The sequence below is a fragment of the Streptomyces sp. NPDC053427 genome, assembly GCF_044544985.1.
GTDB lineage: Bacteria > Actinomycetota > Actinomycetes > Streptomycetales > Streptomycetaceae > Streptomyces.
Genome location: NZ_JBITYA010000001.1, coordinates 115,344 through 173,014 on the forward strand (window position 1 = coordinate 115,344; position 57,671 = coordinate 173,014).

43 protein-coding genes (2 of these 43 cut by a window edge) are annotated in these 57,671 nt (G+C 74.1%); 27 read left to right on the top strand and 16 right to left on the bottom strand.

From position 1 onward, the window contains the following. On the top strand, nucleotides 1-841 hold the 3' portion of the coding sequence (locus ACIGWZ_RS00430) for an FAD-dependent monooxygenase (RefSeq protein WP_400059234.1). Its footprint begins 383 nt before the window's first position; 841 of the gene's 1,224 nt are visible here — the last part of the coding sequence; its start codon lies off the left edge, out of view; it ends in the stop codon at nucleotides 839-841. Nucleotides 842-861: 20 nt separating this feature from the next. Here ACIGWZ_RS00430 and ACIGWZ_RS00435 read toward each other — a convergent pair whose 3' ends face one another. Further along, nucleotides 862-1,446: a DUF2165 domain-containing protein gene (locus ACIGWZ_RS00435; protein ID WP_400059236.1), complete on the bottom strand. Its 585-nt coding sequence runs from the start codon at nucleotides 1,444-1,446 to the stop codon at nucleotides 862-864. A gap of 120 nt (nucleotides 1,447-1,566) precedes the next feature. Here ACIGWZ_RS00435 and ACIGWZ_RS00440 point away from each other — a divergent pair, with 120 nt between their 5' ends. Next, entirely contained in the window at nucleotides 1,567-2,601 is a 1,035-nt protein-coding gene (locus ACIGWZ_RS00440; RefSeq protein WP_400059238.1) for a phosphatidylinositol-specific phospholipase C domain-containing protein, read from the top strand. Nucleotides 2,602-2,652: 51 nt separating this feature from the next. On the opposite strand, the gene ACIGWZ_RS00445 is transcribed toward ACIGWZ_RS00440, so the two are convergent. The 6 genes from ACIGWZ_RS00445 to egtA form a co-directional block, all read right to left on the bottom strand. Continuing rightward, nucleotides 2,653-3,663, bottom strand: a complete 1,011-nt coding sequence (locus ACIGWZ_RS00445) for a trypsin-like serine peptidase (protein ID WP_400059240.1) — start codon at nucleotides 3,661-3,663, stop codon at nucleotides 2,653-2,655. 205 nt (nucleotides 3,664-3,868) lie between these two features. After that, complete coding sequence (locus ACIGWZ_RS00450; RefSeq protein WP_400059242.1) at nucleotides 3,869-4,780, bottom strand: phosphatidylinositol-specific phospholipase C domain-containing protein; 912 nt, start codon at nucleotides 4,778-4,780, stop codon at nucleotides 3,869-3,871. Between the two features lie 103 nt (nucleotides 4,781-4,883). Then, nucleotides 4,884-5,846 (bottom strand): L-histidine N(alpha)-methyltransferase, encoded by a 963-nt coding sequence (gene egtD / locus ACIGWZ_RS00455; RefSeq protein WP_400059244.1) that lies wholly within the window; start codon nucleotides 5,844-5,846, stop codon nucleotides 4,884-4,886. Further along, nucleotides 5,843-6,598 carry an ergothioneine biosynthesis protein EgtC gene (gene egtC / locus ACIGWZ_RS00460; protein WP_400059246.1) on the bottom strand — a complete coding sequence of 252 codons (756 nt, stop codon included), beginning with the start codon at nucleotides 6,596-6,598 and terminating at the stop codon, nucleotides 5,843-5,845. Before egtC ends, egtD begins: the two co-directional genes overlap by 4 nt. Before the next feature lie 52 nt (nucleotides 6,599-6,650). Beyond that, complete coding sequence (gene egtB, locus ACIGWZ_RS00465) at nucleotides 6,651-7,970, bottom strand: ergothioneine biosynthesis protein EgtB (protein WP_400059248.1); 1,320 nt, start codon at nucleotides 7,968-7,970, stop codon at nucleotides 6,651-6,653. After that, complete coding sequence (egtA, locus tag ACIGWZ_RS00470) at nucleotides 7,967-9,313, bottom strand: ergothioneine biosynthesis glutamate--cysteine ligase EgtA (RefSeq protein WP_400059250.1); 1,347 nt, start codon at nucleotides 9,311-9,313, stop codon at nucleotides 7,967-7,969. Before egtA ends, egtB begins: the two co-directional genes overlap by 4 nt. Nucleotides 9,314-9,484: 171 nt before the next feature. Here egtA and ACIGWZ_RS00475 point away from each other — a divergent pair, with 171 nt between their 5' ends. Continuing rightward, a complete protein-coding gene (locus ACIGWZ_RS00475; RefSeq protein WP_400059252.1) occupies nucleotides 9,485-10,687 on the top strand; it encodes an SMI1/KNR4 family protein in 1,203 nt (400 codons plus the stop codon). 33 nt (nucleotides 10,688-10,720) lie between these two features. Here the strand turns inward: ACIGWZ_RS00475 and ACIGWZ_RS00480 are convergent, their stop codons facing one another. Then, nucleotides 10,721-11,932 carry a pyridoxal phosphate-dependent aminotransferase gene (locus tag ACIGWZ_RS00480; RefSeq protein ID WP_400059254.1) on the bottom strand — a complete coding sequence of 404 codons (1,212 nt, stop codon included), beginning with the start codon at nucleotides 11,930-11,932 and terminating at the stop codon, nucleotides 10,721-10,723. Nucleotides 11,933-12,068: 136 nt separating this feature from the next. On the opposite strand from ACIGWZ_RS00480, the gene ACIGWZ_RS00485 reads away from it, so the two are divergent. Continuing rightward, on the top strand, nucleotides 12,069-12,734 hold the full coding sequence (locus ACIGWZ_RS00485) for a winged helix-turn-helix transcriptional regulator (protein WP_400059256.1): 666 nt from the start codon (nucleotides 12,069-12,071) through the stop codon (nucleotides 12,732-12,734). A gap of 59 nt (nucleotides 12,735-12,793) precedes the next feature. Here the strand turns inward: ACIGWZ_RS00485 and ACIGWZ_RS00490 are convergent, their stop codons facing one another. Next, nucleotides 12,794-12,928, bottom strand: a complete 135-nt coding sequence (locus ACIGWZ_RS00490) for a hypothetical protein (RefSeq protein ID WP_400059258.1) — start codon at nucleotides 12,926-12,928, stop codon at nucleotides 12,794-12,796. 289 nt (nucleotides 12,929-13,217) lie between these two features. Here ACIGWZ_RS00490 and ACIGWZ_RS00495 point away from each other — a divergent pair, with 289 nt between their 5' ends. Next, nucleotides 13,218-14,309, top strand: coding sequence for a glycosyl hydrolase family 18 protein (locus tag ACIGWZ_RS00495; protein WP_400059260.1), 1,092 nt, complete (start codon nucleotides 13,218-13,220; stop codon nucleotides 14,307-14,309). Here ACIGWZ_RS00495 and ACIGWZ_RS00500 read toward each other — a convergent pair. After that, a complete protein-coding gene (locus ACIGWZ_RS00500) occupies nucleotides 14,253-15,149 on the bottom strand; it encodes a helix-turn-helix transcriptional regulator (RefSeq protein WP_400059261.1) in 897 nt (298 codons plus the stop codon). The two genes, ACIGWZ_RS00495 and ACIGWZ_RS00500, sit on opposite strands and share 57 nt — an antisense overlap. Nucleotides 15,150-15,338: 189 nt before the next feature. Between ACIGWZ_RS00500 and ACIGWZ_RS00505 the strand changes: the two genes are divergently transcribed. From ACIGWZ_RS00505 to ACIGWZ_RS00515, 3 genes are read left to right on the top strand one after another with little or no spacing between them, the layout of a single operon-like run. Next, entirely contained in the window at nucleotides 15,339-16,337 is a 999-nt protein-coding gene (locus ACIGWZ_RS00505) for an NADPH:quinone oxidoreductase family protein (protein ID WP_400059263.1), read from the top strand. Continuing rightward, the gene (locus ACIGWZ_RS00510) at nucleotides 16,334-17,554 is read left to right on the top strand and encodes an acyl-CoA dehydrogenase family protein (protein WP_400059265.1); all 1,221 of its coding nucleotides are present in this window, start codon (nucleotides 16,334-16,336) and stop codon (nucleotides 17,552-17,554) included. The genes ACIGWZ_RS00505 and ACIGWZ_RS00510 overlap by 4 nt, the downstream gene beginning before the upstream one ends. Then, the gene (locus tag ACIGWZ_RS00515) at nucleotides 17,551-18,699 is read left to right on the top strand and encodes an acyl-CoA dehydrogenase family protein (protein WP_400059267.1); all 1,149 of its coding nucleotides are present in this window, start codon (nucleotides 17,551-17,553) and stop codon (nucleotides 18,697-18,699) included. Before ACIGWZ_RS00510 ends, ACIGWZ_RS00515 begins: the two co-directional genes overlap by 4 nt. Before the next feature lie 14 nt (nucleotides 18,700-18,713). Here ACIGWZ_RS00515 and ACIGWZ_RS00520 read toward each other — a convergent pair whose 3' ends face one another. Beyond that, the gene (locus ACIGWZ_RS00520) at nucleotides 18,714-19,337 is read right to left on the bottom strand and encodes a hypothetical protein (RefSeq protein ID WP_400059269.1); all 624 of its coding nucleotides are present in this window, start codon (nucleotides 19,335-19,337) and stop codon (nucleotides 18,714-18,716) included. 241 nt (nucleotides 19,338-19,578) lie between these two features. Between ACIGWZ_RS00520 and ACIGWZ_RS00525 the strand changes: the two genes are divergently transcribed. Then, nucleotides 19,579-20,931 carry a hypothetical protein gene (locus tag ACIGWZ_RS00525; protein ID WP_400059271.1) on the top strand — a complete coding sequence of 451 codons (1,353 nt, stop codon included), beginning with the start codon at nucleotides 19,579-19,581 and terminating at the stop codon, nucleotides 20,929-20,931. A 10-nt stretch (nucleotides 20,932-20,941) separates the two neighbouring features. Here ACIGWZ_RS00525 and ACIGWZ_RS00530 read toward each other — a convergent pair whose 3' ends face one another. After that, entirely contained in the window at nucleotides 20,942-21,835 is an 894-nt protein-coding gene (locus ACIGWZ_RS00530) for a LysR family transcriptional regulator (RefSeq protein ID WP_400060743.1), read from the bottom strand. Between the two features lie 80 nt (nucleotides 21,836-21,915). Between ACIGWZ_RS00530 and ACIGWZ_RS00535 the strand changes: the two genes are divergently transcribed. The 3 genes from ACIGWZ_RS00535 (at nucleotide 21,916) to ACIGWZ_RS00545 (ending at nucleotide 25,133) form a co-directional block, all read left to right on the top strand. Continuing rightward, nucleotides 21,916-22,893: a DMT family transporter gene (locus tag ACIGWZ_RS00535; protein WP_400059273.1), complete on the top strand. Its 978-nt coding sequence runs from the start codon at nucleotides 21,916-21,918 to the stop codon at nucleotides 22,891-22,893. Nucleotides 22,894-23,286: 393 nt separating this feature from the next. Then, nucleotides 23,287-24,516 carry a S1 family peptidase gene (locus ACIGWZ_RS00540; protein WP_400059275.1) on the top strand — a complete coding sequence of 410 codons (1,230 nt, stop codon included), beginning with the start codon at nucleotides 23,287-23,289 and terminating at the stop codon, nucleotides 24,514-24,516. A gap of 209 nt (nucleotides 24,517-24,725) precedes the next feature. Beyond that, nucleotides 24,726-25,133, top strand: coding sequence for an acyl-CoA thioesterase (locus tag ACIGWZ_RS00545; protein WP_400060745.1), 408 nt, complete (start codon nucleotides 24,726-24,728; stop codon nucleotides 25,131-25,133). Between the two features lie 191 nt (nucleotides 25,134-25,324). On the opposite strand, the gene ACIGWZ_RS00550 is transcribed toward ACIGWZ_RS00545, so the two are convergent. Then, complete coding sequence (locus tag ACIGWZ_RS00550; protein ID WP_400059277.1) at nucleotides 25,325-26,107, bottom strand: DeoR/GlpR family DNA-binding transcription regulator; 783 nt, start codon at nucleotides 26,105-26,107, stop codon at nucleotides 25,325-25,327. Between the two features lie 230 nt (nucleotides 26,108-26,337). Between ACIGWZ_RS00550 and ACIGWZ_RS00555 the strand changes: the two genes are divergently transcribed. Genes ACIGWZ_RS00555 through ACIGWZ_RS00575 form a run of 5 tightly spaced genes read left to right on the top strand, consistent with a single transcriptional unit; the run spans nucleotide 26,338 to nucleotide 32,360 of the window. After that, nucleotides 26,338-27,630, top strand: a complete 1,293-nt coding sequence (locus ACIGWZ_RS00555; protein ID WP_400059278.1) for an MFS transporter — start codon at nucleotides 26,338-26,340, stop codon at nucleotides 27,628-27,630. A 13-nt stretch (nucleotides 27,631-27,643) separates the two neighbouring features. After that, complete coding sequence (locus ACIGWZ_RS00560) at nucleotides 27,644-29,170, top strand: FGGY family carbohydrate kinase (RefSeq protein WP_400059280.1); 1,527 nt, start codon at nucleotides 27,644-27,646, stop codon at nucleotides 29,168-29,170. Next, a complete protein-coding gene (locus tag ACIGWZ_RS00565) occupies nucleotides 29,163-30,662 on the top strand; it encodes an FGGY-family carbohydrate kinase (RefSeq protein ID WP_400059282.1) in 1,500 nt (499 codons plus the stop codon). The genes ACIGWZ_RS00560 and ACIGWZ_RS00565 overlap by 8 nt, the downstream gene beginning before the upstream one ends. After that, entirely contained in the window at nucleotides 30,659-31,285 is a 627-nt protein-coding gene (locus ACIGWZ_RS00570; protein WP_400059284.1) for a histidine phosphatase family protein, read from the top strand. Before ACIGWZ_RS00565 ends, ACIGWZ_RS00570 begins: the two co-directional genes overlap by 4 nt. Nucleotides 31,286-31,316: 31 nt before the next feature. Next, nucleotides 31,317-32,360, top strand: a complete 1,044-nt coding sequence (locus tag ACIGWZ_RS00575; RefSeq protein ID WP_400059286.1) for a 2-hydroxyacid dehydrogenase — start codon at nucleotides 31,317-31,319, stop codon at nucleotides 32,358-32,360. A gap of 4 nt (nucleotides 32,361-32,364) precedes the next feature. Here ACIGWZ_RS00575 and ACIGWZ_RS00580 read toward each other — a convergent pair whose 3' ends face one another. Next, complete coding sequence (locus ACIGWZ_RS00580; protein WP_400059288.1) at nucleotides 32,365-33,258, bottom strand: hypothetical protein; 894 nt, start codon at nucleotides 33,256-33,258, stop codon at nucleotides 32,365-32,367. A gap of 104 nt (nucleotides 33,259-33,362) precedes the next feature. Next, nucleotides 33,363-34,256 carry a LysR substrate-binding domain-containing protein gene (locus ACIGWZ_RS00585; protein ID WP_400059290.1) on the bottom strand — a complete coding sequence of 298 codons (894 nt, stop codon included), beginning with the start codon at nucleotides 34,254-34,256 and terminating at the stop codon, nucleotides 33,363-33,365. Nucleotides 34,257-34,650: 394 nt separating this feature from the next. Here ACIGWZ_RS00585 and ACIGWZ_RS00590 point away from each other — a divergent pair, with 394 nt between their 5' ends. Genes ACIGWZ_RS00590 through ACIGWZ_RS00635 form a run of 10 tightly spaced genes read left to right on the top strand, consistent with a single transcriptional unit; the run spans nucleotide 34,651 to nucleotide 54,592 of the window. Then, nucleotides 34,651-41,454, top strand: a complete 6,804-nt coding sequence (locus ACIGWZ_RS00590; protein ID WP_400059292.1) for an SDR family NAD(P)-dependent oxidoreductase — start codon at nucleotides 34,651-34,653, stop codon at nucleotides 41,452-41,454. Next, nucleotides 41,447-45,868 carry a beta-ketoacyl synthase N-terminal-like domain-containing protein gene (locus ACIGWZ_RS00595; RefSeq protein ID WP_400059294.1) on the top strand — a complete coding sequence of 1,474 codons (4,422 nt, stop codon included), beginning with the start codon at nucleotides 41,447-41,449 and terminating at the stop codon, nucleotides 45,866-45,868. The genes ACIGWZ_RS00590 and ACIGWZ_RS00595 overlap by 8 nt, the downstream gene beginning before the upstream one ends. Further along, nucleotides 45,858-46,178 carry an acyl carrier protein gene (locus ACIGWZ_RS00600; protein ID WP_400059296.1) on the top strand — a complete coding sequence of 107 codons (321 nt, stop codon included), beginning with the start codon at nucleotides 45,858-45,860 and terminating at the stop codon, nucleotides 46,176-46,178. Before ACIGWZ_RS00595 ends, ACIGWZ_RS00600 begins: the two co-directional genes overlap by 11 nt. Before the next feature lie 7 nt (nucleotides 46,179-46,185). Beyond that, on the top strand, nucleotides 46,186-46,992 hold the full coding sequence (locus ACIGWZ_RS00605) for an alpha/beta fold hydrolase (RefSeq protein ID WP_400059298.1): 807 nt from the start codon (nucleotides 46,186-46,188) through the stop codon (nucleotides 46,990-46,992). Beyond that, nucleotides 46,989-48,206, top strand: coding sequence for a glycosyltransferase (locus ACIGWZ_RS00610; RefSeq protein WP_400059300.1), 1,218 nt, complete (start codon nucleotides 46,989-46,991; stop codon nucleotides 48,204-48,206). Before ACIGWZ_RS00605 ends, ACIGWZ_RS00610 begins: the two co-directional genes overlap by 4 nt. 5 nt (nucleotides 48,207-48,211) lie before the next feature. Then, the gene (locus ACIGWZ_RS00615) at nucleotides 48,212-50,083 is read left to right on the top strand and encodes a class I SAM-dependent methyltransferase (protein WP_400060747.1); all 1,872 of its coding nucleotides are present in this window, start codon (nucleotides 48,212-48,214) and stop codon (nucleotides 50,081-50,083) included. Beyond that, the gene (locus ACIGWZ_RS00620) at nucleotides 50,080-51,030 is read left to right on the top strand and encodes a galactokinase (RefSeq protein ID WP_400059302.1); all 951 of its coding nucleotides are present in this window, start codon (nucleotides 50,080-50,082) and stop codon (nucleotides 51,028-51,030) included. Before ACIGWZ_RS00615 ends, ACIGWZ_RS00620 begins: the two co-directional genes overlap by 4 nt. A 37-nt stretch (nucleotides 51,031-51,067) precedes the next feature. Continuing rightward, entirely contained in the window at nucleotides 51,068-52,270 is a 1,203-nt protein-coding gene (locus ACIGWZ_RS00625; RefSeq protein ID WP_400059303.1) for an alkaline phosphatase family protein, read from the top strand. Between the two features lie 22 nt (nucleotides 52,271-52,292). Further along, nucleotides 52,293-53,564, top strand: coding sequence for an MFS transporter (locus ACIGWZ_RS00630; RefSeq protein ID WP_400059305.1), 1,272 nt, complete (start codon nucleotides 52,293-52,295; stop codon nucleotides 53,562-53,564). Further along, entirely contained in the window at nucleotides 53,561-54,592 is a 1,032-nt protein-coding gene (locus ACIGWZ_RS00635; RefSeq protein ID WP_400059307.1) for a TolB family protein, read from the top strand. Before ACIGWZ_RS00630 ends, ACIGWZ_RS00635 begins: the two co-directional genes overlap by 4 nt. 9 nt (nucleotides 54,593-54,601) lie before the next feature. On the opposite strand, the gene lysX is transcribed toward ACIGWZ_RS00635, so the two are convergent. Further along, a protein-coding gene (gene lysX / locus ACIGWZ_RS00640; RefSeq protein WP_400059309.1) for a bifunctional lysylphosphatidylglycerol synthetase/lysine--tRNA ligase LysX crosses the window boundary here: on the bottom strand, nucleotides 54,602-57,671 show its 3' portion. 245 nt of this gene lie beyond the right edge of the window; the window shows 3,070 of its 3,315 coding nt (coding positions 246-3,315); the start codon falls outside the window, past its right edge; the stop codon is at nucleotides 54,602-54,604.

Consider the following 57,671-nt stretch of genomic DNA (forward strand, 5'->3'; position numbering starts at 1 on the left):
CGCCGAGGCGGCGCGCCGCGGGATAGCCGTACGGCACGGCAAAAGGCTGATCGGCGCGGAGACCGTGGCGTCCGCGCACGGCACCCGCGTCGTCGCCGCGTTCGCCGACGGCAGCACCGCCGAGGGCGACGTCCTGATAGGCGCGGACGGCCTGCGCTCCGTCACCCGCACCCTCATCGACCCGGCCGCGCCGGGGCCCCGCTACACGGGCCGCAACACCGTCTGCGGCTACACCCCCGCCGCCGCGGCGCCGCCCGCGCCGGACGCCTACACCATGATCTTCGGCAAACGGGTCTTCTTCGGCTGCACCCGCGCCCCCGACGACGAGGTCTGGTGGTTCGCCAGCGTTCCGGGCCCGGAACTGGAGCGCTCCGGCCCGGCCGCCGTACCCCCCGCCGCCTGGCGCCAACGGCTCGGCGCACTGCTCTCCGGCGACGACACCCCGGCCGCCGCCCTCGTCCGCGCCACCGCCGGCGACCGCATCGTCGCCGCCAACTCCTACGACCTCGCGAGCATCCCCGTCTGGCACACCGACACCATGGTCATCATCGGCGACGCCGCCCATGCGGCGGCCCCGCACGCCGCCCAGGGCGCCTCGATGGCCATCGAGGACGGCATCGTCCTCGCCACCTGCCTGCGCGACCGACCGGACCCGCGGAGCGCCTTCGCCGCGTACGACGGGCGGCGTCGGGAGCGGGTGGAGAAGGCCGTCGCGACCAGCGCCGCGATGGCCCGGTTCATCGGCCCGGGAGCGGCGGGGCGCCCCACGCGCCGGTCCGCCCCCGAGCGGGGCACCGCGGACGCCGACAACTGGCTCACGGGGTACCGCATCGAGTGGTGAGGGCGTGGGGCCGGGTTCTGCTACCGCTGCCCGTCCCCGTGCCGGCCCTCCGCCCCCGGCAGATGGACGACGATCAGCGCGATCCCGGCGAACACGAAGTTACGGGTCGCCGCCTCCAGCCCGTTCCACGCCTTCGACTGCCACATCGCGAACCACTCCCCGCCGATCGCGAGGAACCCCGCCCCGAACAGCACCAGCATCATCAACAGCCCCGCCGTGGCCATCCGCCGGGCGGCGGAGAAGTCACCGCGCCGCAGGCCGAGCACACCGAGCACGGTGGCGACGACCAGCACCGTCGCGGCCACCGCCTCCCAGGCGATGATCGCCAGATACGCGGCGTCCTGCACCGTGTGCGAGGTGATGGCCCGCCACATCAGCTCCGGGTCATGGAACGTGGTGTCCATGGCCAGAACATGGCGCACATATTGCCTGTTGGTGTCGAAGTCGGTGATGTTCCCGAACGCGACGAGCGCGATATAGAGCGCGACCGTCCCGGTCAGCACGGTCGCCGCGAGCGGCAGCGCCCGCGGTGCCTTCGCCGTACGGGCCTTGTCCGCACGGGTCTCCTCCGTACCGTTCGTCTCGGTACGGGTAATTCTGGGCATGCGCCCTCCTGTCGTTCCTGGTCCGCCCCCTGGCGACCACCGTAACCAAGTCCCGTACGCTGCTGCCCGTTCGACCACCTGGGTGACCGGCCGGGTGGGGATCCAGGGGAAGCGGGGCACATGAACGGGAAGCGGTGTGCGGGGACGGTCGCGGTGGCCGCGGCGGCGGTGATCGCGGTGACCGGGACGGCGGGTGCCGAACCGGCTGCGATCACATATGACACCAGTACGTCGGTGGGCGTCCACAACGCTTACGAGAAAGACAAGTACCCCTACTTCGCCGATGCGTTGGACTCCGGCGCGGCGCTCGTGGAACTCGACGTCTGGGCCAACGGACTGGGCAGGTCCTGGCGGGTCTCGCACAGCAACCCGCTGGGGAACAACAACAACTGCGAGGGCGCCGCGAACGCCGCGGAGCTGCGCACCAAGGACCGTGACCAGGACTTCGGCGCCTGCCTCGCCGACATGAAGGCCTGGCACGACGCCAACCCCGGCCACCGCCCGATCCTCGTCAAGATCGAGATGAAGGACGGCTTCAACGCCAAGGGCGGCCGCGGACCCGCCGAATTCGACGCGCTGGTACGCCAGAAACTGGGCGACGCGGTCTACGGCCCCGGCGACCTGACGGCGGGACACGCCACCCCGGACGAGGCGGTACGGGCCGGCGGCTGGCCCGCCCGCTCCGCCCTGGCGGGCAAGTTCCTGATCGAGCTGATACCCGGCACCGTCGAGGAGAACAACCCGCTCGACAAGCTGTGGACCGACGTCGAGTACGCCACGCATCTGAAGGACCTCGCCGCGCAGGGCAAGCTGGCGCAGTCCACCGCCTTCCCCGCCGTGCACGGCGCCACCGCCGGCGACCCCCGCGAGCGCTACCCCGACCCGGCGCTGCGCCCCTGGTTCGTGGTCTTCGACGGCGACGCCGCGACCTACCTGAACGGCGGCATCGACACCGCCTGGTACGACAACCGGCACTACCTCCTCATCATGACCGACGCCCACAAGGTCCCGCCGGAGATGGACGGCACCCACCCCACCGAGGCCGAGGCCCTGGCCCGCGTCAACCAACTCGCCGCCGCCCACGCGAGCTTCGCGACCGCGGACTGGTATCCGCTGCCGTCCGTCCTCAAGACGGTGGTGCAGCGGGGGGCCTGAGCCGGTCGGCCGGTGCGTCGGTCCGCCGGCGCGGTGCCCGCGAGCGGACGGCTACGACGTGGCCCGCCGGTACAGCTTCGCCATGTCCGCGTCGAAGCGGCTGCTGTACGACGTGGCGTCGTCCCCGCCCCCGTCCAGGCCGCCGATGACGCCGATGAGCGAGCCGGTGCCGGTGGCGGGGTCCACGTCGGTGAGCATCGGGCCGCCGCTGGTGCCGTTCGGGAACCCCGGGCAGGCGAAACGGAATTGGGACGGGCTCTGGGCGTCCGCCGTATGGCGGCAGCCCAGGGGAGTGTCCTGATCGTCGGGGTAGCCGGTCAGCTGGGCCGGGCGGCCGGCGGGCGTCCGGAAGCGGATGCGCTCGGCGCCGGTGACCTCCTCGATGGTGCGTCCGTCGGCCACCCGGCCCGCCCTGCGCACGCGGACGAACGCCACATCGCGGTCGGGGTCGCGGTCGCTGATCCACCGAGGGTCGACATCGACGCGGGTGGGCACCCACAGGCCGTACGGCGCAGCCGCCTTGTACAGCCCGGGCACGAACACCAGCCGGGTGCGGAAGCCGCCGTCATGTACGCAGTGCGCGGCGGTCACGATGAGGTCGCCCGCGGGCGAGTGCACCACGCTCGCGGTGCAGTGGTGTGTCGGGTCGCCGTCGTCGCCGGGCGAAAAGAGCGCGCCGACCGGTGGCGACGGCGCGGTCGGCGCCGCCCGCAGCGGCCGGGACGCCGGCAGCGGGGCCGGGGAGCCGTCCCGGTCGTCCGACGCCGCCACGGGCGGTCCCGGCCGTTCCCGGTACGGTCCGGCGAGCACCGCGGCGGCCGCCACGTCCCCCGCGTGCCGTCCGGGGAGGTACGAGCCGGTGACGGGGTCGCCGGCCGCCAGGTACGGATCGTGCGGGCCGGGCCGCAGCACCAGCACCGCGCCGCCCGCCACCAGCGTCGTCAGCAGCAGTGCCAGCGCCACCCGCACCGGCACACGGCCCCCGCGCCGCCCGCGCCCGGCCGCCCCCGCGGAGCGCGGCAGCTCGTCCGTCGCCGTCCGCCCGCTCTCGCCCGTGTCCACCGACCGCCGCCTCGCCACATCGGCCGGCGCCACCCCGTCGTGCAGACAGCGCGGCGCCGGAACCCGTCCTCCAGATATGTGGCCCAGTCTGCGGCATGACGGTCCGACGGGGCGTCAGGGCACGGCGGGGCCCCGACAGGCGACCCGGACGGCCGGGCGGACGGCGCCGGCGACCCGGGCGGCCGTCCGCGCCGGGGCCGCCCCGCTACGCGGCCGCCGGATTGTGCCCGATCAGCGTCTCCGCCAGCCCGAACTCGTTCGGGAAGTCCATCGGCACGATGCCCAGCCCCGTCCAGCCCGCCGCCTCCGACCCCGACAGCAGGCTCTTGACCTGCGGATCGAGTCGGTCGGCGTTGGAGCGGGGCGGCAGCAGGGCGGCGGTGCTCACATAGTTCATGTACAGCTTGCCGGGCTCGGCGGCCGCCTTGCGGAACTGGGCCTCGACCTTCGGCCACTTCGCGAACGGCTCCGCCATGTAGTCGTCCTGGATGTCGAAGAGCTGGGGGTCGGCGTAGCGGACGCCCGGCATCCCGTCGGCGTCCGCCAGCAGGACGACCCTGCCCCGCCCCTGTCCGAGGGACGGGAGAGCGCCGTCGAGACGGAACAGCGAGCGGTAGCCCTTGTCGTCGAGGTAGCTGTCGAAGATCCGGCGGAACTCCTCGGCGGCGACTTCCGAGTACTCCTGCTTGACCCGCATCAGGACGGTCTCGGACGGGTGCGCCTGCAAGAACGCCCGGCAGGCGTTGAGCACATCCCCGAACATCAGCTCCTGGTAGAAGGCGCCGTGATGGATGGCGAAGACACCGTCGATGGCCCGGCAGCGGACGTCCAGGAAGCGGATTCCGGACGCCAGTTGGGCGTCGATGGGGGTGTTCTGGCAGGCGACCCAGGGGCCGCCGATGCGGGCGCCGGAGTCATGGGTGCCCGGGATCGTCAGCCGCTGGACGGGGGTCGCATCGGCGACGGCCGACATCCAGTCCTGGACGGAGGCGGCGGAGAGGACCGAGGCCCGCTCCGCCGCGGCGGCAGGGAACCGTGCGCCGCCCACGCCCGCCAGCACCCCCGCCGCCGACAGCCCGGCCGCGCCCCTGAGAAAGCCCCGCCGATCCAGCCCCATCCCGCCACCCCAGCCCTCGATGCTGCGCGCCGTACGGCGCCCCGGTACGAACGTGTGACCGGTGCATCGAACCACACAGGTGGCGGGATACGGCAGTCGGAAGTCAGCCGCGGACCGACAGCGACAACGCGAAGCGCTCCGCGTCGTCCGTCCACCACTTGCTCAACTCCAGCCCGGCGGCGGCCAGTTCGGCCCGCGCGCCGTCCTCGCGGAATTTCGCGGAGACCTCGGTCCGTACCTCCTCCCCCTCGGCGAAGGACACCGCCAGGTCCACTCCGGGGATCTTCACGGTCAGCTCCTTGCGGGCCCGCAGCCGCATCTCGATCCACTCGCGCTCGGGGTTCCACAGCGCGACATGGTCGAAGTCCGCCGGGTCGAAGTCGCCGCCCAGCTCGCGGTTGATGACATGCAGGACGTTCTTGTTGAACGCGGCGGTGACGCCTTGTGCGTCGTCATAGGCCGCGACGAGGGTGGCCTCGTCCTTGACCAGGTCGGTGCCGAGGAGCAGGGCGTCGCCCGGCGACAGCAGGTCGTGGACGGAGCGGAGGAAGGCGGCGCGCTCGTCGGGCAGCAGATTGCCGATCGTGCCGCCGAGGAAGGCCAGCAGCCGCGGGCCGGGCGCCTCGGGGAGGGCGAGGCCCCGCTGGAAGTCGGCGACCAGCGCGTGCACCGTCAGGCCGGGGTGCTCGGTCAACAGGGTTTTGCCCGCCGCCGTCAGGGCCGATTCGCTGACGTCGACCGGGAGGTAGGTGTGCAGTCCGGTGAGCGCGCCGATGAGGTGACGTGTCTTGTCGGACGAGCCCGAGCCCAGCTCGATCAGGGTGCGGGCATCGGTGGCCGCGGCGATCTCCGGGGCGCGGGCGAGCAGGATCTCCCGCTCCGCGCGGGTCGGGTAGTACTCGGGCAGCTGGGTGATTTCCTCGAACAGCTCACTGCCGCGCGCGTCATAGAACCACTTGGGCGGCAGCTGTTTGGGTGTACGGGTCAGCCCCTGGGCGACATCGGCGCGCAGTGCGGCCGCGGTGGCGTCGGCGGGGAGGGTGCGGGTGATGCTGAGGGGGCTCACGCGGCAGGCTCCTTGAGCGGGGTGAGGTGGACGTCGGTACGGGTGGCGCGCACCAGGGTGCGGTCCGGGACCTCGGTCCACTGGGGTGCGTCGTCGTAGGGCTCGGAGGCTACGACGACGCCGCCTCCTGGGGCGGTCAGGTGGAAGAGGGTGTCGCCCCACGCGGTGGCGGCGACGGTGGTGCCATCGGTGAGCAGCAGATTGAGCCGGGAGCCGGGGGCGGCCTCGGCGACGGCCGTGACGGTGCCGGCCAGTGCGTCGCCGAGTTCGTCCCCGGCCGCCAGCCGGTGCCGGACCAGCGCGAACAGGAACGCCGCATCGCAGCGGGCGGGCAGCCGCAGCAGCTCCGCGGGCGGCAGCGCGGCGGCCAGCGGGGCGAGCGAGTCGGGCCAGCCGAGCACGGCGCCGTTGTGGCTGAACAGATACCGCCCGTCCGCGAACGGTGCCGCCGCGGCCTCGGCGTCCGCCCCCGCCTCGGTGGCATCCCGTACCGCGGCCAGCAGCGCACCGGTGCGCACCACCCGCGCCAGATCGGGCAGCAGCTCGTCGGCCCAGATCGGCCCGGCCCGGCGGTAGCGGGCGGGTATCGGGTCCTCGGGGGCGTACCAGCCGACCCCGAACCCGTCCGCGTTGACCGTCCCGTGCAGCTGCCGGCGCGGTGCCCACGCCTGCCGGTACAGCCCCTGGGGCGGGTCCAGCACCATCCGGCGGATGGGTATCTCCGGCCCCAGATAAGCAATATGACGGCACATCAGGCACCGGCCCCCTCGGATGCGTGTCCCCGGAAGTCCGGCGTTTCGGCCCTCACGCGCCCGCCGCCGGGTCGGCGTCCCGGGCGGTACGGAACCCGGCGAAGATCTGCCGCCGGACCGGCAGGTCCCAGTTGCGGAACGTCCCCCGGCAGGCGACCGGGTCGACGGCGAAGGACCCGCCGCGCAGCACCTTGTACTCGTCGCCGAAGAACACCTCCGAGTACTCCCGGTAGGGGAAGGCGGCAAAGCCCGGATAGGGGAGGAAGTCGCTGGCCGTCCATTCCCACACGTCGCCGATCAACTGCCGTACGCCATAGGGGGATTGACCGTCCGGATAGCTGCCGATGGGGGCGGGTTGGAGATGCCGCTGGCCGAGGTTGGCGTGGGCCGGGGTCGGGTCCTCGTCGCCCCAGGGGTAGCGCATCGCCCGCCCGCTGTCCGGATCGTGCCGGGCGGCCTTCTCCCACTCGGCCTCCGTGGGCAGCCGCCGGCCCGCCCAGCGCGCGTACGCGTCCGCCTCGTACCAGCTGACATGCAGCACCGGCTCGTCCGGCGGCACCGGCTCGGTCACCCCGAACCGGCGGCGCAGCCACTGGCCGCCGTCGCGCTTCCAGAACAGCGGCGCGCGCAGCTTGTGCTCCCGTACCTGCGCCCAGCCCGCCTCGCCCCACCAGCGCGGCTCGTCATAGCCGCCGTCCTCGATGAAGCGCTGGTAGGCGCCGTTGCTGACCGGCGTGGTGTCGATCAGGAAGGAGGGCAGCAGCCGGCGGTGCGCGGGGCGCTCGTTGTCCAGCGCCCAGGGCTCGGCGGACGTGCCCATGGTGAACGGGCCGCCGGGTATGAGTACTTCGTAGGGCAGGACGGTGTCGGAGACGGGCGGCGGCGCGGGCGCGGTGAGCACGGCCGGACCGCTCCGGAGCTGGTGTGTGATCAGCATCGTCTCGTCGTGCTGCTGTTCATGCTGCGCGATCATCCCGAAGGCGAACCCGGAGTCGAGCAGCGGACCGCCGCGCAGCGGGCTGGCGTCGAGGATGTCCAGCACCCGGCCGCGTACCTCGGCCATGTAGCCGTGGGCCTCGGCGGGCGCGAGCAGCGGCAGCGACGGGCGCGTGGCGCGCGGATGCTCGAAGGCGTCGTAAACGGAGTCGATGTCCGGGCGCAGCGCGTCCCGGCCGCCCACGGTGCGCAGCAGCCACTGCTCCTCCTGGTTGCCTATGTGGGCCAGGTCCCAGACCAGCGGCGACATGAGCGGGGAGTGCTGGGCGAGGAGATCGGGTTCCTCGACACAGGTGGTCAGCAGGCGGGTGCGTTCGCGGGCGGCGAGCAGCGCCGAGGCCGCGCGTGCGCGGAGCGACTCGGGGTCGTTGGTCACTTACTGTCCTTCCCAAGGGTGAGGCCGCCGGCCGGGCGCTCGGTGAAGGCCGCGGGGTCGGTGATGTCCGTGGTGCCGGGGGCGTACGCGCGGTCGGCTTCCGCGGCGTACAGGGCGTCGAGATGGTCGTCGGCGGGGCACCGGCCGCGGGCCACATAGCGCTCGGTGAAGTCCGCGACGGCCGCGATCACCTCGGGGGAGGCGCCGAGCCGGGGCAGCGCTTCCTGGGCGGCGGCGAAGCAGGTCACCGCGGCGGCGTGCAGCTCCGGGTCGGTCATCGCCCCGCGGGCCGCGCGCCGCCACAGCGGGTTGCGCGGCGCCGGACGCGAACCGGCCGTCTCGGCAAGGGGTTTGACGGTGCGATAGGCGATCTCCGTCGCCTCCGGGTCGTCGAACAGCGCGGCCGTCACGGCCAGCGGCACGATCCAGCCGCCGTCGCCCGCCTGCGCGTCGATCATGCGCAGTTCCAGATGGCCGCGCGGCCGGACCGGCGGGAAGAGGGTGGTGACGTGGTAGTCGAGGTCCTCCTGGGTCGGTGGTCGGGGCGCGCCGGTGCGGACCCATTCGCGGAAGGTCAGCCCCTTCGGCGCGTCCCAGGGGCCGGCCTCGGAGCGCAGGCACATCACCGGGGCGTCCAGGACGTAGCGCGCCCAGGCGGCCCGCGGGTCCGGCTCCTGGGGCGGGGCGAGGGTACGGTCCGGGTCGAGCTGGGACCAGACGATCTGGCGGGTGGTGCGGTAGCCCGTGGGGCAGCCCTCACTGGTCGGCGAATTGGCGAAGGCCGCGGCCAGCACCGCGCCCAGCAGATGCGCCAGCAGCCACCGCCGGCCGTATCCGAGCGGCCCCGGCTCCTCGTACCCGGAGTCCACACACACCTGTACGGACGCGGTGCCGCACATCATGGACCGGCCGGCGCTGCCCCAGCGGTCGAAATAGGCCTCCATCGCGTTGTAGCGGGGATCGGTCAGCACCCGGTGCGGGGCGTGCCAGGGATTGTGGCCGTGTCCCGCCATCCCCAGACCCATGGCGCGCATCGCGGGACGGACCAGTGCCAGATCGGCGGTGACGGCCTCGATGCAGGCGCTGAGGGAAGTGGCGGGGAGCGAGCTGAGCTCCAGCTGGCCGCCGGGTTCGAAGGTGAGAAGGGACGAGAGGGGAAGGGCGCGCAGCGCGGCGGCCGCGGTGTGCAGCCGGGACGGTTCGACCGGACATCGGGGGTTGCGGGCGTCGTGGACCAGAAATTCGATCTCGACGCCGATGCGGCGCGGCGGACCCGTCTTGAAACATATTCCGCGCAGGTGAGCTTCGAGTTCCGCTTCCGTTACCGCTGGTCGTACGGGCATTGCGGGGTGCTCCCTCCGGAACGGCGGCAGGATTGCCGTCCTCCACCTAAGCGGCTGCGCGCCGCGCGCTCAAGGGCGCGTCGTCTCCGCGGACGGTGATTGCCGGGCGTTCACCGCGGCGTCGGGCGGGCGGCAACGAATCGTGAGCGTCAGGCCCGTTAGAGTGAGGCGATGGACAGCGCTGACATCGTCAGTTTCACCTCGCCGCACCCGGAGCGCCCGCCCAGGCCGGTCACCGTCGACTGGCCGGCGGTGGAAAAATGGCTGGGACTGCGGCTACCGGACGATTACAAGCGGCTGGCCGACGCTCATGGTCCGCTGGACTTCGGCGCGTACCTCTGGATTCACGTCCCGTGCGGGGAACACAGCCGCTTCGACTACGGGGAGTGGCTGCGTGAGACGCACCGCACCGCCCGCATCGAGGCCCGCGCGCTGCCGGAGGACCGGCGCCCGGCCGTTCACCCCGAGCCCGGCGGACTGCTGGCCTGGGGCGTCAGCAGGGGGAGCGATGTGCTCTTCTGGGACACCTCGGTCTCCGCGGACCCCGATGAGTGGACGGTCGTCGTCCACCACCGGGGCGCCGTCCCCGGCAGCGGCCTGGAGCCGTGGCACCGCTACGGCCTCACCCTCACCGCATACCTCCGGCACACCGTCCGTGACGCCTGGGAACTCCCCTCCCCGCCCGGGCCCCTGATCGGCCCCCTCCCCGGCAGCATCGCCCGCACCGCCTTCCTGGAGAACGCCGCACCCTGGACCCCGCCCGCGCCCACCGTCCCCCGGCTCACCGACGCGGAGCGCCGTATCGCCCTGGAGACCGGCACCGGCCTGGAGGCCCTGCGGCTGCTCTCCCCGCCGCCCGGAACTGCGTACCTGGGCGGCGGCACCTGGGAGGGCCTCTTCGCCGAGCTGGGCACCCGGCTGCCCGCCGAGTACCTCACCTTGATGTCGGAGTACGGCGCGGGCTGCTGGAGCGAGTGGCTGCGTTTCCTGACCCCGCTGCGTACGGGGGAGCGGCGGTTCCTGGACCACGTCGAGGAGACGACGGACATCTACCGGAGCCTCCGGGAGAGCCATCCGGAGTACCACCCGCTCCCCATGTGGCCCGAGCCGGGCGGCTTCCTCCCCTTCGCCAACTCCGTCGACGCCGACTGGCTCGGATGGCTCACCGAGGGGGACGACCCGGATGCCTGGCCCCTGATCGTCAGTCCCCGTCACGCCCGTCAGGGTGAGCCCTGGAAGCACGGCCTGATCGACGCCCTGGTCGCCTGGCAGCGCGGCACCTTCGTGACCGAGGGTCTGGCAGGGCTGGACGAGGACGACGATCCGGTCGAGTGCGCGGGCTTCGAGGCGTGGACCGACAAGGCGTACTGGTGAGTCCGAGGGGCGCCGGGCCCCTCCGAACGCCCGCTACTGGCGATACCCCGCCAGGAACCGCCCGATCCGGCTGATCGCCGCGTCGAGGTCGTCGGCGTGCGGCAGGGTGAGGATGCGGAAGTGGTCCGGGCGCGGCCAGCTGAAGCCCGTTCCCTGGACGACCTGGATCTTCTCCCGGAGGAGGAGGTCGAGGACGAACTTCTCGTCGTCGTGGATCTTGTGTACGGCCGGATCGAGGCGCGGGAAGGCGTACAGCGCGCCCTTGGGCTTGACGCAGGAGACGCCCGGGATCTCGTTCAGCCGCTCCCAGGCCACATCGCGCTGTTCGCGCAGCCGACCGCCCGGCAGAACCAGGTCCTTGATGGACTGCCGGCCGCCGAGGGCCGCCTGGATGGCGTACTGCGCGGGGGCATTGGGGCACAGCCGCATGGAGGCGAGGGTGTCCAGGCCCTCCAGATAGTCGGCGGCGTGCCCCTTGGGGCCGGAGACGACCACCCAGCCGGAGCGGAAGCCGGCGACGCGGTAGGCCTTGGACAGGCCGCTGAAGGTGAGGCAGACCAGGTCCGGAGCGAGCACCGCGGCGTGGTGGTGGACCTCGTCGTCGTACAGGATCCGGTCGTAGATCTCGTCGGCGAAGACCATCAGCTGGTGGCGCCGGGCGAGATCGAGCATGCCTTCCAGGAGCTCGCGGGGATAGACCGCGCCCGTGGGGTTGTTGGGGTTGATGATGACCATCGCCCGGGTCCGGTCGGTGATCTTCGAGGCGAGGTCGTCCAGGTCCGGCAGCCAGTCCGCGGACTCGTCGCACAGATAGTGCACGGCCTTGCCGCCGGCGAGGGTGGTGACCGCCGTCCAGAGGGGGAAGTCCGGGGCGGGGATCAGCACCTCGTCGCCGTCGTCGAGGAGGGCCTGCACCGCCATCGAGATGAGCTCGGAGACGCCGTTGCCGAGGTAGATGTCGTCCACGTCCACCTCGGGCAGCCCGACCTGCTGGTAGTGCTGGGCCACCGCGCGGCGGGCGGAGAGGATGCCGCGGGACTCCGTGTAGCCGTGGGCGCGGGAGAGGTTGCGGATCATGTCCTGGAGGATCTCTTCGGGGCATTCGAAGCCGAACAGCGCCGGATTCCCGGTGTTGAGGCGCAGCACGCTGTGGCCCGCCTCCTCCAGCGCGTTCGCGTGCTCGATCACCGGCCCGCGGATCTCGTAACAGACGTCGGCCATCTTGCTGGACTGTTTGAACTGCATGCGGCGGCCTCTCGGTTCCTCGGGCACCGCGCGACCGCGGCAGCACTCGTCACTTGTCACTCGTCACACCGTACCTGCGTACTTGGTTTTACCAAGCGAGGACTTGGAAAGTCCAACTTCTGTCTATGCTGAGGTCATGCCGCGCCGAAGTTATGACCAGTACTGCGCCCTCGCCCGAGCCCTGGACGCCGTCGGGGACCGCTGGACGCTCCTGATCGTCCGGGAACTGCTCGGCGGCGCCCGGCGCTACACCGATCTGCACGCCGACCTGCCCGGCGTCAGCACGGACATGCTCGCCTCCCGCCTCAAGGACATGGAGCGGGACGGACTGGTCTCCCGCCGCCGGCTCGCCCCGCCCGGTGCCGCCTTCGTCTACGACCTCACCGCCCGCGGCCGCGCCCTGCTGCCCGCGCTCACCGCCCTCGCCGACTGGGGCGCCCCGGCCCTGGACGAGAAGCGCCCCACGGACGCGGTACGGGCCCACTGGTTCGCGCTCCCGCTCATCACCCGGCTCGGGCGGCACTTCACGGACGGCACAGAGGTGGTCGATATCGCCCTGGACGAGGGCGAGTTCCATGTGACGCTGGGCCCGGCCGGCGAGGGCGGCGAGGGAGGCCCCGGCTACGCCGACGGGCCCGCCGAGCGCCCCGACGTCCGTCTCCGGATGGACACCCCGACCTGCGCCGACATCGCGTACGACCGCCTCTCCCTCGACCAGGGCATCGCCTCCGGCCGGATCGCGGTCACCCTGCCCGCCGAGGACGACGGACGACGGCAGGAGACGAGAGCGACGACGGCATGAGGACGACGCGCCGTGCCGCCGGTTGCGTCGATCTGGCGCAGACGGCGGGCCCGGTACGGCTACGGGGTCCGGTACGGCGGCGTGGAGTCGTCCAGCGGTTCCGGGATCCGGATCAGCGGGACGGGCTTGTTGTGCGGCCGGCCGTTGGAGGTGACGTCGCGGATCGCCCACACCGCGCCCGGAACTCGTGGCACAGCGCCTCGACCCCCTGCACCGCAACCGTGCGCTCCGGCGCTGCGCTCAGCCCCCGTAGGTGCCCGGCCCCGACGGTGTGTCACCAGCCGCCCAGTAGATGCTGCCTTGCGCAGGGATTGACGCGCGAGGGTCGTGCGGCGGATCGGCGGGGGAGGGGCCACTGCGACGGACGCCGCGTCTCATGCCCCGTCAGGAACGCTCACCCGTACGGCGCGAGCGCGCGGCCGCGGCCCTCCGTTCGGCTCAGCTGATGGAGCGCCGGGTGCGGCACCGGGTGAAGCTTCGGGCATGGACCATGTATCAGCTGCCCGGGTGCGTCCCGGGCTCGCGCTCGTGCTGACCGCGGTGGCGCTCGCCGGACCCCTTGCCCCGGCGGCCGCGGCCGCGGCGCCACCAGGGACCGAGGCCGGCCTCGCGCTGGCCGCCGACCGGCGCACCGCCTCGGCCTGGCTGCCGTACTGGGGCGACACCGAGGCCGCCTACCAGGACGCGCTGGAGCACGCCGACCAGCTGCACACCGTCAGCCCCTTCTGGTACGAGGCCTCGGCCGACACCGTCAAGGCGGAGGACGGCGCGGGGAACGAGGGGGTCATCGACGGGCTGCACCGCGCCGGCATCAGGGTCGTGCCCACCGTGACCGAGACCGCCGGCGCCGCCGAGATGGCCGCCCTGATGCACGACCCGCGGCGCCGGGCCGCGCATGTCGACGCCCTGCTGGAGACGGCGGGCAGCCGCTCGTACGACGGGATCGAGCTGGACTACGAGACGATGGCGACCACCGGCGACCGGGCCACCCAGGAGCGCGTCCGGACCGGATTCAACCTCCTCACCCGCGACCTGTGCGCACGACTGCACGCCCGCGGCAAGGAATGCGTCATCACCGTCCTGGCCCATGTCCGCGGCCCCGGCGGGGCCTACGACTACCAGCACCTGGGCAGGGTCGCCGACACGGTCCGGATCATGGGCTACGACCTGCACTGGTCCGGCGGCGACGCGGGCCCGCTGTCGTCCAAGGACTGGTACGAGCAGGTTCTGCGCTACGCCACCGACACCATCCCGCGGAACAAGATCGAGGTGGCCTTCCCCGGCTACGGCTGGGACTGGACCAAGGGGACCAAGGGCCGGGCCGGCCATCTGACCTGGAAGGAAGCCGACTCGCTGCGCAAGCAGACGGGCGCCGACTACCACTTCGACTCGGCGTCGGGCACCCCGTACTTCACCTACCGCAAGAACGGCGCGGAGCACGAGGTCTGGTACCAGGACGCGCGCGGTGTCGCCGAGCAGCTGCCGCTGCTGAAGAAGTACGGGGTGCGGGGCACCGGCCTATGGGCGCTCGGCTTCGAGGACCCGGACGTCTGGGCCGCGCTCCGCGGCCAGTAGCCGCAGCGCCGCCTCGGACGGCGAACCGTCCGCCGCGGTGTACATCAGCACGCCCTGCCCGGACCCGTCCGGCGTCCGCATCATCTCGAAATCCAGCTCCATGTCGCCCACCAGCGGATGGTGGAACAGCTTGGTGCCGAAGGTGCAGTTGCGCACGCCGTGCCGCGACCACAGGGTGGCGAACTCGGTGCTCTTCATCGACAACTCGCCGATCAGCTCGGTCAGTTGCGGGTCGTCCGGGTACTGTCCCGCGGCGACCCGCAGCGAGGAGACGGCGCGCCGGATCTCCGTGTCGCGGTCCGGGTAGAGCTCGCGGGTGTGCGGGTCGAGGAAGAGCAGCCGCTGGGCGTTGGGGCGGTCCTGGGGGCGGCCGGGGCTGTCGAAGTCCAGGTGGCCGGCGATCAGGGCGTGCCCGAGCCGGTTCCAGGCCAGCACCTCGAAGCGCGGGCCGACCGCGACGGCCGGTACGCCGTCCAGCGCGGAGAGCAGCTGGCGCAGCCCGGGGCGTATCTTGTCGTGCCGCACCGCCGGGCGGCGGCGGTTCGGCGTGGGCCGGGCCAGATCGAGCAGATGCGCCCGCTCGTCGCCGGTCAGCCGCAGCGCGCGGGCCAGCGCCTCCAGCACCCCTTCGGAAGCGTTGTGGCTCTGGCCCTGCTCGAGGCGGGTGTAGTACGCGACGCTGACCCCGGCCAGCTGGGCGAGCTCCTCGCGGCGCAGTCCGGGCACGCGGCGGCGCGCCCCGTAGGCGGCCAGTCCGACGTCCTCCGGCTGCAACCGGGCGCGGCGGGTGCGGAGGAAGTGCCCCAACTCGGCGGGCGTGTCCATGCCTGGTGCGTCCATGCCCCCAGTCTCGGTCATCGCGGCGCCGGGAGCCTGACCCTGTCAGTACCAGGGTCCGCGTCATCGGCCCGATGGGCCTCCGCAAACTGTTCCCTCCGAGATACCGACCGCTTAGTATGTCGCTCGACGACGGCAAGGGGGCCGGCGTGCCGTCGTACCCCGCACATCCGAGGTCTGTGGAGGCACCTGGTGAAGGCATGGCGCGTATCCGCGAACGGCGAGCCGCGTGAGGTGATGCGGCTGGAAGAGGTGCCGGACCCGCAGCCGGGCCCAGGGCAGCTGCTGCTGCGCGTACGGGCCGCCAATGTCAACTTCCCCGACGCGCTGCTGTGCCGCGGCCAGTACCAGGTACGGCCGCCGCTGCCGTTCACCCCGGGCGTGGAGATCTGCGGCGAGGTACTGGCCGCGGGGGAGGGCGCGGCCGGCGAGATCGGACAGCGGGTGCTGGCCCAGCCGCCGCTGCCCGACGGCGGGTTCGCCGAGCTCGCGGTCGTCGACGCCGCCACCGTACGGCCCGCGCCCGAGGCCCTCGACGACGCCGAAGCCGCCGCCCTGCACATCGGCTACCAGACCGGCTGGTTCGGGCTGCACCGCCGGGCCCGGCTCCAGGCGGGCGAGACCCTGCTGGTGCACGCCGCGGCCGGGGGCGTCGGCAGCGCCGCCGTACAGCTCGGCAAGGCCGCCGGCGCCCGGGTCATCGGCGTGGTGGGCGGCGCGGACAAGGCCCGCATCGCCCGCGAACTGGGCTGCGACCTCGTCCTCGACCGGCGCGCGGACGACATCGTCGCCGAGGTCAAGAAGGCCACCGGCGGCCGCGGCGCGGACGTGGTCTACGACCCGGTCGGCGGCGACGCCTACGCCAAGTCCGTCAAATGCATCGCCTTCGAGGGCCGGATCATCGTCGTCGGCTTCGCCGGCGGCGCCATCCCCAGCCCCGCCCTCAACCACGCCCTGGTGAAGAACTACGCGATCCTGGGCCTCCATTGGGGTCTGTACAACACCAAGGACCCGGCCGCGGTCGACGCCTGCCACGAGGAGCTCACCAAGCTCGCCGCCCAGGGCGTCATCAAGCCGCTGATCGGCGGCCGGGTCCCGCTGGAGGGCGCCGCCGAGGCCGTACAGCGCGTCGCCGACGGCACCTCCACCGGCCGCCTTGTCGTCATCCCCGAACCGGAGGAGGCACGATGACCGACGCCGCCGACCTGCGCCGCCGCACCGCCGACCTGCTCGCCGCGCACCCGCCCACCACGACGGACCGGCTGGACTTCCTGCGCGCCCGCTTCGACGCGGGCCTCGCCTGGGTGCACTTCCCCCAGGGCCTGGGCGGCCTGGACGCGCCGCGCGCCCTGCAAGCGGTCGTGGACGCCGAACTGGAGGCCGCCGGCGCCCCCGGCAACGACCCGGGCCGCATCGGCATCGGCCTCGGCATGGCCGCGCCCACCCTCCTCCGCTACGGCACCGACGAGCAGAAGCGGCGCTTTCTGCGCCCCCTGTGGACCGGGGAGGAGGTGTGGTGCCAGCTGTTCAGCGAGCCCGGCGCGGGCTCCGACCTGGCCGCGCTCGCCACCCGGGCCGTGCGGGACGACGAGGGCATCTGGACCGTCGACGGCCAGAAGGTCTGGACGTCCGGTGCGCACCAGGCCCGCTGGGCGATCCTGATCGCCCGCACCGACCCCGACCTGCCCAAACACCGCGGGATCAGCTACTTCGTCTGCGATATGACCGACCCCGGCGTCGAGGTGCGGCCGCTGCGCCAGATCACCGGCGAGGCCGAGTTCAACGAGGTGTTCCTGACCGGGGTGCGCATCCCCGATGCCCATCGCCTCGGGGACGTCGGCGAGGGCTGGCGGGTCGCCCAGACCACGCTGATGAACGAGCGGGTCGCCATCGGCGGCGCCCGCATCCCCCGCGAAGGCGGCATGATCGGCGTCGCCGCCGCCGACTGGCGCGAGCGCCCCGAACTGCGCACCCACGACCTGCACCAAAGGCTGCTGAAGCTGTGGGTGGACGCCGAGGTCGCCCGGCTGACCGGCGAACGGCTCCGACAGCAGCTCTCCCCCGCTCTCCACTCCGTTCGAGCGGGAGGTGCCCCCACGGGCCAGCCCGGCCCCGAGGGCAGCGGCATGAAACTCGCCTTCGCCCGGCTCGCCCAGCAGATCAGCGGCTGGGAGGTGGAGTTCCTCGCCGAGGACGGACTGACCTACGACGACTGGACGCTGCGCCGCCCCGAAGGCGTCGACTTCACCGGACGCCAGGCCGGCTACCGCTATCTGCGCGCCAAGGGGAACTCCATCGAAGGAGGCACCTCCGAAGTGCTGCTCAACATCGTCGCCGAACGCGTGCTGGGGCTGCCGCCCGAGCCGCGCACCGACAAGGACGTCGCGTGGAAGGACCTCCCCCGATGACCGACCCGCTGCAGAGCGCCACCGACCCCGACCTCCTCTACTCCGAGGACGAGGAGGCGCTGCGCGACGCCGTACGCTCCCTGCTCGCCGACCGCAGCGATCCGGCCACCGTGCTGGCCGGACTGGAGTCGGACCTCCCCTATGACGCCGGACTGTGGCGCGCGCTCGCCACCGAGATCGGCACCGCCGGACTGCTGGTCCCGGAAAAGCTCGGCGGCGCCGGCGCAAGCGCCCGCGAGGCCGCCGTGGTGCTGGAGGAACTCGGCCGCTCGGTCGCCCCCGTGCCCTATCTGACCAGCGCCGTCATCGCGGTCACCGCGCTGCTCGGCTGCGACACGGACCACGAGGACGTCGCCGGATCGCTCGCCGCGCTCGCCGACGGCCGGACCGTCGGCGTGCTCGCCCTACCGCTGCCCACCGCGCCCGGCGGGGCCGCGGAACCGGCCGTACACGCCGCCGCCGACGGCACGCTGACCGGCCGGGTGACCTCGGTCGCCGACGCCGGCGCCGCCGAACTGCTGCTGGTGTGGGCCCGGCGTCCCGACGGCCCGGCCCTGTACGCGGTCGATGCCGCGGGGGACGGCGTACGGACCGACGCGGTTACGCCGCTCGACCTCACCCGGCCCCTGGGCCACCTCACCTTCGACGGCGCCCAAGGCCGCCTCCTGGCCACCGGCGACCGCGCCCGCACCGCCGTCGAGCGCGCGCTGCTCACCGGCGCCGGACTACTCGCCTCGGAACAGCTCGGCATCGCCGAATGGTGCCTGGCCGAAACCGTGCGCCACACCGCGGAACGCACCCAGTTCGGCCGCCCCGTGGGCTCGTTCCAGGCGCTCAAACACCGGATGGCCGCCCTCTGGCTCGAGGTCGCCTCGGCCCGCGCCGCCGCCCGCAACGCCGCCGACGCGCTGGCCACCGGCAGCCCCGACACCCCGGTGGCGGTCGCCGTCGCCCAGGCGTACTGCGCCCCGGTTGCCGTCCACGCCGCCGAGGAGTGCATCCAGCTGCACGGCGGCATCGGGATGACCTGGGAACACCCGGCCCATCTCTTCCTCAAGCGGGCCAAGGGCGACGAGATCGCGCTGGGCGCCCCGGGACGGCACCGGGACGCCCTGGCCGGGCTGGTCGATCTGAGCGCCCCGTAACGAGCGGGAGGTGGTCAGCCGGTGACGGCGAAGCCCTTGCTGAAGGCGCGCGCCACGCCGTCATGGGCGGCCACCTCCAGCGAGTACGCGCGGCCGGGCGCGACCAGCGGCAGCGTCACCAGGGCCTCGCCGGTCGCCCCGGCGCCGGCCCGCGGCGCGACCAGCGCCACCCGCTGCGTCCGCTTGCCGCGGGTGCGCACATGCAGCCAGACGTCCACCTCGCCGCCGGTGTTGTTCGTCCAGGCCACGCTGAAACTGCCGTTGACCCGGAAGCTCAGGCCGGGCTGCGGCGCCGTCACCGCGATCCGCGGCCTGCGGGGCGCGTGCTTGGCCCGCCCGTGCGCCGGCTTGCCGTGTGCGGCCTTACCGTGTGCGGGCTGGGCGTGCCGGGGCTGCGCGTGCCGGGGCTGGGCGGCGGTGGCGGCGTCCAGGCCGGTGGTGGCGGCCCTCGCCACCGAACCGCCGTGGCCCAGGACGTCCGCACGGTCGGGCGCGGCACCGGGGGCGCCGCTGGTCCTCACCTCCGTGGGCCAGGGGCGGGCGTGCGACGGAAGCAGCGTCAGTACCAGCAGACAGCCGACGGCGGTGGCGACGACGGCGACGGCCACGGACTTGAGCATCGAGGTCGCCCTGCGCATCCTGATCTCGTTTCCTCGGGGGAGGGACGAGCCGGAACATCCCCGGTCATTTCATCATCAAAAACGCCACGCTGAGCGATCACCTGGATGGACATGCCCGCCGCGACAGGGCGCACCGGCCGGGGGACACTCCACCGGCGACGGGCGTTTTCCGGCCACCCGAACGGCCGCCGCGAGCGCTGTGCACCGGCCCCCGTCGCCGGTGATGTCCTGAAAGTGCGGTTCGGGTAGCGTCATATGCATGAAGACCGCAACCCGTCGTACGCTGTTCGGTCCGGTGCTCCTGCTGGTGGCCGCCCTGCTCGCGGTGGTCACGGCGCTGGCACCCGGCGCCCGCGCCGCCGGCGGACTCGACGCGGCCGCGGCGGCCCTCAAGCAGGGCCCGGTCTACGTCGATCCCCGCGCCTCCGGCCAGTTCCCCAAGGCCGAAGCGGACGCGCTGGCCAAGAAGATCAAGAATTCCGGTAAGCCGATCTTTGTCGCGGTACTGCCCCGGGCCGCCGAGTACCCGTCCAAGACGCTGCTCCAGGACCTGCGCACCAAGGTCGGCATCAGCGGGGTGTACGCCGTGGAGCTCGGCAACGCCTTCAACGCCGGCGCCGACGCCCGGGTGATGCCGCACAGCTCCGTCCAGAACCTGGTCGGCTCCGTCAAGCGCTCCGACTACCCCACGGTCTCCCAGCGCCTGAACAGCTTCGTCGACATCGCCGACCAGCAGGCGAACGGCCACGCCCCGTCCTCCTGGGGCGGCGCGGACACCTCCGGCCTCGGCACCGGAGCCGCCATCGGGCTCGGTGCGCTGGTCGTCATCGGCGGCGGTGGCGCGTACGCCATCGCCCGCCGCAACCGCCGCAAGCGGGCCGAGGAGGAACGCGCCGCGCTCGAGGACCTGCGGGTCGTCGTCGACGAGGACATCACCGCCTTCGGCGAGGAGCTGGACCGGCTCGACTTCAGCCCCGACGAGCACGGCGCCGACGACGCGATGCGCGCGGACTACACCCATGCGCTGGACGCGTACGAGAACGCCAAGTCGGCGATGGCCCGGGCCGAGCACCCCGGCGACGTCCAGGCGGTGACCACCGCCCTGGAGGACGGCAGGTTCTCGCTCGCCACCCTCGCCGCCCGCCGCACCGGCGCACCCCTGCCCGAGCGCCGGCTGCCCTGCTTCTTCGACCCCCGGCACGGCCCGTCGGTCGTCGACGTCCCATGGGCGCCGGCCGGCGGCGCGCAGCGCACCGTACCCGTCTGCGCCGCCGACAAGAGCCGCCTGGACGACGGCCGCGAGCCGCTGGCCCGTACGGTCCGCACCGAGCACGGCGACCGCCCCTACTGGGAAGCGGGCCCGGCCTACGCACCCTGGGCCGGCGGCTACTTCGGCGGCGGCCTGCTGCCCGGCCTCCTGGTGGGCACCCTGCTCGGCAACATGATGATGTCCACCAACGCCTACGGTGCGGACTTCGGCGGCCCCACGGGAACCGAGGGCGGCGACTTCTCCGGATCCGACTTCAACTCGGACGACTTCGGGGGCGGCTTCGGCGACGGCGGCGGCTTCGACGGCGGTGGCGGTGGCGGGGGCTTCGACGGCGGCTTCTGACCGCCCGCGCTCACGGCCGCGCGGCGACCGCGCGCAACGCCCCCAGCACCCGGCGCACCTGCGGCTGCTCGGCCGTGCCCGTCGGCGTGAGCGCATAGATCGAGCGGCTGACCGGCCGGATCAGCGGATGCAGACGGATCGGGTCGGTCGCCGCGGGCAGCGCCATACGAGGCACCAGCGTGACGCCCGCGCCCGCCGCGACCAGGGCGGTGAGCACCGAGAAGTCCCCGGCCAGCACGAGGGGCCGCGGCACGAACCCGACCGCACCGCAGGCGCGCCGGGTCAGCTCGTCGCACGCGGTCTCCGGGAGCGGCAGCAGCCACTTCTCCTCCGCGAAGCGGGCCAGGTCGACCGGCTCGTCGGGGGCGAGGCCGAGCCGGTCGGCGAGCTCGGGCGGCAGCGCGAGCAGGACCGGGTCGTCCTGGAGATGGTGCTGCTCGCAACCGGGCGGCAGATCGCGCGGCACCAGCGTGTAGGCGTTGACCACGGCGATGTCCGCCTCGCGCCGGCGCAGCGCCTCGATCGCCGGCTCCGGTTCGTGCTCGGCCAGGGTGAGATCCACCGCCCCGGCCAGCCGCCGCCATACGGCCGGGAGCAGCACCCGCGCGGCGGACGGGAACGCCGCGACGCGGACCGGGCCGTGGCCGCCGCCCCGCAGGACGTCCAGTTCGGCCTCGGCCGCGGCCAGCCCGCCGAGGATCACCTCCGCATGATCGACCAGCAGCCGCCCGGCGGGCGTCAGCCGGAGCGTCCGCCCGTGCTTCTCCAGCAGCGGGACGCCGGCTTCCTTCTCCAGCGCGGCCAGCTGCTGGGAGACGGCCGGGCCGGTCAGACACAGCGCCTCGGCGGCCGCGGCGACGGTGCCATGGACGGCGAACTCCCGCAGCAGGCGAAGGCGACGCACCTCAAGCAAGAAGCTCACCTTATCGATCACGTAAAAAACAGTCACTGGATCTATTGCATCGTAGCCGCAACGCTGGACCCGTGACCTTCCGCAGCCTCCGCAAACCCCTCGACGCCCGCGCTCCCCGCGCTCCCCGCGGCCTCGCCACGACGGCCGCGCTGGCCGGCACCGTCGTCCTGTGGGCCTCGGCCTTCCCCGCGATCCGCGTCGGCGTGGCCGGCCTGGGCATCGCCACGCTGTCCTTCCTCCGCCTGGCCGTCGCCTCGCTCGCGCTCGCCGCCGTCGCCCCGTTCCTGGGCGTACGGCTGCCCCGGGCGCGCGATCTGCCGCTGATCGCGCTGTGCGGCGTCACCGGGATGACCGCCTATCAAGTGCTGCTCAACTGGGGCGAGGTGCACGTCCCGGCCGGCACCGCCGGTCTGCTCATCGCCGCCGCACCGGTCTTCAGCGTGCTGCTGGCCGGCGCCTTCCTGGCCGAGCCGATCACCCGCCGAGTGGTCGTCGGCAGCCTCACCGCCCTCGCCGGAGCCGCCGTCGTCTCCCTCGGCGGCGGCTCCACCGGGTTCTCGCCCGGCGCCCTGGTGGTGCTGGCGGCCGCCCTCGTCCAGGGCGCGTACCACTGTGCGACCAAGCCGCTGCTGCGGCGCTACAGCGGCCTCGAGGTCGCGGCGTACGCGATGTGGGCGGGCACGCTCTTCGCGCTGCCGCTGGCCCCGCACACCGCCCGGACGATCGCCGCCGCCCCGGTGGACGCCCTGGTCCCGGCGGTGTACCTGGGGCTGCTGCCGTCCGCCCTCGGCTTCGTGATCTGGGGCTATGCGGTCGCCCGGCTCCCCCTCGCCACCTCCACCGGGGCCCTCTACCTCGTCGCGCCGGTCGCCCTCCTCGTCGCCTTCGGCTGGCTCAACGAAGTACCGCATCCGACGGAGTTGGCCGGCGGCGCGGTCACCGTCCTCGGCGTGGTGCTGCTCAACCGCCGTCCGGCCCCGCGGCCGCAAGACGCCGCCCCTCGCCCACCGGCACCGACCGCCCGCTCGGCGCCCGGCAAGCGCACATGACGCGGCCGCGCGGCGCGCACGGCCGCCGGCTCGTCCGCCCACGGTTCGGCCGACCGCAGCGGCGGGACCGTCAGGCCGAAATACCGCAGTACGGCACAGGTGTGGCGCCGGCAGTTCGCGCCCCCGGCCAGATCGGCGGCGAGGTCCCCCGAGGGTGACGGGCATTCAGGTGTCGCCGCTCCCGGATGGCGGGCGACCGAGTAGCTGACGTTGCGGATGACCGCCGGCAGCCGCGCCGGGGCCTCCGGGCCGCAGGGCACGGGGATTTGACGACAAGAGGGTGATGCCACCGGCCCATGATGCAAGGGATCTTCCCGATGCCGCACGCCGTCAGGTCGACGAGGCTCGGCACACCGGTATCGACGCGTACTCGACCCCGCGAGGAGATCCCCGATGCACCGCCGCTTCCGCAAGGCCGCTCTCTGGGGCGCGACCATGGCCGCCGTCATGGCCGCCGCAGGCCCGCTCAGTCCGGCGCACGCCGCGCCGCAGCCCGACCCCACGCCCCAGCCCTCGCCCCGCGGCATGCTCGACGCGATGCGCCGCGACCTGGGGCTGACGCCCGACCAGGCCCGCACCCGGCTCGCGCAGGAGGCCGAGGCGCAGCGGGCCGCCGTCGCGGTGCGCCGGGTGCTGACCGCGCCACCGGCCGGCATGTGGTTCGACAAGACGGTCGGCAAGCTGATCGTCGCGGTCACCGTCGCCACCGACGCGGAGCGCGTACGGGCCGCCGGGGCGCTGCCCAAGACCGTCAAGCACAGCCGCGCCGAGCTCACGGAACTCGTCCGGCAGATCGGCACCAGGGCCGGCAACGGCGTGCCCGGCGTCACCGGCTGGGGCGTGGACGAGCGCGCCAACGGCGTCGTGGTCCGCGTCGACCGCCGGGCCGGCAGCGCCGCGACGGACGCCTTCGAGAACGCCGTACGCTCGCTCGCCGCCCATCCGCGGATCCCCGTCACCATCGAGCGCAGCGACCAGTCGCCACGTCAGCAGGGCGGCACGGTCATCGGCGGCGAGCGCTGGATGCCCGGCCAGGAGGGCATCTGTTCCATCGGCTTCTCGGTGACCGGCGCGGCCGGCTTCGAAGGCTTCCTGACGGCCGGTCACTGCACCAACGACGCCGATCAGCCCGCGTACGGCAAGGACGGCAGCCTGGTGGGCACCTCCAACGAAGGCGGGCACCACAGCGTGATCGGACACGAGGGGGACTTCGGCCTGGTCACCGTGAACGGGCCGGGCTGGCGCCTGTCGCCGAACGTGGCCGGCCAGGGCGGGCAGCCGGTCGCCGTGACCGGTTCGCAGGAGGGCGTGACGGGCACGTCCGTCTGCCACTCCGGGGAGGCCACCGGCTGGCACTGCGGCGAGATCACCCGGACCGAGCAGACCGTGGACTACGGCACCGCCATCGTCGACGGGCTGTCGTTCACCAACGCCTGCTCGGCGCCCGGGGATTCGGGCGGCTCGTACGTCACCCAGCCCGCCACCCCGAAGGCCGTCGGGCTGCACTCCGGCGGCGGCACGGCCACCTGCAGCGACGGCGGCGGCGACACCGTCACCATCTTCCAGCCGGTCGACGAGGCGCTGGCCAAATGGGACCTGACGCTGCGGATGGGCGGCTCCTGACCGTGCCCGCCGCGGAAGACTCCCGGCCGCCGGTCCCCGGCACCTACCATGTGACGCGAGTGGCCCATGAGGTCTGACGCGTCAGCCCGGAGGGCCGGCGCCTACGGGGAGCGGGAGAGAACGTGGCAAACACGACGGATGCGGCGGATACGACGGGCGCGGCAGGCGCGCAGGGTACGGGGGAGACCGCGAGGCCGTTCGCCGTCGGGATCACCGTCCGCGGCTATGAGACGGACACCCAGGGCCATCTCAACCAAGCCGTCTACCTCCAGTACGCCGAGCACGCCCGCTGGTCGCTGCTCCAGGCCGGCGGTATCCGGCAGAGCGCCATGGTGGAGCGGCGCGTCGGCCCGGTGACGGTCGAGACGACCATCCGCTACCGGCGCGAGCTGCGGGCCGGCGACGAGGTCGAGGTCAGCTGCGCGTTCGTGTGGGGCGAGGGCAAGACCTTCGTCATCGAGCAGACGGTGACCAAGACCGACGGCACGGTGGCCGCCGAACTGAGCGCCGTATGCGGCCTGCTCGACCTCGAGAAGCGCAAGCTCCTCGAGGACCCGCGGGCGGCCTTCCGCGAGTTGGCCGCCGAGCCCGGGGTGCTGGGGCTGGGGCTGGGCTGAGACCTGGGGGGCGGTCGAACACATCCCGTAGGGGACGCCGGCGCCCCCTGCGGGGCCACAACGTGGCGGGCCGGGGCGGATATTCCCGTGGTGCACCACGCGATCGACTGAGATGCCGCCCGGGGCCGGGTGCTCGGGACCCCCGTGCCCGGGGCCGGTGCGTCCGGAACCGCCGATCGGCGAGGCACTCCCTACGGCCGCTGCGGTACCACCATCACCTCGGTGCCGCGCGCCCGTACCGTCCGTATCTGCTCCGCCGGGAGACCGTCGTCCACGATCAGCAGATCGAAGTCGGTCAGCGGAGCGAGGGCGTACAGCCCGTCCTTGGTGAACTTCGTGTGGTCGGCTACCAGCACCCGGCGCGCCGCGCTTTCCATCATCGCCCGCTTGACCTGCACCGTTTCCGGCGAGGTGTGATAGCAGCGGCCGTTGATGACGGCCGTGGTGGACAGGAACAGGACATCGGCGCGGAAGGCCCGTACCGCGTCCGCGGTGTGCAGCCCCATGAAGGCGTCATACGCCGGGAAGTAGGCGCCGCCCAGCGTGATCAGTGAGATGCCGGGCTCCTTGGCGAGGGTGGTGATGGCCGGGAGCGAGTTGGTGATGACGGTCAGCGGGGTGTGCTCGGCGGCCTGGTGAGCCAGGAGGAGACAGGTGGTGCTGTCGTCGAGCAGCACCACCTGCCCGGGGACCAGCAGCGTCGCCGCGGCCCGCGCCAGCTGCTGCTTGGTCGCCGCCATGGTGGCCATCCGCTCCGCGACGCTGCCGTGGAACTGCGCCGACGGCAGCCCGGTCGCCCCGCCCCGCACCTTGCGCAGCCAGCCCTGCGCCTGGAGCGCATCCAGATCGCGGTGCGCCGTCATCAGGCTGACGCCGAACTCCTCGGCGAGGTCCGAGGTGCGCACGAAACCGCTGGCGATGACGCGCTCGCGTATCCGCCGCCGCCGCTCCTCCTGGGCCTCGACCCGGTCCATCGCGCTCGCTCCCGTCCCGTCCCCGCGTGAATTCGCCGCGTTATGTTCGCACGGATCTCACACTGCGCGCGGGGCGGCGGCCCTGTCCACATGCGGTTCCGGTACGACGCAACATGGCTGGTCGTGGCGCCGATGCGAAGATTCCGGCGGCCATTGACGCCCGATTCCGCCCGGCGGTTCCATCGCTCCGTTCGCCCCTCCTGCCGAGCCGCCGCAGAAAGGGAGATTCGATGCCGAATTCTCCGTCGCGTTCGCTGATCACCCGCCTGGGCATCCCACCGACCCTCCTGTGGGGATACCTCGGACTGCTCCTCTTCATGATCGGAGACGGGGTCGAGTCCGGCTACCTCTCGCCGTATCTGACCGACCAGGGCTTCTCGGAGTCCCGCGTCGCGCTGCTGTTCACCGTCTACGGGATCGCCGCCGCCGTCGCGGCCTGGCTCTCCGGAGTGCTCTCCGACCTGTGGGGCCCGCGCCGCGTCATGTGGACCGGCCTGGGCATCTGGGCCGTCTTCCAGCTGCTCTTCCTCGCCCTGGCCCTCCCCACGGCCAGCTATCCGCTGATGCTCCTCGCCTACGGCCTGCGCGGCCTGGGCTATCCGCTCTTCGCCTACGGATTCCTCGTCTGGATCGCCGCGGTGGCACCCCGGGCCCGCCTCGGCACGGCCATGGGCTGGTTCTGGTTCGCCTTCACCGGCGGCCTGCCCACGCTCGGCTCGCTGGTCGCCAGCGGCCTCATTCCCGGCATCGGCGCCTACGCCACCCTGTGGGCCGCACTCGTCCTGGTGGCCGCGGGCGGCCTGATCGCCCTGCTGCTGGTACGGGACGACCGGGGCGGCAGACAGCCGCGGACCGGCAGCCCGCTGGGCACGCTCCTGGGCAGCATCACCATCCTGTGGCGCAACCCCCGCGTCGGCACGGGCTCCGTCGTCCGGGTCATCAACACGGCCTCGCAGTTCGGCTTCTTCGTGATCATGCCGATCCACTTCACCAGGACCGTCGGCTTCGACCTCACCCAGTGGCTGCATCTGCTCAGCGCGATGTTCGCGACCAATATCTTCGCCAACCTGCTGTTCGGCGTGCTCGGCGACCGCTTCGGCTGGCGCCGCACCATCGCCTGGTTCGGCGGCGCCGGCTGCACCCTGAGCACCCTGCTGCTCTACTACGTACCGAACGCGGCGGGCGCCAACTTCCCGCTCGCCCTGGTGGTGGCCGCCTTCTACGGGGCTACGCTGGCGGGATATGTACCGCTTTCGGCGCTGGTGCCCACGATGGAACCGCGGCACAAGGGACAGGCGCTGGCCGCGCTCAACCTCGGCGCGGGCGCCAGCACCTTCGTCGGCCCCGCCGTGGTCGCGGCGTTCGTGGGACCCCTCGGTGTCGAAGGTGTGGTCTGGATCTTCGCGGGGATGTACGCGGTGAGCACCGTTCTCGCCCTCTTCCTGAAGCTGCCGGACGAGTCGCCCACCGCGGACGGCGCACCGCCGACCGGTGCGCCCGCCGCCGCCTCGGCCCCGGCGTGAGAGGACCCCACTGATGTCCGTACTGACCATCGACGTCGGCACCACGGTGATCAAGTCCGTCGTCTTCGACGACCAGGGCACCGAGATCGCCGTCGCCCGCCGCGCCACCGAGGTCCTGCGCCCGCACCCCGGCTGGGCCGAACAGGACATGGAGGCCGTCTGGAGCGCCGTCGTCCATACCGTCCGCGACGTCCTCGACGGGCTCGCCGACCCCATATGGCTGGTGTCCTTCACCGCCCAGGGCGACGGCGCCTGGCTCGTCGACGACCGTGGCCGCCCCACCGGACCCGCCATCCTGTGGTCCGACGGGCGCGCCGGGGACCTGCTCACCGCCTGGCAGCGGGACGGCGTCCTCGAGGCGGCCTTCCGCCGCAACGGCTCGCTGACCTGCACCGGCATGCCCAATGCCCTCTTCAGCTGGCTCGCCGCCCACGACCCGGACCGGCTCGCCCGCTCGGCCACCTCGCTCACCGCCGCCGGCTGGCTCTTCCTGCGCCTCACGGGCATCCGGGCGAGCGACGAGTCCGACGCCTCGGCGCCGTTCCTCGACCACACCACCGGCGACTACGACCCCGGCATCCTCGAGCTGTTCGGTCTGAGCGCCTACCGGCGACTGCTGCCCACCGTGCTGGGGGAGTCCGAGCGCATCGCCGAGCTGACCGGCCCGGCCGCCGACCAGCTGGGCCTGCCCGCGGGGCTGCCCGTGGTGATGTCCCCGTACGACATCGCCGCCACCGCCCGCGGCGTCGGCGTGGTCAACCCCGGCCAGGCCTGCAGCATCCTCGGCACCACGCTGTGCACCGAGATCGTCCGCACCGAGATCGACACCGGCGGCGAACCCTCCGGCGTCAACATCGCCTACCGCGGCCGCGAACGCGTGCTGCGCGCCTTCCCCACCCTCAACGGTGCGGAGGTGCTCGGCTGGGCGGCGCGGCTGCTGCACCTGTCCGGCCCGCCCGAGCTGGCCCGGCTCGCCTTCTCGTCCGAGCCCGGCGCCCGGGGGCTGTCGTTCCTGCCCTACCTCTCCCCGGCGGGCGAGCGCGCCCCGTTCCTGGACCCGCGGGCCCGCGGCTCCTTCTGGGGCATGTCCCTGGAACACACCCCCGCCGACCTGGCCCGCGCCGTCTTCGACGGCCTCTCCCTGGTCCTGCGCGACTCGCTGGCCGCCGCCCGTACGGACATCAGCGAGCTGCGGCTGTGCGGCGGCGGAGCCAACAGCGACGCCTGGTGCGCGCTGATCGCCGATGCCACGGGCGTGCCGACCGCCCGCTCCGGCGACACCGAACTCGGTGCCAAGGGTGCCTTCCTGACGGGTCTGGTCCGTACCGGCGCCGAGTCCAGCATGCATCGCGCCGCCGCCAAGTACGTCCGGATGCAACGGAGTTGGCAGCCGGACCCGGAGCGTGCGGCGTTCTACACCGCGCTCTACGAGGACTTCCTCGGCTGGCGCGGCCTCGCCCGCGAGGCCGGCTGGCGCAGCGGCGCCGTATGGCGAGGAAACCCCCGCGTCGCCACACCCCTCGGAGGCATCCGTGTCTGACCCCCGCACCCCCACCCTCGACGGCATCTGGCTGGGCCTGGACCTCGGCACCCAGAGCGCCCGCTGCGCCGCCGTCGACGGCACCGGCCAGGTCCTGGCCACCGCCGCCCGCCCGCTGACCGGCCACCGCGAGGGCAGGCGCCATGAGCAGGACCCGCAGGAGTGGTGGGCGTCGCTGTCCGCCGCCTGCCGGGACGTCCTGGACGGGATCGACGCGCGACGCGTCCGCGGCCTCGCCGTCGACGGCACCTCCGGCACGATCCTGCTCGCCGACGACCGGGGAACGCCGCTCACCCAGGGTCTGATGTACGACGACGGGCGCGCCGACACCCAGGTCACGGCCGTCAACGAGGCGGGCGCGGAGGTCTGGCGGGAGCTGGGCTACCGCAGCATGCAGCCGTCCTGGGCGCTGCCCAAACTCCGCTGGCTGCTGGACCACGTACCGGCCGCGGGCGTCGCGGGGACCCGGCTGCTGCACCAGGTGGACCTGATCACCTGGAAGCTGGTGGGGCGCCAGGTCGCCGCCGATGCCAGCCATGCCCTCAAGACCGGCTATCACCTGATCGAGGAACGGTGGCCGGGGAAGGTGATGGACGAACTCGGCGTACCCGAGGGGCTGTTGCCCGATGTGGTACGGCCCGGCACCGCGCTCGGCACCGTGTGCGCGGACGCCGCCGAGGCCACCGGAATCCCTCTCGGCACCCCCGTCATCGCCGGGATGACCGACGGCTGCGCCGCCCAGATCGCCGCCGGAGCCCTCGCACCCGGCGCCTGGAACTCGGTGCTCGGCACCACCCTCGTCCTCAAGGGCGCCAGCCCGCACCTGGTCCGCGACCCCGCGGGCGTCGTCTACTGCCACCGCGGGCCGGGCGGAAGCTGGCTGCCGGGCGGCGCCTCCAGCAGCGGCGCGGGCGTCATCTCCCAGTACTTCCACAGCGAGAACCTGGACGTGCTCACCGCGCAGGCCGCCGCCCTCGACCCGGACGCGGTCGCGTACCCCCTGGTCTCCACCGGCGGCGAGCGCTTCCCGTTCAGCGCCCCCGACGCCGAACCCTTCATCGTCGGCGAAGTCCCCACCCGCGCCGCCCAGTTCCACGCCTACCTCCTCGGCGTCGCCTGCCTGGAACGGCTCTGCTTCGACTATCTCGACCTGCTCGGCGCGCCCGTCGACGGACCGCTCACCTTCACCGGCGGCGGCACCCGCAACCGCTACTGGTGCGGGCTGCGCGCCGATGTCCTCGGCCGCCCCGTACGCCTGCCCGAACACGCCGAGGGCGCCGTCGGCATGGCCGTCCTCGCCGCCACGTCCTCCGGCGTCGGCCTGGAGGAGGCGGCCGCGGCCATGGTCCGCATCGACACCGAGATCCAGCCGTCACCGGACCGCACCGCCCGCTACCTCCCCCTCTACCTCCGCTTCCTCGACGAACTCACCGCCCGTGGCTGGCTCGACCACGCCGTGGCCGATCACGCCCGCAGGAGGGCCGCTTCGTGACCGACTTCATCCTCGTACGCCACGGTGAGACCGTCTGGCACGCGGAGAACCGCTACGCCGGCCGCACCGATGTCCCGCTCACCGACCACGGCCGCGACCAGGCCGCCGCCCTCGCCGTTTGGGCGGCCACCGCCTCGCTCACCGCCGTCTGGAGCTCCCCGCTCGCCCGCGCCCGGCTCACCGCCGCCCCCGCCGCCGACGCCTGCGGCCTCACCCCGCGCATCGACGAGCGGCTCTACGAACTCGACTTCGGCCGGGGCGAGGGCCTGACCAGGGACGAGATGCGCCGGGCCTTCCCCGATCGGCTCGCGGCCTTCCTCGCCGACCCGGTCGACCGCCATCTGCCCGACGGCGAGCACCCGCGGCGGGCCGCCGAGCGCGCGGCCGCCTGCCTGGCCGACCTCGGCCGGGAACAGCCCGACGGCCGGATCCTCGTCGTCGCCCACTCCACCCTGCTCCGGCTGCTGCTCTGCCACCTCCTCGGCATCCCCCTCGCCGACTACCGCCGGGTCTTCCCCCGGCTGGACAACGGCGCCCTCACCGAGATCCGCAGCGAGCACGGGCACACCGCCCTGCTCCGCTTCAACGCCCCGGCCCTGACGCAGGCTCCCGCCTTCCGCTGACCGCACCACCACCCCTCAGGAGAAGCCCCACATGACCACCACGGTCCTCGCCGCCGGTAACCACTTCATCCGACCGAGCCTGTTCGCCGAGGCGGTGCGCACCGCGGCCGGGGACACGCCGCTGGACATACGGGAGATCCAGTTCGGCTGGCCGCACACGCCCTTCGGCCCGGTCGCCGAGGTCATCGAGGCCTCCGGCACCGAGGACGAGATGATCGACGCGCTCAAGGGCGTCGAGATCTGCCTCACCGAACACGGCCCGCTCACCGAGCGCATCCTCGCCAACTGCCCCGATCTGAAGCTGTTCTGCACCAGCCGCGGCGGCCCGGTCAACGCCAACCTCGACGCCGCCACCCGGCACGGCGTCGCGGTCTGCTACGCCCCCGGCCGCAACGCCACCGCCACCGCCGAACACACCCTCACCCTGCTGCTCGCCGCCGCCCGCGGTGTCGGCGACACCCACACCGACCTGCGCTGCGGCGTCTGGCGCGGCGACTACTACGACTACGACAACTGCGGCATCGAGATCGACGGCACCACCATCGGCCTGATCGGCTACGGCGCCATCGGCAGCCGCGTCGCCAAGGTCCTCGCCGCGATGGGCGCCCAGGTCCTCGTCCACGACCCGTACGTACGGCACGAGGCGCTGGCCGGCATCGCCGAACAGGTCTCCCTCGACGAGCTGCTCACCCGCTCCCGCATCGTCTCGCTGCACGCCCGCGTCACCGAGGAGACCACGGGCATGATCGGCCGCGACCAGATCGCCGCCCTGCCGCGCGGCTCCGTCCTGGTCAACTGCGCCCGCGGCGCGCTCCTCGACTACGACGCGGTCTGCGACGCGCTGGACTCCGGGCAGCTGTCCGGCGCCGGCTTCGACGTCTTCCCCGAGGAGCCGCTGCCCGCCGGCTCCCGGCTGCTGACCGCCCCCGGCGTCGTCCTCACCCCGCACATCGCGGGCGGCAGCCGGCAGGTCGCACACAAGGCCGCCAAGATCGCCGCCGGGGACGTCGGCCGCTATCTGCGCGGCGAGCCGCTGGCACACTGCGCCAACCCCGCCGCGGTCACGTCCGGCTGAGGGATCAGCAGCCGGGGGCGGCCTCCGCAGGCAGCGGCACCCGCCAGAGCTGACTGTCGTTCTCCGAGCCCACCAGCAGGGTTCTGCAGTCGGCGTAGGTCACCGTCTCGCCCTGCGGCTGGGCGGGCAGCGCGACCTCCGCGAGCTTGGTGCCGGCCGCGTCGTACACATAGCCGGTGTTCGGCCCGAAGGGGCCGCCGCTGCGCAGCACGTAGGACTTCCCGCTGGGGGAGTAGGCGCCGTCGGTCGTCCAGGACGGGGCGTTGCGCACCGGGGTGAGGCTGTTGACCTGGCCGGACTGCGGGGGCAGCGGCGCTTTGTAGAGTTTGCCCGCGGCGCCCAGCACCTTGCTCGCCACATACATCTGACGATTCGTCGGATCGAGGAGCAGCGACTCGGCGTCGTGCTTCCCGTCGGCGTAGGTGAAGCGGAAGGTGGTCGGCGACACCGTCGCATTCGCCAGCGTGTCGGGCTCGGCGAAGCGGTACACCGAGATCTCGGCGCGGCCGGCGAAGTTGTCGCCGATGTCGCCGACATGGATCGAGGGCCGCCCGCTCTCGTCGGGGCCGACGGCCATCGCCTCCCAGTCGGTGTTGGTCGCACCGGTGAGCGTGAAAATGGCCTTGAGCCGGCCGGTCGCGCCGGAGCAGTCGACGGCGAAGACCTGGTTGGTGTTGCCGCTGTCGTTGAGCGCGTAGACGATGCCGGGGTGCTTGGTGCTGGCGCCCAGGCCGCTGAGCTCCTTGAGCCCGGCGGGCAGCGTGCAGGCGCGCTCGGGCGCGGCCCGGTGCGCCCGGTGTGCCGGGGGCCGGGGCGCGGACGATACGGAGACGGGGTCACCGGCGAGCGGGACGGCGAGCGCGGCGGTGGCCAGGAACACTGCGGGGAGTGAGGACATGGGCTCAATGTGGCGGTGGACGGTCGAAGCGCCAAGCGGTTGGTCGCCACCCGTTGAGCATGGGAGCGATAACGCGCCGGTATAGTACGCCGGTCCACCCGCCGTCAGCGCGACGGCTCGCGGACCGGCGCCTTGTGCTGGGCATGGGCGAGGAACGCGCGGGCCGGGCGGCTCAGCTGATTGCGCGCATGCACGATGCCCACCGGGCGCAGCAGGGCGGGGGTGAAGGAGCGCACCTCGGCGCGCGAGCCGAAGGTGCGTAAGGCCATATCGCGGTACCAGATCAGCGAACCGTGCCCGCCGAGCACGCTCGCCACCCACGCCAGCCGCTCGTCCACCTCCAGCGCGGCCACCGGGCGCACCCGCAGATGGCTGAACATGGATTCCAGCTCCGTGCGTCTGCCGGTGCCCCGGGTCGGCAGCACCAGCCGCAGGCCGTTGAGCCGATGGAACGGCATCGGGTCGGGCAGCGCGGAGCCGGGCGGCGAGATCAGCACCACCTCCCGCTCCTGGAGATGGTGCGAGGACAGCTCGTGGTCCACCGGCAGATCCACCAGGCCCAGCTCCGCCGACCCCCTCGCCAGGCATTGCACCAGCGCCTCCCGGCTGTCGTGCTGAAGCAGCCGGATATCGACCTCGGGGTGCCGCGCCGTGAAGGCGGGCAGCAGATCCGCCGCGAGATCGATCGCGAGGGTGGGAGTGGCCACCACACACAGCTTCTCCCGGGACCCGCCGCCGTTGGATGCGCCGATGTCCTCGATGGCGTCCACGGCGGCCAGCACCGTACGGGCCAGCCGCACCACACGGGCCCCCTCGGGCGTCAGCTCCACACCCCGGCCCTTACGCGTCACCAGCTCCACGTCGAGGTCGCGCTCCAGCGCCTGGACGGCCCGGGAGAGCGCGGGCTGGGCGACGTAGACGGCGGCGGCCGCGGCGGTGATGGAGCGGCAGTCCGCGACCGCAACGAGATAACGCAGCTGCTGGAGGGTGAGGGCCATGGGCGGACGGTAGCCGCAGCGGGGTGAACCCGTAAGACAAAAGGAGCGTCGGCAGAGTGGCGGCGCGATGACCTGGCGTCGTCAAGTCGATTCCCGGTCGGCACCGAACCATACCGTTCGGGTATGGGCCGGGGCGGCGCCCGCCCTCGGGCCGGTGTACCAAGGCGGGCGGCGCGCGGGCAAGGCGCGCAGGTCGGGGGCGGGATCCCGGGCCGAAGGGGCGCTCCGGACCGCCCGCTACGACGCTCCGGCGCCGAACTCCTGTCCGAAGTACGGGCGTTGACAGTGCACGAGGGGGGCTCCACGATGCAACGCGGCATCAGCGGGCTACCGCTGGTTACCGCAGGTGGCAGTGGTGCGTGTGTCCGTCCCCCAGGCCCGAGAAGGAGCGCCCGTGGTCCCCCCGCCCCCTTTTCCCCGCTCTCCCCGTCCCGCCCCGGCTCCCGGCACGGGCCGTGACCGCGACGTCGTCGTGGCGCTCTCGCCGTTCGAGGAGCCCGGCGAACGGATCGTCGCGGCGGCCGAACGCGCGGGCGCACTCGGCCTGTTGGACCTCGGCCGGGACCCCGGCCCGGCGCGCGCGGCGCTCGCCCGGCTCGGCCGGCTGCGCCATGGCGTACGGGTCCCGGTGGGGTGCCCGCTCACTCCCGCCGACCTGCCCGAGACGGTCGACACCGTGCTGCTCGCCGACCCCCGGACGTACGGAGCGGCCGCCGACTGGGCCGCGGACGGCCGCCGCCGGATATGGGCCGAGGTCACCACCCCCGAGGAGGCCGCGGCGGCGGGCGCCGCCGGAGCCGCCGCGCTGGTCGTCCGCGGCCATGAATCCGGCGGCCGGGTCGGCGACCTCACCACCTGCATCCTGCTCCAGCGCGTACTGGCCGATCCGTACCTCACCGTCCCGGTCCTCGCGGCCGGCGGCATCGGCCCGCACACCGCCGCCGCGGCCGTCGCCGGCGGCGCATCCGGCGTCCTCCTCGACGCCCAGCTCGCGCTCACCACCGAGGGCGAGGACGGACTGCCCCGTGCGGTCGCCGCCGCGCTCCGGGCGATGGACGGCAGCGAGCCCACCCTCGTCGCGGGCCGCCGGGTCCTCGTCCGCCCGGACCTGCCCACCGACCCGCTTCCGCTCGGCCAGGACGGCGCCTTCGCCGCCCGGCTCGCCGCGCGGCACCGCACCACCGGCGGCATCGTCCAGGCCGTACGGGCCGCCATCGCCGACCACCTCGCCGCGGCCGTCCGTACCCGCCCGCTCGCCGCCCGCCCCGGCGCCCGCCACCTCCCCGTCGCCCAGGGCCCGATGACCCGGGTCAGCGACGGTGCCGGCTTCGCCGCCGCGGTGGCCGCCGAGGGCGGGCTGCCGTTTCTCGCGCTCGCCGTGATGGACGGCGCGCAGGTGCGCGGGCTGCTGGCCGAGACCGCCGACCGCCTGGGCGAGCGGCCCTGGGGCGTCGGCCTGCTCGGCTTCGCCCCGCCCGAACTGCGGCGCGAACAGCTCGCCGCGGTAGCCGAGTTCGCCCCCGAGTACGCGATCATCGCCGGCGGCCGCCCCGCCCAGGCCGCGCCCCTCGAAGCGGCTGGAACCCGCACCTACCTCCACGTCCCCTCGCCCGGCCTGCTGGAGCGCTACCTCGACGAGGGCGCCCGCCGCTTCGTCTTCGAGGGCCAGGAGTGCGGCGGCCATATCGGCCCCCGGGCCAGCTTCCCGCTGTGGGAGGAGCAGATCGAGCGGCTGCTCGCCCATGACCGGGCGCACGCCGGAACGGCCGCAACGCTGGACGTGCTCTTCGCGGGCGGGGTGCACGACGCCCGGTCGGCCGCCATGGCCGCGGCCGCCGCCGCCCCGCTCGCCGAACGGGGCGCAACGATCGGCGTCCTGATGGGCACCGCCTACCTCTTCACCGAGGAGGCCGTCGCCACCGGCGCCGTCGTCCCCGCCTTCCAGGACACGGCGCTGGCCTGCGACCGGACCGTACTGCTGCACACGGCCCCCGGCCATGCCACCCGCTGCGCCGACACCGGCTACGCCGAGGAGTTCGCGGCGGCCGAGCGGCGGCTCGCGGCGGACGGTGCCGACCCGCGCGCCCGGTGGGAGGAGCTGGAGCGGCGCAACCTCGGCCGGCTGCGGATCGCCAGCAAGGGCCTGCGCCACACGCACGGCGGGCGGCCGACGCCGGTGGGGGAGCGGGAGCAACTGCGCGAGGGCCTCTACATGCTGGGCCAGGCGGCCACCACCCGCCATGAGACCACCACCGTCGCCGCGCTGCACCGCGCCGTGACGGACGAGGCGAGCGCGCTGCTGGAGGAGCGCGCGGGCCGCTTCCGGCCCGCGGAGCGCCAGGAGCGGGACACACCGCCGCTCGACATCGCCATCGTCGGCATGGCCTGCTTCTATCCGGGCGCCCCCGACGCCGCCCGCTTCTGGTCGAACGTCGTCACCGGGGCCGACGCCGTCACCGAGGTACCCGCGGAACGCTGGGACGCCGCCACATACCACGACCCGGACCCCGCGCGGGCGGGCGAGCGCACCCCCTCCCGCTGGGGCGGCTTCCTGCCCCCCATCCCCTTCGACGCCCTCGCCCACGGCATCCCCCCGGCCTCCCTCACCGGCATCGAGCCGGTGCAGCTGCTGGCCCTCGAAACGGCCGCCAGGGCCCTCGCGGATGCCGGATACGCCGACCGCGACTTCGACCGCGCCCGTACCAGCGTCGTCTTCGGCGCCGAGGCCGGCACCGAACTGGCCGGCGCCTACGGCCTGCGGGCCCTGCACCCCGCCTACCTGGGCGAACTGCCGCCCGACCTCGACGCCGAACTGCCCCGCCTGACCGAGGACTCCTTCCCCGGCGTACTCGCCAACGTCATCGCCGGACGCATCGCCAGTCGCCTCGACCTCGGCGGCGCCAACTGCACCGTGGACGCCGCCTGTGCCTCCTCGCTCGCCGCCCTCGACCTGGCGTGCCGCCAACTCCGCGACCACGACAGCGATATGGCCCTGTGCGGCGGCGCCGATGTGCACAACGGCATCAACGACTACCTGATGTTCGCGTCCGTACGCGCCCTGTCGCCCACCGGCCACTGCCGGCCCTTCGACGCGGCGGCCGACGGGATCGCGCTCGGCGAGGGCGTCGGCTGCCTGGTCCTCAAACGCCTCGCGGACGCCGAACGGGACGGCGACCGGATCTATGCGGTCGTCAAGGGCGTCGGCACCTCCAGCGACGGACGGTCCCTCGGCCTGACCGCACCGCGCCCCGAGGGGCAGCGACGCGCCCTGGAACGCGCCTACCGGCGGGCCGGCACCAGCCCCGCCGAGGTCGGCCTCGTCGAGGCCCACGGCACCGGAACGGTCGTCGGCGACACCACCGAACTGGCCGTCCTCACCGAGCTGTTCGAGGCCGCGGGCGCCGCACCGGGCGGCTGCACCCTCGGCTCGGTCAAATCGGGAATCGGGCACACCAAATGCGCGGCGGGCCTGGCCGGACTGATCAAGGCCGCGCGCGCCGTGCACGCCGGAGTCCGGCCGCCCACCCTGCATCTGACCCGGCCGGTGGCGGACGCCGGGCCGTTCCGCTTCGAGGCCGACGGCGCCGCCCGGCCCTGGCCGGTCCCCGCCGAGCGGCGCATCGCCGGAGTGAGCGCCTTCGGCTTCGGCGGCACCAACTACCATGCCGTGCTGGCCGGTTACGCCGACGCTCCGGAGCCCGCCCACGCCCTGGAGGACTGGCCCGCCGAACTCTTCTGCTTCCGCGGCGCCGACCGTCCCGCCGCCGTACGGGCCATGGAACGGCTCGCCGCGCGGCTGGCGGCCAACGATGCCGCAGGGCGGCCCTGGCCGCTGCGCGATCTGGCCGCCGAGACCGCCGCCGCGAGCGGCGGGCCCCTCCAGGTCTGCGTCGTCGCCGAGGACCTCGACGATCTCGCCGCCAAACTGGCCGCGGCCCGGCAGGACGAACCGCCGGCGGCCGCCGACGGCGTCCACGTACGCGAGCAGCACGCCGACCCCGGCCTGGTCTCCTTCCTCTTCCCCGGCCAGGGCAGCCAACGGACCGGAATGCTGAGCGAGCTGTTCGTCGCCTTCCCCGCGCTGCGCGGCCTCCTGGACGACGCGGACCGGGACTGTGTCGCGGCCATGTTCCCGCCCGCCGCCTTCACCCCCGAGCAGCGGACGGCCCAGCACGCCGCCGTGACCGACACCCGCATCGCCCAGCCGGCCCTCGGCCTCGTCTCGGCCGCCGCCCACCGCCTGCTCACCGCGCTCGGCGTCCGCCCCGACTGCACGGCCGGCCACTCCTACGGGGAACTGACCGCGCTGTGGGCGGCGGGTGCCTACGACACCGAAGCGCTGCTCAGGCTGAGCGCCCGCCGCGCCGACGCCATCCTGGCAGCCGCCGGGGACGATCCCGGATCGATGGCCGCCGTGGTGGCCGCCGCGGACCGCGTACGGGAGCTGATCGGCGGCACCGGCGTCGTCGTCGCCAACCACAACGCGCCCGAGCAGAGCGTGATCTCGGGCCCCACCGACGCCGTGGCCGCGGCCGTGACGGCACTGGAAGCGGCCGGGGTCGAGGCGCGCCGACTGCCGGTCGCCTGCGCCTTCCACAGCCCGCAACTGGCCACAGCTGTCGAAGGGTTGGCCGCCGAACTCGCCGCGACACGCGTAACCTCCCCCGCCTTCCCGGTCTGGTCCGGCGCCACCGCACGCCCGTACCACCCCGACCCGGCCGCGCTGCGCGACACCCTGGCGGGCCAGGTCGCCGAGCCGGTCCGCTTCGTCGAGCAGATCGAGGACATGTACGCCGCCGGGGTGCGCACCTTCGTGGAGGCCGGGCCCGGCCGCGTCCTGACCGGCCTGGTGGGACGGATCCTGGGCGAACGCCCGCACACTGCCGTGGCGCTGGACGTCCCGGGCGAGTCCGCACTGGCCCGGCTGCCGCACGTGCTGGCGCAACTGGCCGCGGCCGGAGTTCCGGTCGACCCGGAAGCGCTGTTCCGCGGGCGTACCCGGCCGCTGCCCGCCGACGCGCCGCGCCGCCCGGGATGGCTGGTGGACGGGCACCTGGTCCGCACCGCCGACGGGGCCTGCCTGCCGGGCGGGCTGCGACCCGCGCGACGGGTGGCGGCGCCGGCAGGGGGCGGCGCGGCCTCCGAACGCGATGCCGCGGTGCTGGAGTACCTGCGCGGGGCGCGCGAACTGGTGGCCGCCCAACGGGACGTCGTACTGCGGTACTTGGGGGAGACCCAGGCCGCGGCGCCGCGGCCCGAGCCCGTACCGGAGCCGGTCGGCGCGCCGCGACCGGACACGGCCGCGGCGGAGTCCGGGGCCGAGGCCTCCAGGGAGGCGGCACGGCCGACGGCCGACCAGCTCCTCGACACCGTGCGGGAGATCATCCACACCCGGACCGGCTACCCGCGCGACATGCTCGACGCCGGACTCGACCTGGAGGCCGACCTCTCGGTGGACTCCATCAAACGCGTGGAGATCATCGGCGCGCTGGCCGACCGGATCGGGCTGCCGCGGGATGCGGACGGCGCGATGGAGTCGGCGGTGGAGCAGCTGGCGAAGGTGAAGACCATCAGCGGCATCGTGGACTGGATCGCCGCCGCCCGGCCCGAGCCCGAGCCGGCCACCCACGAACCGAGCCGCCCCGAGCCCGCGCCGACGCGCCCCGTCCCCGAGCCCGCCGCCGCGCCCGCCGCCGTACGGCCCCCCACCCGCCACCTGATCGAGGTCACCACCCTCGACCCGCCCACGAGCCGGCCACCCGCCGAGGTCGTGGCGGACCGCGACTTCGCCGTCGTGGAGGACGGCCAGGGGGTGGCCCTCGCGCTGACCGCCCTCCTGGAAAGCCACGGCGCGCGGGTACGCACCGTCCCCGCCGAGCGGCTGGCCGACATCACCGCGGACGGAGTGGTGGACCTCAGTGCGCTGCGCGCGGGCCGCGGTGCCGTACTGCCCGGCCAGTACGCGGGGCTGCGCACCGCCCTGACCGGCGGCGCCCGGTGGCTGCTGCTGGCCACCGCGGCCGGCGGCACCTTCGGGCAGCGCACCGCCGAGGACGCCCCCGACCCTTCCCCAAGCTCTCCACTCCGTTCGAGCGGGGGAGACCCCTGCCCCGGCGCCGGACTGCGCGGCTTCGCCCGCACCGCCGCGCTCGAATACCCCGACGCCCTGGTCCGCGCCGTCGACATCGACCCCAAGGACCGCCCCGAACGCATCGCCGCCCACATCCTGGCCGAACTGTGCGCCCCCGGCGAACCGGTCGTGGTGGGCCGCACCAACGGCACCCGCACCACCCTGCGCACCGTCCCCACCCCCCTGCCCGCAAGCGCGGGCGGCCGACCGCCGCTCGGACCCGGCTCCGTGGTGCTGCTGACCGGCGGCGCCCGCGGCATCACCGCCCGTACGGCCCTCGCCCTGGCCCGCACCCACGGCTGCCACATCGAACTCCTCGGCCGTACACCGCTCCCCGGGGACCCGGGAGTCCCCACGGCCCCCGAGGACCCGGCCCTCGCAGGCGCCCACGACCGCATCGCCCTGCGCGCCGCGCTCATCTCCCGAGGACTGCGCCGGCCGGCCGAGATCGAGGCGGCCGCCACCGCGGTCCTGGCCCGCCGCGAGATCACCGCCACCCTCGCCGCCCTGGAACCCCTTGCCGCCTCCGTCCGCTACCACGCCGCCGATGTCACCGACGAGGCCGCCGTACGCGCCGTGGTGCAGGACATCAGGACCCGGCACGGCCGCCTCGACGGAATCGTGCACGGAGCGGGCACCCTGGAGGACAAGCTGCTGCGCGACAAGGACCCCGAGTCCTTCGCCCGGGTCTTCGCCACCAAGGTCGACGGCGCCCGCCATCTGCTGGCGGCCGCCGACGACACCACCGGCTTCGTCGTCCTCTACGGCAGCGTCGCCGGGGTCTTCGGCAACCGCGGCCAGGCCGACTACGCCGCCGCCAACGACGCCCTCGACACCCTCGCGGCCGCCTGGTCGGCCCGGACCCCCGGCCGGGTCCTCGCCGTCGACTGGGGGCCGTGGGCGGCCACCGGCGGCGGCATGGTCACCCCGGAGCTGGAACGCGCCTACGCGCGCCGGGGCATCCCGCTGCTCGACCCCGATGCCGCGGTCGCCGCCCTCCTGGACGAGCTGGCCCACGGCACCGCGCACCAGGTCGTGCTGGCCGCCGAGGAGGCGGACGATGCCTGACACCGGCCCGCGGCCCACGGACGCCGCCATCGTCGGCATGGGGGCGATCTTTCCCGGCGCCGCCGACCTCACCGCGTACTGGCGCAACCTGACGGCCGGTACGGACTGCATCACCGACGTGCCGCCCGGCCGCTGGGACCCGGAGGTCTACTACGACCCGCAGGGCGCCGAAGGCCCCGCCCGCAGCGACCGCTTCTACTGCCGACGGGGCGGCTTCCTGGACGATCTGGCCACCTTCGACCCCGCCCGCTTCGGCATCATGCCCGCCGCCGTCCCGGGCGCCGAACCCGATCAGCTGCTCGCCCTGCGGGCCATCTCGGACGCCATCGCCGACGCGGGCGGCCCGGAGCGGCTGCCCGACGACCGCTCCCGCATCGGCGTCGTCCTCGGCCGCGGCGGCTTCATGGGAGTGGCCACCGCCCGGCTCGACCAGCGGGTCCGCACCGCCCACCAGCTCGCCCGCACCCTGCGCGAACTCGCCCCGGACCTGGGCGAATCGAGGATCGCCGCCGTACGGGACGCCTTCCAGGCGAGCCTGGGGCCCGAACGGCCGGACGCCTCCATCGGCCTGGTGCCCAGCTTCACCGCCGCCCGGACCGCCAACCGGCTGGACTTCCAAGGCCCCGCCTACACCCTCGACGCGGCCTGCGCCTCCTCGCTGCTGGCCGTGGAACAGGCCGTCGATCTGCTCGCCGCCGGCCGCTGCGACCTCGTCGTCGCCGGTGCCGTCCACCACTGCCATATCGCCACCCTGTGGAGCGTCTTCACCCAGCTGCGCGCGCTCAGCCCCACCCAGCACATCCGCCCCTTCGACCGCCGCGCCGACGGCACCTTGCTCTCCGAGGGCACCGGCGTCGTGCTCCTCAAACGCCTGGCCGACGCCGAACGGGACGGCGACCGGGTCTATGCGGTCGTGCGCGGCGTGGGAGTGGCGGGAGACGGACGCGCATCGAGCCTGATGAGCCCTCAGGTGGACGGACAGGTGAGGGCGTTGGAGCGGGCCTGGGCCGGCGCCGGACTCGACCCCACGGACCCCGCGGCGCTCGGTCTGCTCGAGGCGCACGGCACCGGGACGCCGGTCGGCGACGAAGCCGAACTCGCCACGCTGGCACGGATCTTCGGGCCGCCCGGCCCGGACCGTACGCCCATCGGGCTGGGATCGGTGAAGTCGATGCTCGGCCACACCATGCAGGCCGCCGGCATCGCCGGGCTGATCAAGGCCGCCCTCGCCGTACACCACCGCACCCTGCCGCCCACCCTGCACCTCGACGAGCCGCACGAGGGCCTGGCGCACACCCGGATGCGTCCGGTCACCGCCGCCGAGCCCTGGGAGGCCGGACCCACGGCCCTGCGGGCGGGCGTCAACGCCTTCGGCTTCGGCGGGATCAACGCGCACGCCGTCCTGGAGGAGGCGCCGGGGCGGCAGGGCGCGACCACGCCGCCGCCCCCGCTGCGGGTGACCGAGGCCGCGCGCACCGTACTGCTCGCCGCGCACACCCCCGGCGAACTGGCCGCGGCCCTGCACGACGTGAACGAGGGCGGGCCCGCCTCCGACGACGCCCCCTGCCGCCTCGCCCTCGTCGACCCCACCCCGCAGCGCCGCGCCCTGGCCGCCAGGATCCTCGACCGCAATCTGCCCTGGCGCGGCCGCGGCGACGTGTGGTTCACCCCGAGCCCCCTCTTCGGGCCGTACGCCGAGGAGCCGGGGGCGCGGCTGGCCCTTGTCTTCCCGGGGCTGGAGGCGGAGACGCCGCCCCGCGTGGACGACGTCGCCGACCACCTGGCCCTGCCCCGCCCCCGCATGTCCGGCGGCAGCGGCCTGATCGAACGGGCCGTCGACTCCCTCGCCGTGGGCCGCCTCCTCGCCCGCGCGCTGCGTGAACTCGGCCTGGAAGCCGACCTGTTGACCGGGCACAGCCTCGGCGAATGGACAGCCATGGTGGTCGCCGGAATGTATCCGCCGGGGGCCGTGGACACCTTCCTCGACTCGCTGCGGCCCGGCTCCCTCGCCGTACCCGACCTCGTCTACGCGGCCCTGGGCTGCGGCGCCGAACAGGCGGCCGCGGCGCTCGACGGCCTGGACCGGATCGCGGTCAGCCATGACAACTGCCCGCACCAGTCGGTGATCTGCGGAGCCCCGCAGCCGCTGGCCGAGGCGGTGCGCCGGCTCGCCGCACAGGGCGTCGGGGCCCAGGAGATGCCCTTCCGCTCCGGCTTCCACACGCCGATGTGGGCGCCCTACCTCGACCAGACCGGCGCCGCCTTCGACGCCCTCCCGCTCCGGGCCCCCGACGTCCCCGTATGGTCGGCCACCACCGCCGCACCCTTCCCGGAAGACCCCGACGCGGTACGCCGGTTGGTGCTGCGCCACCTCCTGGAACCGGTCCGCTTCCAGGACCTCACCGAGCGGCTGTACGAGTCCGGCGTCCGCGCCTTCGTCCAGGCCGGCGCCGGGAGCCCCGCCGGGTTTGTGGGCGACACCCTGCACGGCCGGGACCATCTCGCCGTCGCGGCGGCCGATCCCCGGCGCGACGGATTGACCCAACTGCGCCACCTGGCCGCCGCGTTGTGGGCCGAGGGGCTGAGCCCCCGCTGGGACCGGCTGCTGCCGTCCGCCCGCGCCGGCGGGCCGACGGTCCGGCTCGACCTGGGCTCGCCGCTGGTCGGCCTCGGCGACACGGCGCCGACCCTCGCGCTCCACCCGCCCGCCGACCGGCCGCTCCCGCACCCCCTCCCGGCCGCCGCGGATCCCCTCCGGCAGGCCCTGGACGCGGTCCTCGCCGAAACCACCGCCGCGACCCACGCCGTGGCCGCCGCGGCCGCCCCGCCCGGACCGCAGCCCGGCCCCCGCCGCACCACCCGCCGCCTCTCCCTCGACACCCTCCCCTCCGTCCGCGACCACTGCATCTACCTCCAGCCCGACCACTGGCCCGAACCCGCCGACCGCTTCCCGGTCGTGCCCATGACCACCCTGCTGGAACTGGCCGCCGAGGCCGCCCACGAAGCGCAGCCCGGCCACGTCGTCACCGGCTACTCCGACGTACGGGCGCTGCGCTGGCTGCCCGTCGCCCCGCCCGTCGACCTGCCCGTCACGGCCGCCCCCGCCGGGCCCGGCCGCGTACGCGTGACCCTCGGCGACCACGCCGTCGTCACCGTCCACCTCGCCGGGCACCACCCGGCACCGCCGCCCCCCGACCCCTCGCCGCTGACGTCCGACACCCCTGCGCCGGTCACCGCCGAGGCCCTCTACCGGGACCGGTGGATGTTCCACGGCCCGCAGTTCGCCGGCGTCCACGAGATCGCGACGGTGGCCGCCGACGGCATCCGCGGCACGCTGCGTGCCCTGCCCGCCCCCGGTGCCCTCCTGGACGCCGCGGGGCAGCTCCTCGGCCACTGGATGCAGCTGAACCTGACCGTCGACCGGCTGGTCTTCCCGGCGACCCTGGAGCGGATACGGCTCTACGGGCCCCCGCCGCGGGCCGGCGCGCTGCTGGCCGCCACCGCCCGGATCCGTGCGGTACGGCCCGGCTCGGTGCGCGGCGATGTGGAGCTGCGCGACGCCGACGGCGGCGTCCGGGCGCGGCTGGAGGGCTGGACGTACCGGCGGTTCGGGGCCGACGAACGGGTGTGGCCGATGAAGTTCACCCCGGAGGTGTGCGGCATCGGCGAACCCCGGCCGGGCGGCTGGTGCCTGGCCCGCCGCCGCTGGTCGGACCCGGCGTCGCAGGAGCTGGTCATGCGCCGCTATCTGGGCGCGGCCGAACGCGCCTGCTACGAACGGTGCGCGCCCCCCGCCCGCGCGGCCTGGCTGCTGGGCCGGATCGCGGCCAAGGACGCGGTGCGCGAACTGCTGTGGGAGGCGGGCGCCGGGCCCGTCTTCCCGGCCGAGGTCCCCCTCGGCGACGACCGGGACGGCCACCCCCGCCCCGAGGGCCCGCTCGCCGACGGCATCCACCTCTCCCTCGCCCACAACGACCGGATGGCCGTGGCCCTGGCCCACCGGGCCGGCCCCGTCGGCATCGCCCTCGGGACCGTCACCGACGACCCCCGGGCCCTGGAACGGCTCGCCCTCACCCCGGCCGAACGCCGCCTGGCGGACGACCTCGGCCGACAGCACGACGACCACGGCGGCACCGGCCGTACGTACTGGCTCACCGCCCTCCGGTGCGCCAAGGAGGCCGCGGCGAAGGCAGCGGGCGGCGGCCCGGACGGCCGGCCGCCGGAGTGGACCGTGACGGCCGCACCGGCGGGCGCGCTCAGCGTCCGCTCCCCGTACGGCCCCGCCCGCCTCGTCCACCTCGACCGCGTCCACGACCGGTCCGCGGTCCACGTCATCGCCTGGACCGGCCCGCGGCCCCAGGACCGTACGGGCACCGACACCCCCACCCCCACGGAGGCCACCCATGGCAGCTGACCCGCAACCCGAGCGCATCCGGCGGATCCTGGACGAGATCACCGGCATGCTGGTGAGCATCTGCGGCGACGAACTCCTCGTCGTCGGCGAGATCACCCCCGCGACGACCTTCAACGACGATCTGGCCCTGGAGAGCATCGAGTTCGTCGCCCTGGCCGAACGGCTCCAGCGGCGCTACGGCACCGCGGTGGACCTCCTCGCCTTCCTCGCCGAGAAGGACATCGACCAGATCCTCGCCATGACGGTCGGCGAACTCGCCGCCCATATCGCCGAGGTCACCGCCACCGCCGCGCCGGCCCACGCGGGCTGAGGACGCCATGGCCCTCACCCGCGCAGGCCGACTGCGCCTCCATACCCAGTGGCTGCCGGGCCGAGCCGACGGCCCCCGGCCCGACAGCCCCACCGTCGTCTTCCTCCACGGCCTCGTCATGGACAACCTGTCCAGCTTCTACTGCACCCTCGCGGGCCCCGTCACACGGGCCGGCCACGATGTGCTGCTCTACGACCAGCGCGGACACGGCCGCAGCGACCGCCCGCCCACCGGCTACGACATGGGCACCGCGGTCGCCGACCTCGCCGCCCTGCTCGCCGCCCTCGATCTGGACCGGAGTCCGGTCCATCTGGTCGGCAACAGCTACGGCGGCGCCCTCGCCCTGCACACCGCGCTCGTCCGGCCCGACCTGGTCGCCTCGCTCGTCCTGATCGACGCCCATCTGACCGGCGACTGGATCGAGGACATGACCGACACCCTCTCCGTGGCCGCCCTCGGCCTCGAACACAGCCGGATATCCGAGCAGCTCGCCGCCGTCGGGCGCCGCAAGGAGGCCAAGCTGACCGCGGGCGCCGATGCTCTGCTCAACGGCACCACCCTGATCGAGGACATCGCGGCGGGCGCCGCCTTCACCGCCCGCGACTTCGCCCGGCTACGCCGACCGGTCCTCGCCGTCTACGGCGAGCACTCCGAACTCCTCCCGGGGGCACGCGAGTTGGCGCTGCATGCGACCGCATGCGAACTGTGTGTGCTGCCCGGCGTGGGACACACCGTGCTCAAGGAGGCCACCGAAGGGCTGCGCGGCGCGGTGCTGGGCCGGCTCGGCGCTACGGCGGGGGCGATGGCCGGATGAGAGTCCTGTTCGTGGTCCCGCCGCTGGCCGGGCACGTCAACCCCACGGTCGCGGTCGCCGCCGAACTCGGCGCCCGCGGACACCAGGTCGCCTGGGCCGGGCCCGCCGCGGCCCTCGCCTCGCTGCTCCCGCCGGGCGCCCTGCTCCACTCGGCCGGCGACCGGGGCGCGGCCGACGGCTACGACGTCCTGCATCAGCGCTGGCGCGATCTGCGCGGCGTCGCGGCCCTGCGCTTCCTCTGGGCGGAGGCCCTGATCCCACTCGCCCACGCGATGCTGCCCGGAGTGGACGCCGCCGTCACCGCCTTCGGGCCGGATGTCGTGGTGACCGACCAACAGGCCCTCGCGGGGCCGCTGGTGGCGCGTCGCCGCGGCCTGCCGTGGGTGACCTCGGCGACCACCTCGGCGGAGTTCACCCGGCCCTTCGACGGCTTTCCCAAGGTGGGGGAGTGGGTGAGCGAACGCATCGCGGCGCTGCTCGCCGACTGTGGCGCGCCGGGCGGCTGGGACCCGCGCTTCTCGCCGCATCTGGTGCTGGTCTTCTCGACGCCGGAGCTCATGGGCGGCGGGGGGAGCGGCGCGGCGGGGGCGGAAAACGGAGGGCTGAACTTCGCTTTCGTCGGACCGGCCCTGGGCCACCGCCCGCCCGCCGCCGACTTCCCCTGGCGCCGCCTCGACCCCTCCCGCGCCCGCATCCTGGTCTCCCTCGGCACCCTCAACCGCGAGGCGGGCGCCCGCTTCTACCCCGCCGTACTGGCCGCCGCCGAGGCCCTCGCGGATCGCGCGCAGCTGATCCTGGCCGCCCCCGCCGACCTCGCCGCAACCGTCCCGCCGCACGTCCTCCACCAGGAGTACGTGCCCCAGCTCCAGCTGCTCCCGCACCTCGACGCCGTGCTGTGCCACGGCGGCCACAACACCGTCTGCGAGGCCCTCGCCCATGGGCTGCCGCTGGTCGTGGCGCCGGTCCGGGACGATCAGCCGATCGTGGCCCGCCAGGTGACCGAGGCCGGCGCGGGGGTCCGGGTGCGCTTCGGCCGGGCCCGCACCGACGAGCTGCGGCGGGCCCTGACCGCCGTCCTCGACGACCCTGCCCACCGCAGCGCGGCCCGCCGCATCCAGGCGTCCTTCGCCGCGGCGGGCGGCGCCACCACCGCGGCCGACCGCCTGGAGAAGCTGGCCGGTACGTCCCAGCCCCGCACCGAGAAGGGACCGTGAACGAGATGACGCGAGCGCACCGCTCGGGAACACCCACGCGTTGGATCGCGGCCGCCGCGACGGCGGCCCTCGCCGCGGGCACCGTCCGCGGCCGCCGCAGGCTCGCCGCGCTGCCCGTGCTCGACCCCGCCGGGCCGTACGACACCCGTCAACCCTCCCTCTCCGGCTGGCACTTGATCGCGGCACCCGGCGTCACGGCCGACGAGGCGACCCTGCGCGCCGCCGCGGCCCACGCCGCGCGCGAAGGGCTGCGGGTGCTGGACCTCGTCCCGGCGCAACTGGACGCCGACCGCGTCCTCGGACTGCTGCGGCTGCTGGACCCCGCGGCGCACGGCGGGGACCGCTGCGCTCCGGGGCACGGCGCGGGCCACGCCCTCCTGGTGGCCGATGACGTCCACCGGCGCGCCGGGCTCTGCGGCCCCGCCGCCGACCCGCCGCCGCGCTCCATGGCCGACCTCCACCGCCTCCTCGCCACCCTCAAGGAGTACGCCCCCGACGGCACCGGCTGGGCCATCGCCCCCGGACTGACGGTCCCGCCGGCCGACCCCGCGCGGCGCGCCGAGGAGCTGAGCGCCCGCGGCCTTCCGCCCCGCGTACTGTCCGCGGCCCAGCTCGCCGGTCTCGCGCTGCTCGTCAAGTGCCTGGTGTCCGAGCCGCGTTGGGGCGCTGCGGCGGCCGCCCTGTACTGGCTCCAGCCCGCCGCCGTACTCGCCCCGACCCGCCGACTGCGCCCCGCCGACCTGGCACGGGCCACGGCCGCCCGCCCGCTGAGTTCCCTGTCCACCGCCCTCCGGACCCTCGCGACGCCGCCCGCCGAACCGTCCGGAGCCGCCGACGCACCGGCTCGCCGGGCCGCGTACCGGGCCCAGCTCGCCGACGGCACCGCCCGGTTCCTCGAACCCCGCCGCCCGGACTGTCCCTGGTGCGGGGCGCCCGATCCCGTCGTACGCGTCCGGATGCCCGACCTGCTCCAGGGCAAGCCCGGCCGTTTCACCCTCGAGGAGTGTCGCCGCTGCGGCCATGTCTTCCAGAACCCCCGGCTCACCCAGGACGGGCTCGACTTCTACTACCGCGACTTCTACGACGGCCTCGGCGGCGAGGGCGCCGCGCTGGTGCTGGGCCGGATGAACGGCACCTACCGGGCCCGCGCCGAACTGCTCAAACCGTTCACCACGCCCCGGGCCTGGCTCGATGTCGGCACCGCCGGCGGGCACTTCTGCAACGCCGCGCGCACCGTGTGGCCCGACACCCGCTTCGACGGGCTGGACATGGGCGAGGCGGTCCAGGGGGCCGAACGCCGGGGGTGGATCGACACCGCGTACCGGGGGCAGTTCCCCGACCTCGCCGACCGCCTGGCCGGGCGCTACGACACGGTGAGCATGCACCACTACCTCGAACACACCCGGGACCCGTTCGCCGAGCTCGACGCGGCCGTCAAGGTCCTGGCCCCCGGCGGCCATCTGCTCATCGAACTGCCCGACCCCCAGGCCCGGATCGCCCGGCTCCTCGGCCCGCACTGGCTGCCCTGGTTCCAGCCCCAGCACCAGCACCTCATGCCCGTCGACAACCTCAAACAGGCCCTGGCGGCACGGGGGTTCACCGTCCTCACCGAGCAGCACGGCGCGGCCCACCAGACCAACGCCGACTTCATAGGCGCCGTCGCCCTCACCGCGAACCGGCTCGCCCCCGACCCGCACGCCCCCTGGGCCACCGTCCCCGACACCCCGTCCCGCCGCGCCGCGCGACGGGCCGTACAGGTCCTGGCGATGCCCTGTTTCGGCGTCGCGATCGCCCTGGACACGGTGCGTACGGCGGTGGCCCGCGCGACCGACGGCGGCAACGCCTACCGGCTGCTGGCCCGCAAGGAGCCGGGATGAGCGCCGTGGACCTGGCCCAGCGCTCGACGGCGGACCCGCTGCTGCGGCTGCTCGCGCACGGCTTCGAGACGACGTACGGCCACCGGCCCGGCGCGGTGTGGCGGGCCCCGTACGCCTTCCACCTGCCCGCGCACGCCGTCCCGCCGGGGGTCGCGCCCCGGACCGACTGGGTGGCGGCCGCCAACTGGTACGTCGGCGTGGCCGTCGCCCCGCGCGCCGACGGGATGCTGCGCTGCGGCTCCCTCAACCACCCGGCCGACGGCGCCGAGCTCCCCCTCACCGGCCCGGCCGCCCGCGCCCCCGACTGGGCGGCCCGCCCGTACGCCGCGCTACGCGCCCTCGCCGCCGCCGGATACGGCCGGGGCGGCGCCGATCTCCAGCTCAACGCCACCCTGCCCGACGCCGTGGGGCTGCCCGTCGCCGAACCCCTGGAGTGCGCGGCGGCACTGGCCGTCGCCCAGGCGCACGCGGAGTGGGGCGGTCGCCCGCTCGCTCGCGCCCGGCTGGCGGATCTCCTGGCCGCCGCCGTACCCGGCGATGACGCCCTGCGCCGGGCCGTGCTGTTCGCCCGCGCCGGGCAGCTGCTCGCGGCGGCCGGCGGCCCCCGCCACCATCCCCTGCGCGCCCTCGACGACGGCGCGGAGCCGTGCCTGCTGCTTCTGACGGCCCGGGCCGGCGGCGAGGGGCAGCCGGCCGTCGGCCTCAGCCTCGCCGTCCGCGAAGCCCGGCGCGCCGGGGCCCGCGCCGCCTGTTGGCCCGGAAGGCGTCCCGGCCACAGCGTCCTGCTGGTCGCACCCCGGGACCGGCGCGCGGCCGTCCGCAGCGCGGTGGCCGCCGCCTTCGCCCGCCGCGAACTGCCCGTACCCCGCCTGCTGCGGATCGCCGCCACGGACGCGGCCCGCCGCGAGGACCGACCGCCGCACCCCGCTGAACCCGCACCCCGCTGAACCCGCACCCCGCCGTACCGACAAGGAGTGAGACCGGATGAATCCCCACGCCGGACCCCAGCCGCATCCCCGGCCGAAACCCCGGGCCAAACGCCTGCGCACCGCCGTCGCCGCAACCCTCGGCGCGCTCGGCCTGATCGTCACGGCCACCGCCGCCCAGGCGCAGGGCCCCCGGCAGCACGCCGTCAAGGCCGCACTGCCGGCCTACGACCACGTCGTCATCGTCGTCTTCGAGAACAAGCAGTACAACGAGATCATCGGCAGCGCCAACGCGCCCTACATCAACCAACTCGCCCAGGGAGGCGCCAGCCTGACCGGCATGAAGGCGCTGACCCACCCCAGCCAGCCGAACTACTTCAACCTCTTCTCCGGCGCCACCCAGGGCATCACCGGCGACGGCTGCTACACCGCCCAGTCGATGAACGCCCCCAACCTCGGCCAGGAACTGATCGCCGCCGGCAAGACCTTCGGCAGCTACAACGAGGGCCTGCCCAACGAGGGTTCCACGGCCTGCTCCAACGGCAAGTACGCGCAGAAGCACAACCCGTGGTTCGCGTTCAACAACGTGCCGGTGAACACCGGCAAGACTTTCGCGCAGTTCCCCAAGGACGACTTCACCAAGCTGCCGACGCTGTCGTTCGTCGTCCCGGACCTGTGCAACGACATGCACGACTGCGCCGTCGGCAGCGGCGACACCTGGCTCAAGAACAACCTCGACTCCTACGCCCAGTGGGCCAAGGCCAACAACAGCCTGCTGATGCTCACCTGGGACGAGGACAACTACCTCGGCTCCAACCAGATCGCGTCCGTCTTCTACGGCGCCCACGTCAAACAGGGCAACGTCGCCGGCGCGTACAACCACTACAGCCTGCTGCGGACCTTCGAGGACATGTACGGCACCGGCCACGCGGGCAACGCGGCCTCCGCCACCCCCGTCACCGAGGTGTTCGACACCGGCGGCACCCAGCCGCCCGGCGGCGACCTCAAGCTCGCCACCCCCGGCCCGCAGACCTGCCGCTTCAACCAGGACTGCACCGTCCAGCTGACCGCCACCGGCGGCAAGGCCCCGCTCGGCTACCGCACCACCGGTCTGCCGCTGGGCCTGACCATCGACGCGGCCGGCGGCCGCATCACCGGCAGGCCCTGGCAGACCGGCACCTTCCAGATCGCGGCCACCGCCACCGATGCCGCGAACGCCACCGCCACCGCCGCTTTCCCGCTCACCGTCAACTGGTTCTGACCCGCCGCACGAGGAGACGTCCGTGTATCTCTCGTCCAGCCGCGCCGCCGACGCCTCGGCCGGCGTCGCCCGCGACCGGCCCTTCGTCCGCCGCGCCGTCGCCGGCAATGTCGTCGCCCTCGGCCTGGTCAGCATGGTCACGGACGTGTCCTCGGAGATGGTCACCGCAATCCTGCCGCTGTACCTGGTCGCCGGCCTCGGGATGACCCCGCTCGCCTACGGCCTGCTCGACGGCGTCTACCAGGGCGTCACCGCGCTGGTCCGGCTCGTGGGCTCCTACGCCGCGGACCGCACCCGCCGCCGCAAACTCGTCGCGGGCACCGGCTACGCCCTCTCCGCGCTCTGCAAACCCGCCCTGCTCGCCGTCACCACCCCCTGGGCGATCGGCGCCGTCCTGGCCGCCGACCGCACCGGCAAGGGCCTGCGCAGCGCCCCGCGCGATGCGCTGATCTCGCTGTCCACCACCCCCGAGGAACAGGGCCGCGCCTTCGGCGTGCACCGCACCCTGGACACCGCCGGCGCCCTGCTCGGCCCGCTCGCCGCCTTCGGCGTCCTGTGGGCCGCCCAGGACGGCTATGACGCCGTGTTCCAGGTCAGCTTCTGCTGCGCCGCGTTCGGCGTCCTGCTGCTCGTCCTGTACGTCCGCGAGCCGCGCCCGGACGCCGCCGCGCCCCGCATGCGGACGCCCCGCCCGGGTGCCGTACGCACGCTCCGCACCCTGGTCCGCACCCCCGGCGTGCCCCGGCTGAGCCTGGCCGCCGTGCTCCTGGGCGCCGCCACCATCAGCGACGCCTTCCTCTACCTCGTCCTCCAGCAGCGCCACCACCTCGACGCCCGGTGGTTCCCGCTGCTGCCGGTCGGCACCGCGGCGGCGTTCCTGCTGCTGGCGCTTCCGGTCGGCCGCCTCGCGGACCGGACGGGGCGACTGCGCGTCTTCCTGGCCGGCCACGGCGCGCTGCTCGCCGGGTATCTCCTGCTGCTCGCCCCGTTCGGCACCGGGGCTCAACTTCCCGTCATGGCGGCCCTGTTCATCCTCCTGGGAGTCTTCTACGCCGCCACCGACGGGGTGCTGATGGCCGCCGCCGCCCCGCTGCTGCCGCCGGCGGTGCGGGCGAGCGGCCTCGCCCTGGTGCAGACCGGCCAGGCCGTGGGCCGCTTCGTCGCCGCGGTCCTCTTCGGCGCGGCCTGGACGGCCCTGGGCCCCACCACGGCCCTGGCCGCCGCGGCCGGCTGCCTGTTCGCCGCCGTCGCGCTGTGCGGCCCGGTCCTCTTCCGCAGAAAGGCCTCCGCATGACGCCGGTACCCGCCCGTCACCGCCTCCTGGTGCTCCTCGCCGCCACGGCCCTGCTGCTGACCGGCGCCGTCCTCGCGGTGAGCCGCGCGGCCGACCGCGCCGCCGAGCGTGAACGGGGCGACCGGACGAGTCAACCCGCCGTGAAGGAAGGCAAGCTGGACCTTCGCCGGCCGGGGCGCCTGATGTTCCGGAACCTGGCGTGGGGACCGCAGCGCGACCATCTCGCCTCCGTCCCGCTGACCACCCCCGGCGCCGCCCGCACCGCCGCCCCCAGGGACTGCCTGCGGTTCCACGCGGCCGCCGGCACCGGCATCTGCCTGCGGTCCACCGGGGGAGTGGTACCGGGGCACGAGGCCGTGGTCCTGGACTCCCGGATGAAGCCCGTACGCCGCTTCACGGTGCCCGGCATCCCCACCCGCGCCCGGGTCTCACCCAGCGGCCGGCTCGTCGCCTGGACGGTGTTCGTCAGCGGCGACTCCTACGCGGGCGGCGCCTTCTCCACCCGCACCGCGATCTACGACACCCGCACCCACACCCTCCACGACAGCCTGGAGGACTTCACCGTCCTGGTCGACGGCCACCGCCACCAAGCCGTCGACCACAACTTCTGGGGCGTGACCTTCGCCGCCGACGACACCACCTTCTACGCCACCCTCGGCACCCAGGGCCGCACCTCTCTCGTCCGCGGCAACCTGACCCGCCGCACCCTGACCGCCGTCCGCGAGAACGTCGAGTGCCCCTCCCTCTCGCCGGACGGCACCCGTATCGCCTTCAAGAAGCGGGTGAAGCCCAAGGGGGCGGACGCGCCCTGGCGGCTGTACGTCCTGGATCTGCGCAGCGGCCGCGAGACGCCGCTCGCCGAGCGCGCGAGCGTCGACGACCAGGCGCTGTGGCGGGACGGGAACACCCTCGTCTACGCCCTGCCCGGGGACTACGGCGCCGACCTGTGGGAGGTGCCCGCGAACGGCAAAGGCCACCCCCGCAAGGTGGTGGCCTCCGCCGTCTCGCCCGCCGTCACCGGGCCCTGAAATCCCGCCTCAGCGGCGCCGTACCAGCGGGAACGGCAGCGTCTCCCGGATCGACAGACCGGTCAGGAACATCACCAGCCGGTCCACGCCGATGCCCAGACCACCCGTGGGCGGCATCGCGTACTCCAGGGCCTGCAGGAAGTCCTCGTCCAGCTCCATCGCCTCCGGGTTGCCGCCGGCCGCCAGCAGCGACTGCGCGGTGAGCCGCCGCCGCTGCTCGACCGGGTCGGTCAGCTCCGAGTAGGCGGTGCCCAGCTCGGTACCGAAGGCGACCAGGTCCCAGCGCTCGGCGAGCCGCGGGTCCTTGCGGTGCTGCCGGGTCAGCGGGGAGACGTCGGTGGGGAAGTCCTTGTAGAAGGTGGGGAGGGTGGTCTTCTCCTCCACCAGCCGCTCGTACATCTCCAGCACGATGTCGCCGCGCCCCATCTCCGGCTTCACCGGCACCGCCGCGCGCAGACACAGCCGCCGCAGCGCCTCGGCCTCCGTGTCCGCGTCGACCTCCTCGCCGAGCGCCTCCGAGATCGCGCCGTAGACCGTCTTGACCGGCCAGAGCCCCGAGATGTCGTGCTCGACCAGCCGGCCGTCCGCATCCGCCTTACGGGCGGTGGCGCTGCCGAACGCGGCGATCGCCGCCCCCTGGATCAGCTCCCGGGTCAGATCGAGCATCACGTCGTAGTCGGCGAACGCCTGGTACGCCTCCAGCATCGTGAACTCGGGATTGTGCTTGTACGAGATGCCCTCGTTACGGAACGTCCGCCCCATCTCGAAGACCTTCTCCATACCGCCCACGCACAGCCGCTTGAGATACAGCTCCGGCGCGATCCGCAGGTACAGATCGAGGTCGTAGGCGTTGATATGGGTGTGGAAGGGGCGGGCGTTGGCGCCGCCGTGGATCTGCTGGAGCATCGGCGTCTCGACCTCGAGATAGCCGCGGTCGATCAGCCCCTGGCGCAGCGCCTGCACGGCCGTGCTGCGTGCCCGCAGGTTCTCGCGCGCATCCGTCGAGACGACCAGGTCCACATACCGCTGGCGGACCTTGGCCTCCGGGTCGGCCAGCCCGCGCCGCTTGTCGGGCAGCGGCCGCAGGCACTTGGCGGTCAGCCGCCACCGGGTCACGAACACCGTCAGCTCGCCGCGGTCGCTCGTGCCGACCTCGCCCTCGGCCTCGACATGGTCACCCAGGTCGATGTCCGAGCCGAAGCGGTCCAGCAGTTCCTTGCCGGTGCCGTCCCGGGTCAGCGCGATCTGCAGATCGCCCGACCAGTCCCGCAGCACCGCGAACAGCACGCCGCCGTGGTCGCGGGTGAGCAGCACCCGCCCGGCGATGCTGACGGACTTGCCGGTGTGCGCCCCGGCCTTCAGATCCGGGTACTCCTCCCGCACCTGGCCGAGCGTGTGCGTCCGCTGCACGCCCACCGGGTACGGATCCGTGCCGGCCTCGCGCAGCCGCTCCAGCTTCTGGTGGCGCACCCGCACCTGCTCGGGCAGCGAGGCCAGCTCCTGCGCCCGCTGCTCCTCCTCGGTGGCCGGGGTGTGCACCAGCCCGAGCTCGTGCAGCGACGGCAGCCCCGCGGTGCTCGCCGGGGCCAGCACCCGCTTCTGCTGCCCCTTGCCCCACAGTTTGCCCAGGCTCGGTACGGCCACGAAGCCTTCGGCGATACCGGACGCGAGCCCGATCCTGGCCAGCGCGCCGGCGTCCGCGTAGCACAGGAACCGCGGGTACCACTCGGGGTTGTACTTCGCGTTGGAGCGGTAGAGGGCCTCCAGCTGCCACCACTTGGAGAAGAACAGCAGCAGCTTGCGCCAGAACTTCAGCACCGGGCCCGCACCGATCCGGCTGCCCTCCTCGAAGGCCGACCGGAAGACCGCGAAGTTCAGCGAGACCCGGCGCACCCCGAGCTGCCCGGACTGGGCGCACAGCTGGGCGACCATGTACTCCATGACGCCGTTGGGCGCGGAGCGGTCGCGGCGCATCACATCCAGCGAGATGCCGTCCGTGCCCCACGGGACGAAGGACAGCAGCGCCATCATCTTGCCGTCGCCGTCGAACGCCTCCGCCAGCAGGCAGTCCCCGTCGGCCTCGTCGCCGAGCCGGTCCAGCGCCATCGAGAAGCCGCGTTCGGTCTCGGTGTCGCGCCAGGCGTCCGCCCGGTGGATGACCTCCTTCATCTCCTCGTCGGAGAGCGCCGAGTGGCGGCGCAGACGGAAGGTGGCGCCGGTGCGCTCCACGCGGTTGACGGCCTGCCGCGTCACCCGCATCTCGCGGCCGTCCAGGTCGAAGTCCTTCACGTGCAGGATCGCCTCGTCGCCCAGCTGCAGGGCGCCCAGCCCGGCGCGCGCGAAGGCCTTGGCGCCGTCCTCGCTCGCGCCCATGACGGCGGGCTGCCAGCCGTAGCGTACGGCGACCTCCAGCCAGGCCTCGATGGCCGGTCCCCAGGCCTCCCGGTCGCCGACCGGGTCGCCGCTGGCCAGGCAGACGCCGGTCTCCACGCGGTAGGTGACGGCGGCCTTGCCACTGGGGGAGAAGACCACGGCCTTGTCCCGACGGGTGGCGAAGTAGCCCAGCGAGTCCTGGCTGCCGTAGCGGGCGAGCAGCGCCCGGATACGGGCCTCCTCGTCGCCGTGCAGCGCGGCCTCCATCCGCTGCGAACGGAACAGCGCGGCGGCGGCGTTCAGCAGCGCGAGCGCACCCAGCAGGCCCAGCACCGAACCGAGCCAGTGCGGCGGATGCCCGTCGAAGTGGAGGCCGGTGACCAGGCCGCCGCAGACGCGGTTGGCGGTCCACAGCAGCCGGTTGCCGCCGCCGGCCGGCAGGGTGCCGGGGAACAGCGAGACCAGCCCCCAGCCGATCAGCACCGCCGCCACCAGCCCGCCGGCCAGCACCCCGATGGCCCGCAGGAACGCCCCGCGGCGGGTGATCGCGTAGAACTCGCGGTGCGCGAGGATCAGCAGCACCAGCGCGCCCGTGCACAGCACCACGGAGACCGCGAACTCCCAGTAGCCCGCGGCCAGGAACAGCGCATACGTCAGGGTGACCAGCACCAGGTAGGCGACCAGGAACCACAGCGCCACCCGTTTG

Excerpts from the sequence above, each read along its gene's own strand:
- ACIGWZ_RS00510 (WP_400059265.1), top strand. The coding sequence starts at position 16,334 with ATGACCGACGCCGCCGACCTGCGCCGCCGCACCGCCGACCTGCTCGCC.
- egtA (WP_400059250.1), bottom strand. The coding sequence starts at position 9,313 with ATGCCCGTACGACCAGCGGTAACGGAAGCGGAACTCGAAGCTCACCTG.
- ACIGWZ_RS00595 (WP_400059294.1), top strand. The coding sequence starts at position 41,447 with ATGCCTGACACCGGCCCGCGGCCCACGGACGCCGCCATCGTCGGCATG.
- ACIGWZ_RS00600 (WP_400059296.1), top strand. The coding sequence starts at position 45,858 with ATGGCAGCTGACCCGCAACCCGAGCGCATCCGGCGGATCCTGGACGAG.
- ACIGWZ_RS00540 (WP_400059275.1), top strand. The coding sequence starts at position 23,287 with ATGCACCGCCGCTTCCGCAAGGCCGCTCTCTGGGGCGCGACCATGGCC.
- ACIGWZ_RS00480 (WP_400059254.1), bottom strand. The coding sequence starts at position 11,932 with ATGCAGTTCAAACAGTCCAGCAAGATGGCCGACGTCTGTTACGAGATC.
- ACIGWZ_RS00440 (WP_400059238.1), top strand. The coding sequence starts at position 1,567 with ATGAACGGGAAGCGGTGTGCGGGGACGGTCGCGGTGGCCGCGGCGGCG.
- ACIGWZ_RS00560 (WP_400059280.1), top strand. The coding sequence starts at position 27,644 with ATGTCCGTACTGACCATCGACGTCGGCACCACGGTGATCAAGTCCGTC.
- ACIGWZ_RS00625 (WP_400059303.1), top strand. The coding sequence starts at position 51,068 with ATGAATCCCCACGCCGGACCCCAGCCGCATCCCCGGCCGAAACCCCGG.
- ACIGWZ_RS00575 (WP_400059286.1), top strand. The coding sequence starts at position 31,317 with ATGACCACCACGGTCCTCGCCGCCGGTAACCACTTCATCCGACCGAGC.
- ACIGWZ_RS00485 (WP_400059256.1), top strand. The coding sequence starts at position 12,069 with ATGCCGCGCCGAAGTTATGACCAGTACTGCGCCCTCGCCCGAGCCCTG.
- ACIGWZ_RS00620 (WP_400059302.1), top strand. The coding sequence starts at position 50,080 with ATGAGCGCCGTGGACCTGGCCCAGCGCTCGACGGCGGACCCGCTGCTG.
- ACIGWZ_RS00550 (WP_400059277.1), bottom strand. The coding sequence starts at position 26,107 with ATGGACCGGGTCGAGGCCCAGGAGGAGCGGCGGCGGCGGATACGCGAG.
- ACIGWZ_RS00495 (WP_400059260.1), top strand. The coding sequence starts at position 13,218 with ATGGACCATGTATCAGCTGCCCGGGTGCGTCCCGGGCTCGCGCTCGTG.
- ACIGWZ_RS00500 (WP_400059261.1), bottom strand. The coding sequence starts at position 15,149 with ATGGACGCACCAGGCATGGACACGCCCGCCGAGTTGGGGCACTTCCTC.
- ACIGWZ_RS00635 (WP_400059307.1), top strand. The coding sequence starts at position 53,561 with ATGACGCCGGTACCCGCCCGTCACCGCCTCCTGGTGCTCCTCGCCGCC.
- ACIGWZ_RS00515 (WP_400059267.1), top strand. The coding sequence starts at position 17,551 with ATGACCGACCCGCTGCAGAGCGCCACCGACCCCGACCTCCTCTACTCC.
- ACIGWZ_RS00435 (WP_400059236.1), bottom strand. The coding sequence starts at position 1,446 with ATGCCCAGAATTACCCGTACCGAGACGAACGGTACGGAGGAGACCCGT.
- ACIGWZ_RS00525 (WP_400059271.1), top strand. The coding sequence starts at position 19,579 with ATGAAGACCGCAACCCGTCGTACGCTGTTCGGTCCGGTGCTCCTGCTG.
- egtC (WP_400059246.1), bottom strand. The coding sequence starts at position 6,598 with ATGTGCCGTCATATTGCTTATCTGGGGCCGGAGATACCCATCCGCCGG.
- ACIGWZ_RS00605 (WP_400059298.1), top strand. The coding sequence starts at position 46,186 with ATGGCCCTCACCCGCGCAGGCCGACTGCGCCTCCATACCCAGTGGCTG.
- ACIGWZ_RS00555 (WP_400059278.1), top strand. The coding sequence starts at position 26,338 with ATGCCGAATTCTCCGTCGCGTTCGCTGATCACCCGCCTGGGCATCCCA.
- ACIGWZ_RS00615 (WP_400060747.1), top strand. The coding sequence starts at position 48,212 with ATGACGCGAGCGCACCGCTCGGGAACACCCACGCGTTGGATCGCGGCC.
- ACIGWZ_RS00475 (WP_400059252.1), top strand. The coding sequence starts at position 9,485 with ATGGACAGCGCTGACATCGTCAGTTTCACCTCGCCGCACCCGGAGCGC.
- ACIGWZ_RS00580 (WP_400059288.1), bottom strand. The coding sequence starts at position 33,258 with ATGTCCTCACTCCCCGCAGTGTTCCTGGCCACCGCCGCGCTCGCCGTC.
- ACIGWZ_RS00520 (WP_400059269.1), bottom strand. The coding sequence starts at position 19,337 with ATGCGCAGGGCGACCTCGATGCTCAAGTCCGTGGCCGTCGCCGTCGTC.
- ACIGWZ_RS00610 (WP_400059300.1), top strand. The coding sequence starts at position 46,989 with ATGAGAGTCCTGTTCGTGGTCCCGCCGCTGGCCGGGCACGTCAACCCC.
- ACIGWZ_RS00450 (WP_400059242.1), bottom strand. The coding sequence starts at position 4,780 with ATGGGGCTGGATCGGCGGGGCTTTCTCAGGGGCGCGGCCGGGCTGTCG.
- ACIGWZ_RS00585 (WP_400059290.1), bottom strand. The coding sequence starts at position 34,256 with ATGGCCCTCACCCTCCAGCAGCTGCGTTATCTCGTTGCGGTCGCGGAC.